This is a genomic window from Bordetella genomosp. 5 (genome assembly GCF_002261315.1).
In the GTDB taxonomy this organism is placed as follows: Bacteria; Pseudomonadota; Gammaproteobacteria; order Burkholderiales; family Burkholderiaceae_B; genus Bordetella.
The window spans coordinates 904,543-959,611 of record NZ_NEVP01000001.1; the positions used below are offsets into that span (position 1 = coordinate 904,543).

Annotated in this window: 55 protein-coding genes, 1 tRNA gene and 1 other RNA gene (2 of these 57 running past the window's edge); 33 read left to right on the forward strand and 24 right to left on the reverse strand. The window is 66.6% G+C overall.

Annotated features, from left to right (window positions below):
• The 8 genes from CAL25_RS04195 to CAL25_RS04230 all read left to right on the forward strand — a co-directional run.
• On the forward strand, positions 1-2,885 hold the 3' portion of the coding sequence (locus CAL25_RS04195; protein WP_094798651.1) for an efflux RND transporter permease subunit. It extends 214 nt beyond the left edge of the window; 2,885 of the gene's 3,099 nt are visible here — the last part of the coding sequence; its start codon lies beyond the left edge, outside the window; its stop codon occupies positions 2,883-2,885.
• Between the two features lie 35 nt (positions 2,886-2,920).
• On the forward strand, positions 2,921-3,658 hold the full coding sequence (gene dnaQ, locus CAL25_RS04200) for a DNA polymerase III subunit epsilon (RefSeq protein ID WP_094798652.1): 738 nt from the start codon (positions 2,921-2,923) through the stop codon (positions 3,656-3,658).
• Between the two features lie 184 nt (positions 3,659-3,842).
• Positions 3,843-3,917: transfer RNA gene (locus CAL25_RS04205), tRNA-Val, on the forward strand.
• A gap of 711 nt (positions 3,918-4,628) precedes the next feature.
• Complete coding sequence (locus CAL25_RS04210; RefSeq protein ID WP_249278934.1) at positions 4,629-5,639, forward strand: HlyD family secretion protein; 1,011 nt, start codon at positions 4,629-4,631, stop codon at positions 5,637-5,639.
• 3 nt (positions 5,640-5,642) lie between these two features.
• Positions 5,643-8,390, forward strand: a complete 2,748-nt coding sequence (gene rbbA, locus CAL25_RS04215) for a ribosome-associated ATPase/putative transporter RbbA (RefSeq protein ID WP_094798653.1) — start codon at positions 5,643-5,645, stop codon at positions 8,388-8,390.
• Position 8,391: 1 nt separating this feature from the next.
• Positions 8,392-9,519, forward strand: a complete 1,128-nt coding sequence (locus CAL25_RS04220) for an ABC transporter permease (RefSeq protein WP_094798654.1) — start codon at positions 8,392-8,394, stop codon at positions 9,517-9,519.
• A gap of 5 nt (positions 9,520-9,524) precedes the next feature.
• Entirely contained in the window at positions 9,525-11,021 is a 1,497-nt protein-coding gene (locus tag CAL25_RS04225) for an efflux transporter outer membrane subunit (RefSeq protein WP_094798753.1), read from the forward strand.
• Between the two features lie 4 nt (positions 11,022-11,025).
• Positions 11,026-11,202: a hypothetical protein gene (locus CAL25_RS04230; RefSeq protein WP_094798655.1), complete on the forward strand. Its 177-nt coding sequence runs from the start codon at positions 11,026-11,028 to the stop codon at positions 11,200-11,202.
• Positions 11,203-11,237: 35 nt separating this feature from the next.
• Here CAL25_RS04230 and CAL25_RS04235 read toward each other — a convergent pair whose 3' ends face one another.
• A complete protein-coding gene (locus CAL25_RS04235) occupies positions 11,238-11,747 on the reverse strand; it encodes a GNAT family N-acetyltransferase (RefSeq protein ID WP_094798656.1) in 510 nt (169 codons plus the stop codon).
• Between the two features lie 152 nt (positions 11,748-11,899).
• Between CAL25_RS04235 and CAL25_RS04240 the strand changes: the two genes are divergently transcribed.
• A complete protein-coding gene (locus CAL25_RS04240) occupies positions 11,900-12,949 on the forward strand; it encodes a glycosyltransferase family 2 protein (RefSeq protein ID WP_094798657.1) in 1,050 nt (349 codons plus the stop codon).
• Positions 12,946-14,544, forward strand: a complete 1,599-nt coding sequence (locus tag CAL25_RS04245) for an ArnT family glycosyltransferase (RefSeq protein ID WP_094798658.1) — start codon at positions 12,946-12,948, stop codon at positions 14,542-14,544. Before CAL25_RS04240 ends, CAL25_RS04245 begins: the two co-directional genes overlap by 4 nt.
• Here CAL25_RS04245 and CAL25_RS04250 read toward each other — a convergent pair.
• The gene (locus CAL25_RS04250; RefSeq protein WP_170948373.1) at positions 14,492-14,887 is read right to left on the reverse strand and encodes a GtrA family protein; all 396 of its coding nucleotides are present in this window, start codon (positions 14,885-14,887) and stop codon (positions 14,492-14,494) included. The genes CAL25_RS04245 and CAL25_RS04250 overlap by 53 nt on opposite strands.
• 9 nt (positions 14,888-14,896) lie before the next feature.
• On the opposite strand from CAL25_RS04250, the gene CAL25_RS04255 reads away from it, so the two are divergent.
• The gene (locus CAL25_RS04255; protein WP_170948374.1) at positions 14,897-15,811 is read left to right on the forward strand and encodes a ChbG/HpnK family deacetylase; all 915 of its coding nucleotides are present in this window, start codon (positions 14,897-14,899) and stop codon (positions 15,809-15,811) included.
• Complete coding sequence (locus CAL25_RS04260) at positions 15,808-16,290, forward strand: multidrug/biocide efflux PACE transporter (protein ID WP_094798661.1); 483 nt, start codon at positions 15,808-15,810, stop codon at positions 16,288-16,290. The genes CAL25_RS04255 and CAL25_RS04260 overlap by 4 nt, the downstream gene beginning before the upstream one ends.
• 6 nt (positions 16,291-16,296) lie before the next feature.
• On the opposite strand, the gene CAL25_RS04265 is transcribed toward CAL25_RS04260, so the two are convergent.
• The 3 genes from CAL25_RS04265 to CAL25_RS04275 all read right to left on the reverse strand — a co-directional run bounded on the left by CAL25_RS04265 (position 16,297) and on the right by CAL25_RS04275 (position 18,902).
• A complete protein-coding gene (locus CAL25_RS04265) occupies positions 16,297-17,202 on the reverse strand; it encodes an alpha/beta hydrolase (RefSeq protein ID WP_094798662.1) in 906 nt (301 codons plus the stop codon).
• Positions 17,203-17,353: 151 nt separating this feature from the next.
• Positions 17,354-17,983: a LysE family translocator gene (locus CAL25_RS04270; RefSeq protein WP_170948375.1), complete on the reverse strand. Its 630-nt coding sequence runs from the start codon at positions 17,981-17,983 to the stop codon at positions 17,354-17,356.
• 7 nt (positions 17,984-17,990) lie between these two features.
• Positions 17,991-18,902 carry a DMT family transporter gene (locus CAL25_RS04275; protein WP_094798663.1) on the reverse strand — a complete coding sequence of 304 codons (912 nt, stop codon included), beginning with the start codon at positions 18,900-18,902 and terminating at the stop codon, positions 17,991-17,993.
• Between the two features lie 184 nt (positions 18,903-19,086).
• Here CAL25_RS04275 and CAL25_RS04280 point away from each other — a divergent pair, with 184 nt between their 5' ends.
• The 4 genes from CAL25_RS04280 to fusA all read left to right on the forward strand — a co-directional run bounded on the left by CAL25_RS04280 (position 19,087) and on the right by fusA (position 23,844).
• Positions 19,087-20,517, forward strand: a complete 1,431-nt coding sequence (locus tag CAL25_RS04280; protein WP_094798755.1) for a PLP-dependent aminotransferase family protein — start codon at positions 19,087-19,089, stop codon at positions 20,515-20,517.
• Positions 20,518-20,568: 51 nt separating this feature from the next.
• Positions 20,569-20,913, forward strand: a complete 345-nt coding sequence (locus CAL25_RS04285; RefSeq protein ID WP_094798664.1) for a TIGR01244 family sulfur transferase — start codon at positions 20,569-20,571, stop codon at positions 20,911-20,913.
• 91 nt (positions 20,914-21,004) lie between these two features.
• A complete protein-coding gene (locus CAL25_RS04290) occupies positions 21,005-21,469 on the forward strand; it encodes a universal stress protein (RefSeq protein ID WP_094798665.1) in 465 nt (154 codons plus the stop codon).
• A 263-nt stretch (positions 21,470-21,732) separates the two neighbouring features.
• A complete protein-coding gene (gene fusA / locus CAL25_RS04295) occupies positions 21,733-23,844 on the forward strand; it encodes an elongation factor G (protein ID WP_094798666.1) in 2,112 nt (703 codons plus the stop codon).
• An 11-nt stretch (positions 23,845-23,855) separates the two neighbouring features.
• On the opposite strand, the gene CAL25_RS04300 is transcribed toward fusA, so the two are convergent.
• Positions 23,856-24,836 (reverse strand): DMT family transporter, encoded by a 981-nt coding sequence (locus CAL25_RS04300; protein ID WP_249278935.1) that lies wholly within the window; start codon positions 24,834-24,836, stop codon positions 23,856-23,858.
• 230 nt (positions 24,837-25,066) lie between these two features.
• Here CAL25_RS04300 and CAL25_RS04305 point away from each other — a divergent pair, with 230 nt between their 5' ends.
• The gene (locus CAL25_RS04305; protein WP_094798667.1) at positions 25,067-25,531 is read left to right on the forward strand and encodes an Lrp/AsnC family transcriptional regulator; all 465 of its coding nucleotides are present in this window, start codon (positions 25,067-25,069) and stop codon (positions 25,529-25,531) included.
• On the opposite strand, the gene CAL25_RS04310 is transcribed toward CAL25_RS04305, so the two are convergent.
• Positions 25,532-26,059 (reverse strand): MgtC/SapB family protein, encoded by a 528-nt coding sequence (locus CAL25_RS04310; protein ID WP_094798668.1) that lies wholly within the window; start codon positions 26,057-26,059, stop codon positions 25,532-25,534.
• A gap of 149 nt (positions 26,060-26,208) precedes the next feature.
• Here CAL25_RS04310 and CAL25_RS04315 point away from each other — a divergent pair, with 149 nt between their 5' ends.
• Positions 26,209-26,958, forward strand: a complete 750-nt coding sequence (locus CAL25_RS04315) for a TerC family protein (RefSeq protein WP_094798757.1) — start codon at positions 26,209-26,211, stop codon at positions 26,956-26,958.
• Positions 26,959-26,971: 13 nt separating this feature from the next.
• Here CAL25_RS04315 and CAL25_RS04320 read toward each other — a convergent pair whose 3' ends face one another.
• Positions 26,972-27,787, reverse strand: a complete 816-nt coding sequence (locus CAL25_RS04320) for an alpha/beta fold hydrolase (protein WP_094798669.1) — start codon at positions 27,785-27,787, stop codon at positions 26,972-26,974.
• Between the two features lie 82 nt (positions 27,788-27,869).
• On the opposite strand from CAL25_RS04320, the gene CAL25_RS04325 reads away from it, so the two are divergent.
• Entirely contained in the window at positions 27,870-28,367 is a 498-nt protein-coding gene (locus CAL25_RS04325) for a YbaK/EbsC family protein (RefSeq protein WP_170948376.1), read from the forward strand.
• A 55-nt stretch (positions 28,368-28,422) separates the two neighbouring features.
• Here the strand turns inward: CAL25_RS04325 and CAL25_RS04330 are convergent, their stop codons facing one another.
• From CAL25_RS04330 to CAL25_RS04375, 10 genes are all read right to left on the reverse strand, one after another.
• Positions 28,423-29,214 carry an ABC transporter ATP-binding protein gene (locus tag CAL25_RS04330; RefSeq protein WP_094798670.1) on the reverse strand — a complete coding sequence of 264 codons (792 nt, stop codon included), beginning with the start codon at positions 29,212-29,214 and terminating at the stop codon, positions 28,423-28,425.
• Positions 29,211-30,287, reverse strand: a complete 1,077-nt coding sequence (locus tag CAL25_RS04335) for a FecCD family ABC transporter permease (protein WP_094798671.1) — start codon at positions 30,285-30,287, stop codon at positions 29,211-29,213. Before CAL25_RS04335 ends, CAL25_RS04330 begins: the two co-directional genes overlap by 4 nt.
• Complete coding sequence (gene ybgF, locus CAL25_RS04340; protein WP_094798672.1) at positions 30,287-30,982, reverse strand: tol-pal system protein YbgF; 696 nt, start codon at positions 30,980-30,982, stop codon at positions 30,287-30,289. Before ybgF ends, CAL25_RS04335 begins: the two co-directional genes overlap by 1 nt.
• 86 nt (positions 30,983-31,068) lie before the next feature.
• Positions 31,069-31,569 carry a peptidoglycan-associated lipoprotein Pal gene (gene pal, locus CAL25_RS04345; protein ID WP_094798673.1) on the reverse strand — a complete coding sequence of 167 codons (501 nt, stop codon included), beginning with the start codon at positions 31,567-31,569 and terminating at the stop codon, positions 31,069-31,071.
• Between the two features lie 31 nt (positions 31,570-31,600).
• Positions 31,601-32,914, reverse strand: coding sequence for a Tol-Pal system beta propeller repeat protein TolB (gene tolB, locus CAL25_RS04350; RefSeq protein WP_094798674.1), 1,314 nt, complete (start codon positions 32,912-32,914; stop codon positions 31,601-31,603).
• A 16-nt stretch (positions 32,915-32,930) separates the two neighbouring features.
• Positions 32,931-34,121 carry a cell envelope integrity protein TolA gene (gene tolA / locus CAL25_RS04355; RefSeq protein ID WP_094798675.1) on the reverse strand — a complete coding sequence of 397 codons (1,191 nt, stop codon included), beginning with the start codon at positions 34,119-34,121 and terminating at the stop codon, positions 32,931-32,933.
• Between the two features lie 30 nt (positions 34,122-34,151).
• A complete protein-coding gene (gene tolR / locus CAL25_RS04360; RefSeq protein ID WP_094798676.1) occupies positions 34,152-34,613 on the reverse strand; it encodes a protein TolR in 462 nt (153 codons plus the stop codon).
• Positions 34,613-35,284, reverse strand: coding sequence for a protein TolQ (tolQ, locus tag CAL25_RS04365; protein ID WP_094798677.1), 672 nt, complete (start codon positions 35,282-35,284; stop codon positions 34,613-34,615). The genes tolR and tolQ overlap by 1 nt, the downstream gene beginning before the upstream one ends.
• Before the next feature lie 2 nt (positions 35,285-35,286).
• Positions 35,287-35,709, reverse strand: coding sequence for a tol-pal system-associated acyl-CoA thioesterase (gene ybgC, locus CAL25_RS04370; RefSeq protein ID WP_094798678.1), 423 nt, complete (start codon positions 35,707-35,709; stop codon positions 35,287-35,289).
• 52 nt (positions 35,710-35,761) lie between these two features.
• Positions 35,762-37,492, reverse strand: coding sequence for a proline--tRNA ligase (locus CAL25_RS04375; RefSeq protein WP_094798679.1), 1,731 nt, complete (start codon positions 37,490-37,492; stop codon positions 35,762-35,764).
• 65 nt (positions 37,493-37,557) lie between these two features.
• Here CAL25_RS04375 and CAL25_RS04380 point away from each other — a divergent pair, with 65 nt between their 5' ends.
• The 5 genes from CAL25_RS04380 to CAL25_RS04400 all read left to right on the forward strand — a co-directional run bounded on the left by CAL25_RS04380 (position 37,558) and on the right by CAL25_RS04400 (position 42,527).
• Positions 37,558-38,133, forward strand: a complete 576-nt coding sequence (locus tag CAL25_RS04380) for an RNA pyrophosphohydrolase (protein ID WP_094798680.1) — start codon at positions 37,558-37,560, stop codon at positions 38,131-38,133.
• Positions 38,114-38,803: a response regulator gene (locus CAL25_RS04385; RefSeq protein ID WP_094798681.1), complete on the forward strand. Its 690-nt coding sequence runs from the start codon at positions 38,114-38,116 to the stop codon at positions 38,801-38,803. Before CAL25_RS04380 ends, CAL25_RS04385 begins: the two co-directional genes overlap by 20 nt.
• Positions 38,804-38,876: 73 nt before the next feature.
• Complete coding sequence (locus CAL25_RS04390) at positions 38,877-40,400, forward strand: sensor histidine kinase (protein WP_249278936.1); 1,524 nt, start codon at positions 38,877-38,879, stop codon at positions 40,398-40,400.
• A gap of 150 nt (positions 40,401-40,550) precedes the next feature.
• A complete protein-coding gene (locus CAL25_RS04395) occupies positions 40,551-40,997 on the forward strand; it encodes a tripartite tricarboxylate transporter TctB family protein (RefSeq protein ID WP_094798760.1) in 447 nt (148 codons plus the stop codon).
• A gap of 6 nt (positions 40,998-41,003) precedes the next feature.
• Entirely contained in the window at positions 41,004-42,527 is a 1,524-nt protein-coding gene (locus tag CAL25_RS04400) for a tripartite tricarboxylate transporter permease (RefSeq protein WP_094798682.1), read from the forward strand.
• A gap of 63 nt (positions 42,528-42,590) precedes the next feature.
• Here CAL25_RS04400 and CAL25_RS04405 read toward each other — a convergent pair whose 3' ends face one another.
• Positions 42,591-43,520 carry a LysR family transcriptional regulator gene (locus CAL25_RS04405; protein ID WP_094798683.1) on the reverse strand — a complete coding sequence of 310 codons (930 nt, stop codon included), beginning with the start codon at positions 43,518-43,520 and terminating at the stop codon, positions 42,591-42,593.
• A gap of 120 nt (positions 43,521-43,640) precedes the next feature.
• On the opposite strand from CAL25_RS04405, the gene CAL25_RS04410 reads away from it, so the two are divergent.
• On the forward strand, positions 43,641-44,267 hold the full coding sequence (locus CAL25_RS04410; protein WP_094798684.1) for an FMN-dependent NADH-azoreductase: 627 nt from the start codon (positions 43,641-43,643) through the stop codon (positions 44,265-44,267).
• 77 nt (positions 44,268-44,344) lie between these two features.
• Here the strand turns inward: CAL25_RS04410 and CAL25_RS04415 are convergent, their stop codons facing one another.
• The 3 genes from CAL25_RS04415 to CAL25_RS04425 all read right to left on the reverse strand — a co-directional run bounded on the left by CAL25_RS04415 (position 44,345) and on the right by CAL25_RS04425 (position 47,432).
• Positions 44,345-45,250 carry an NAD(P)-dependent oxidoreductase gene (locus CAL25_RS04415; RefSeq protein WP_094798685.1) on the reverse strand — a complete coding sequence of 302 codons (906 nt, stop codon included), beginning with the start codon at positions 45,248-45,250 and terminating at the stop codon, positions 44,345-44,347.
• Between the two features lie 204 nt (positions 45,251-45,454).
• Positions 45,455-46,960: a tripartite tricarboxylate transporter permease gene (locus CAL25_RS04420; RefSeq protein WP_094798686.1), complete on the reverse strand. Its 1,506-nt coding sequence runs from the start codon at positions 46,958-46,960 to the stop codon at positions 45,455-45,457.
• 10 nt (positions 46,961-46,970) lie between these two features.
• Positions 46,971-47,432, reverse strand: coding sequence for a tripartite tricarboxylate transporter TctB family protein (locus CAL25_RS04425; RefSeq protein ID WP_094798687.1), 462 nt, complete (start codon positions 47,430-47,432; stop codon positions 46,971-46,973).
• 485 nt (positions 47,433-47,917) lie between these two features.
• Between CAL25_RS04425 and CAL25_RS04430 the strand changes: the two genes are divergently transcribed.
• The 4 genes from CAL25_RS04430 to CAL25_RS04445 all read left to right on the forward strand — a co-directional run bounded on the left by CAL25_RS04430 (position 47,918) and on the right by CAL25_RS04445 (position 50,112).
• Complete coding sequence (locus CAL25_RS04430; protein WP_249278937.1) at positions 47,918-48,364, forward strand: hypothetical protein; 447 nt, start codon at positions 47,918-47,920, stop codon at positions 48,362-48,364.
• A complete protein-coding gene (locus tag CAL25_RS04435; protein ID WP_094798688.1) occupies positions 48,364-48,675 on the forward strand; it encodes a cell division protein ZapA in 312 nt (103 codons plus the stop codon). The genes CAL25_RS04430 and CAL25_RS04435 overlap by 1 nt, the downstream gene beginning before the upstream one ends.
• Before the next feature lie 174 nt (positions 48,676-48,849).
• Positions 48,850-49,034: non-coding RNA, 6S RNA (gene ssrS, locus CAL25_RS04440), on the forward strand.
• Between the two features lie 301 nt (positions 49,035-49,335).
• A complete protein-coding gene (locus CAL25_RS04445) occupies positions 49,336-50,112 on the forward strand; it encodes an SIMPL domain-containing protein (RefSeq protein WP_094798689.1) in 777 nt (258 codons plus the stop codon).
• Here CAL25_RS04445 and lgt read toward each other — a convergent pair.
• Positions 50,075-50,875 carry a prolipoprotein diacylglyceryl transferase gene (gene lgt / locus CAL25_RS04450; RefSeq protein WP_094798690.1) on the reverse strand — a complete coding sequence of 267 codons (801 nt, stop codon included), beginning with the start codon at positions 50,873-50,875 and terminating at the stop codon, positions 50,075-50,077. The genes CAL25_RS04445 and lgt overlap by 38 nt on opposite strands.
• 97 nt (positions 50,876-50,972) lie before the next feature.
• Between lgt and ilvD the strand changes: the two genes are divergently transcribed.
• Genes ilvD through msrA form a run of 3 tightly spaced genes read left to right on the forward strand, consistent with a single transcriptional unit; the run spans position 50,973 to position 53,534 of the window.
• Entirely contained in the window at positions 50,973-52,658 is a 1,686-nt protein-coding gene (gene ilvD, locus CAL25_RS04455) for a dihydroxy-acid dehydratase (protein WP_094798691.1), read from the forward strand.
• Entirely contained in the window at positions 52,642-52,974 is a 333-nt protein-coding gene (locus tag CAL25_RS04460) for a c-type cytochrome (protein WP_170948377.1), read from the forward strand. Before ilvD ends, CAL25_RS04460 begins: the two co-directional genes overlap by 17 nt.
• 17 nt (positions 52,975-52,991) lie before the next feature.
• Positions 52,992-53,534 (forward strand): peptide-methionine (S)-S-oxide reductase MsrA, encoded by a 543-nt coding sequence (gene msrA / locus CAL25_RS04465; RefSeq protein WP_094798692.1) that lies wholly within the window; start codon positions 52,992-52,994, stop codon positions 53,532-53,534.
• Positions 53,535-53,655: 121 nt separating this feature from the next.
• Here the strand turns inward: msrA and hppD are convergent, their stop codons facing one another.
• On the reverse strand, positions 53,656-54,768 hold the full coding sequence (hppD, locus tag CAL25_RS04470) for a 4-hydroxyphenylpyruvate dioxygenase (protein ID WP_094798693.1): 1,113 nt from the start codon (positions 54,766-54,768) through the stop codon (positions 53,656-53,658).
• Positions 54,769-54,919: 151 nt separating this feature from the next.
• On the opposite strand from hppD, the gene CAL25_RS04475 reads away from it, so the two are divergent.
• Positions 54,920-55,069, forward strand: the 5' end (the start) of a protein-coding gene (locus CAL25_RS04475; protein ID WP_094798694.1) for an Lrp/AsnC family transcriptional regulator. Its footprint extends 327 nt past the window's final position; only the first 150 of its 477 coding nucleotides appear in the window; the start codon lies at positions 54,920-54,922; the stop codon falls past the right edge of the window.

Below are 55,069 nucleotides of genomic sequence, written 5' to 3' on the forward strand. Positions count from 1 at the left end.
CCGGCATCGAGGGCGTGGACGTGATGACCTCGCGCAGCCGCTCCGAGCGCAGTCTCATCAATATCAAGTTCAACCTGTCGCGCGATCCCGACGCCGCGGCCGCCGAGGTGCGCGACAAGGTGTCGCGCGCGCGGCGGTTTTTGCCGGACGAGATCGACGAGCCCATCATCGGCAAGGTGGAGGCGGATTCTCAGCCCATCATCTTCATCGCGGTGGAGTCGGGCAATTACTCGGCGATCCAGACCTCCGATTACATCAATCGCTACATCAAGACCCGGCTATCGGTGTTGCCGGGCGCGGCGGAGGTGCGCGTGTTCGGCGAACGCTTGCCGTCGATGCGGATCTACGTCGACCGCGACAAGCTGGCCGCCTACAACCTGACGGTGCAGGACGTCGAGGCGGCCGTGCGCAGTCAGAACGTCGAGATTCCGGCGGGGCGGATCGAGTCGCGCGCACGCGAATTCTCCGTGGTCTCGTCCACCGACCTGCAGACGCCGCGCCAGTTCGAAAACGTGATCGTGTCCAACGTAAAGGGCTACCCGGTGCGCATCAGCGACGTGGCCACGGTGCAGATCGACGCCGCCACCGACCGGGTGCTGTCGCGCTTCAACGGCAAGCCCGCGATCAACATCGGCATCACGCGCCAGGCCACGGCCAACCCGCTGGAGCTGTCCGCGGCGGCGCGGGTCGAGGTCGAACATCTGAACGAAAGCCTGCCCGCCGGCATGAGGCTGTCGATCGCCTACGACTCGTCGGTGTTCATCGAGCGCTCGATCGACTCGGTGTTCAAGACGATTCTCGAAGCCATCGTGCTCGTCGTGCTGGTGATTTTCTTTTTCCTGCGCAGCGTGCGCGCCAGCCTGATTCCGATCGTGACCATCCCGGTGTCGCTGATCGGGGCCTGCGGCCTGATGTATCTGTTCGGCTTCTCGATCAACACGCTCACGCTGCTCGCGATGGTGCTGGCCATCGGCCTGGTGGTCGACGATGCGATCGTGGTACTCGAGAATATTTTCCGCCACATCGAAGACGGCATGCCGCGCATGCAGGCGGCGATCCAGGGCACCCGCGAAATCGGCTTCGCCGTGGTGGCGATGACGCTGACGCTGGTCACCGTCTATGCGCCGCTCGCCTTCGCCACCGGCCGCACCGGACGCCTCTTCATCGAATTCGCGCTGGCGCTCGCCGGCGCCGTGCTGGTGTCCGGCTTCGTGGCCCTCACGCTCACGCCCATGATGTGCGCGGTGCTGCTCAAACACGAAACCCGTCATGGCCGGCTCTACAACCTGATCGAATCGTGGCTCGAGGGCCTGGGCCGGGCCTACCGCCGCGGCCTGGGCGCCGCGCTGCGCCACCGGATCGTGGTGATCGTGCTGGGCCTGATCGTGGCGGGCGCGAGCGGCGTGCTGTTCAAGGTCGTGAAAAGCGAACTCGCGCCGATCGAGGATCGCGGCGTGATCTTCGGCATCGTGAGCGCGCCCGAGGGCGCCACGCTCAATTACACGCTCGAGAGCATGCTCGGCATCGAAGGCTTCTACGCGGATATCCCCGAAGCCCTGGCGCGGCAGACGACCGTGGGCTTTCCCACCGTGACGGATGGCACCGCCATTCTGCGCCTCAAGCCCTGGGAGGAGCGCGAGCGCCGCCAGCAGGACATCGCGCGCGAGCTGCAACCCAAGTTCAACTCGCTGCCGGGCGTGCGCGCCTTCCCGACCAACCCGCCTTCGCTGGGCCAGTCGGCGCGCTCCAAGCCGGTGGAATTCATCATCATGAGCCAGGCCTCGTATCCCGAGCTGGCCAAGCTGGTCGCCACCTTCACGGATGCCCTGCGCAACTATCCCGGCCTGCAGAATATCGACACCGACCTGCGTCTGAACACGCCCGAGCTGCGCGTGCAGGTGGATCGGGACAAGATGGCGGACGTGGGCGCCAACGTCGACGTGGTGGGCCGCACGCTCGAGACCATGCTGGGCGGCCGGCAGGTCACCCGCTACAAGGATCAGGGCGAGCAGTACGACGTGATCGTGCAGGTGCTGCCGCGCGACCGGGCCACGCCCACCGATATTTCGGGCATCTATGTCCGGGCCCGCGACGGCAGCATGGTGCAGCTGGACAACCTGCTGCAGGTCAAGGAAAGCGTGTCGCCGCAGTCGCTCAACCACTTCAACCGCCTGCGTGCGGTGAAGGTGGACGCCGCGGTGGCGCCCGGCTACGCGCTGGGCGAGGTCCTCGAGCACATGAATCAGGTCGCGCGCGAGGTGCTGCCGCGCACGATCGTGACCGACCTCGACGGCCAGTCGCGCGAGTTCCGCGACTCGTCGGGCAGCATTTACCTGATCTTCGCCATGGCGCTGGCCTTCATTTATCTGGTTCTGGCCGCGCAGTTCGAGAGCTGGCGCAACCCGTTCATCATCATGCTGTCGGTGCCGCTCTCCATGACCGGCGCGCTGCTGGCGTTGTGGGGTACCGGGGGCACGCTGTCGATTTACAGCCAGATCGGGCTCATCACGCTCGTCGGCCTGATCACCAAGCACGGCATCCTGATCGTCGAATTCGCCAACCAGCTGCGCGAGCAGGGCATGGGCATCGTCGAGGCGGTGACCGAGGCCAGCGTGCTGCGCCTGCGGCCCATCCTGATGACGACCGGCGCCATGGTGCTGGGGACCGTGCCGCTGGCGCTGGCCACCGGCGCGGGCGCCGAATCGCGCCAGCAGATCGGCTGGGTTCTGGTGGGCGGGCTGAGCCTGGGTACACTACTCACTTTGTTCGTGGTGCCGGTCGCCTATTCGATGATCGCCACCCGCTCGCCGCACAGGCAGGGCGCGCCGGCGTCCGGCACGGGCGCCGAGGCCGATCCGGCCCGGCCCGCGCACGGAGACGACTGAGCGGCGCCGGCCCCTTCACCGAGTTAGTCATCGTCATGCGCCAGATCATTTTCGACACTGAAACCACCGGACTGGACCCCGCCCAGGGTCACCGCATCATCGAGATCGGTTGCGTCGAGATCGTCAATCGCACGACGACCGGCAACACGCTGCATCTCTACCTCAATCCGGATCGCGACAGCGACCCCGAGGCGCTCGCGGTGCACGGCCTGACCACCGAGTTCCTGGCCGACAAGCCGCGCTTCGCCGAAGTGGTCGATCAGTTCCTGGCCTTCATCGACGGCGCCGAGCTGATCGCGCACAACGCCTCGTTCGACGTGAAGTTCTTCAATGCCGAGCTCGATCGGGTCGGCCGCGGACCGCTGAGCGCCCATTGCGGCACGATCACCGATTCGCTGCTGCACGCCCGTTCGCTGTTCCCGGGCAAGCGCAACTCGCTCGATGCCCTGTGCGACCGCTTCGGCATTTCGAACGCCCACCGCACGCTGCACGGCGCCTTGCTCGACTCGCAGCTGCTGGGCGAGGTGTGGCTCGCCATGACGCGCGGCCAGGATGCGCTGCTGATTGATGTCGAAGAAGACGCCGGCGGCCTGTCCACCGGCCAGGCGCTGGGCCGCTTCGACGCGTCCGGGCTGCCGGTGATCGTCGCCACCGCCGAAGAGCTGGCCGAACACGAAAGCTATCTGCTGGCCCTCGACAAATCGGTGGGCGGGGCGTGCAACTGGCGCAAGCTCGAGCCGCTGCCCGAGGCGCAGCAGAGCCAGGCGGCCTGAGATCGGCCGGAGATCGCGGGCCGGGTGGCAAGCCGTCCCGATCCTGAGCTGGCGCGGCTGGCGAGGTGCGGCCGGCTAGGTGCGGCCGGCGAGCTGCGGCCACCTCCGATAGAAATTTCAGACCGTCGCACCGCTTGCCCTTGCACACCGCCAAAAATTCGTGCTATAGTCTTGCTTCTTTACCGGGTGGTTAGCTCAGTGGTAGAGCACTGCCTTCACACGGCAGGGGTCACAAGTTCGAAACTTGTACCACCCACCAGATTCCGTTTGTGCTCCCGGTAGCGCAAACCGTAAAAAGCCCCAAGCCTGCGCTTGGGGCTTTTTGCTTTCCGGCTTCCGCTTTCCGGCTTCCGCTTTCCGGCTTCCGCTTTCCGGCTGCCACTTTTCGCCTTCCACTTTTCGCCTTCCACCTTTCGCCTTCCACTTTCCGGCTGCCACTTTCCGGCTGCCACTCTCCGGCTGCCATTTTCCGGCTGTCACTCAGGCGCCGCCGGGACCGGCGCGCCGCACAGCGCCGCGACCCGTCATGGGCCTCGCGCCCGCCGCCGCCAGCACCGCGCGCGCCCGTCCACCTGTTGCATGGTGCTTCCACGCCGCCCGGCCCGCGCCCGAGTGCCGGCCCGGGGACGCGGGCGCCGGCGCTTGGCAAAACCACGTCACATCCTGCCAGCAAGTCGTAGCCCTTGGTTGCGGGCTTCTCGTGTATGGTCGTTCTGGCCCCGGATTCGGCCGGTTTTTGCCCGAGATGGGCGCCTGGTTTCCGTCTCGTTCGCCGTCGCCTCGGCGTGCCCGGGCCGCGCACCGCAAGACCTTGACCCTGCGCAACGCGCTGGCTGCCCCACGGGCGGCGGGATGTGCTCGCGCAGATAAGATGAATCAACCGGCCCCTGGCGCCCCGCGCCGGACGCGGCCTGCCCGGGAGCGGAATCGCGCGAGGCGCCAGGGGAAGGCGCCCGTCGCGTACGGGGTCGTGCTCTCGCACGTGGAGATCGAAGTGAAGAAGTCGCTGGTAGGGGGAGGGGCCGTCATCCTGGTGGCGGCGGCCGTGGCACTGGCGTTCTGGGTCAATCGGGATCGGGGTGACGACCTTCCTTCGTGGATTGCCGGGGCCAATGGACGCCTCGAGGCGACCCGCATCGACATCGCCACGAAGTACGCCGGCCGGCTCGAGGCCCTGGATGCGCGCGAAGGCGACGTCGTCGCCGCCGGCGACGTGATCGGCCGCATGGACAGCACCGAAGTGCGCACGCAGCTGGCCGCGGCCCAGGCCGCGCGGGCCCGTGCCGAGTCGGCGGTGGCCCGGGCCGCCGCGGAAACGGAAGCACGCGGTGTACGCGCCAGTCTGGCCCAGATCGAACTCAAACATACCCAGGGCCTGCGCGGCGACGATCTCGTGTCGCCCGTCGAGCTCTCGCGCCGGCGCCTGCAGGCGCAAGGCGAGGCGGCGGCGGTGAGCGCCGCCGAGGCCGCCACCGGCGAGGCGCGCGCCGCGCAGGCAGAGGCCCAGGCCCAGATCGCGCGTGTCGAATCCGTGCTGGCCGACATGACGCTGCGCGCGCCGGTCGCGGGTCGGGTCGAATATCGCATCGTCGAGACCGGCGCCGTGCTGCCCGCGGGCGGCCGCGTGCTCACCCTGCTCGATACCTCCGATGTATCGATGACCGTCTTCCTGCCTTCCCGGGTCTCGGGCCGGCTGAAGCTGGGGCAGGAAGCCCGCATCGTGATGGATGGCATGGACGATGTGGTGTTCCCGGCCACCGTCACCTTCGTCGCCGGCGAGGCGCAGTTCACGCCCAAATACGTCGAGACGCGCAGCGAGCGCGACAAGCTGATGTATCGCGTGAAGCTGCGGATTCCCGAGGACGTGGCGCGCAGACACGCGCCGTTGCTCAAGGCGGGCATGACCGGCAACGGCTACGTCAATGTGGATCACGAAGGCGACTGGCCGCGCCGGCTCGAAGCGCGCCTGCCGCGGGAGTAAGGGATGCGCGCCGACGGCACGGCCGCCATCAAGATCGCGGGGGTATCGCACCGCTACGGCAAGACCGTCGCGCTCGACGACGTCTCGCTGACGCTGCCCGCCGGACGCACGATCGGCCTGATCGGCCCCGATGGCGTGGGCAAGTCCACGCTCCTGTCGCTCATCGCGGGCGTGAAGCGTTTGCAGACCGGCCGCGTCGAGGTGCTCGGCGGCGATGTGGCGCGGCGCACGTTCCGGCGCGACCTGTCCGCGCGGCTGGCCTTCATGCCACAGGGCTTGGGCCGCAATCTCTATCCCACGCTCTCCGTACAGGAAAACGTCGACTTCTTTGCCCGGCTCTATGGCCTGTCGCAGCAGCAGCGCGACGCGCGCATCGAGCGGCTGTTCCGCGCCACGGGCCTCGCGCCGTTCACGGACCGTCCCGCCGGAAAGCTCTCGGGCGGCATGAAGCAAAAGCTCAGCCTCTGCTGCGCGCTGGTGCACAACCCCGAGCTGCTGGTGCTGGACGAACCCACCACCGGCGTGGATCCGCTATCGCGCCGGCAGTTCTGGGCACTGGTCGACGCGCTGCGCGCCGAAATGCCCGGCATGACCGTCGTCGTGGCAACGGCCTACATGGAAGAAGCGCAGCGCTTCGATCACCTCGTTGCGCTCGACGCGGGCCGCGTGCTGGTGAGCGATGCCACCCACGAGGTGATGACACGGGCCGGCACCGGCACGCTGGAAGAGGCCTATATCGCGCTGCTGCCGTCCGGTCGTCGGGGGGAGGGGGGCGAACTCGTGATTCCGCCCCGGCCGGCGGCGGACGGACCGCCCGCCATCGAGGCGCACGACCTCACCCGGCGCTTCGGCGATTTCGTGGCCGTGGACAGCGTGAGCTTTCGCATCGAGCGCGGCGAGATCTTCGGCTTCCTCGGCTCGAACGGTTGCGGCAAGACCACGACCATGAAGATGCTCACGGGGCTGCTGGACGCATCGTCGGGCACGGCCGAACTGCTGGGGCACCCGATCGACGCGAGCGACATGGCGACCCGCATGCGGGTGGGCTATATGTCCCAATCGTTTTCGCTCTACGAAGAACTCACCGTTCGCAAGAACCTGGATCTGCACGCGCGGCTCTATCGCATGGAGGGCAGGCGCGCGCGCGAGGCCGTGGCCGATGCGCTCACGCGCTTCGAGCTGGCCGACGTGGCCGATGCGCGGCCCGCGAGCCTCTCGCTGGGCATGCGCCAACGCCTGCAGCTCGCGGCGGCCTGCCTGCACGCGCCCGAAGTGCTGATTCTCGACGAGCCCACCTCGGGCGTGGACCCCGCGGCGCGCGATATGTTCTGGCGCCACCTGGTCCGGCTCTCGCGTGAGCAGCGCGTGACCATCTTCGTGTCCACGCACTTCATGAACGAAGCGCAGCGCTGCGACCGGATCTCGTTCATGCATCGCGGCCGCGTGCTCGCGGTCGGGACGCCGGACGAGCTGCGGCAGCATCAACGCAGCGATACGCTCGAGGATGCCTTCATCAGCTACCTCGAGCAGGAAGATCCCGAACAAAAGACCAATACCGCCACGCCGCGCGACGCCGGCGAACTGGCGCAGCAGGACGTCGACATCGCGGCGCGCGGCGCGCGCGCCTGGTTGCGTCGCACCTGGGCCTTCGCGCTGCGCGAGGCCATCGAGCTGCTGCGCGATCGGATGCGGCTCGCTTTCGCCATCTTCGGCCCGGTGGTCTTGCTGTGCATCGCGGCGTGGAGCGTGTCGTTCGATGTCGAGAACATCCGCTATGCCGCGCTCGACCGCGACCAGACACGCGAAAGCCGGGATCTGCTGGCGCATTTTTCAGGCTCGCGCTATTTCCGCGAGCAGCCCGCCGTGCACAGCACGGCCGACATGGAACAGCGCCTGCGCGGGGCCGAGGCCAAGCTGGTGATCGATATCCCGCCCGGCTACGGCCGCGATCTGCTGGCCGGCAGGCAGCCCGAGGTCGGGTTCTATATCGACGGGGCGCAGCCCTTCACCGCGGAGAACATTCGCGGCTACGTCACCGGCATCATGCTGGCCTATGCGCGCGACCGCGTGGCCGAAGACCCGCGCGCGAACGCGGGGCTGCAGATACCGGCACAGGTGGCGCAGCGCTTCACCTTCAATCAGGAGTTCCGCAGCATCTACGCCGTCACGCCGGGCATGCTGATGCTGGCGATGATCCTGATCCCCACGATGCTGACGGCATTGGGCGTCGTGCGCGAGAAGGAGATGGGCTCCATCACCAACCTGTACGCGTCGCCGGCCAGCGTGGGACAGTATCTGCTCGGCAAGCAGCTGCCCTATGTGGCGCTGGCGATGCTGAGCTACCTGACGCTGGTGTTCCTGAGCATCGTATTGCTCGGCGTGCCGTTGCGCGGCTCCTTTCTCAGCCTGTCGTTCGGCGCCTTGCTGTTCGTGCTGGCGGCCACCGCGCTGGGCCTGCTGATGTCCACGTTCGTGCGCTCGCAGGTCGCGGCCATTTTCGGCACGGCCATTCTGTGCCTGATTCCTTCGGTGAACTTCTCGGGCCTGCTGTACCCGGTGTCCACCTTGGCCGGCAGCAGCTACTGGGTGGGCGTGGGGTTTCCGTCGTCGTGGTTCCAGCTGATCAGTCTGGGCGCATTCACCAAGGGGCTGGACTGGCGCAGCTTCGGCCCGATGTATGCCGCGCTCGCCGCCTTCGCCCTGGTGTACCTCGGCATCGCGCGCCTGCTGCTGCGCAAGCAGGAGGCCTGAGATGGGGCGCTGGCTGCTCAATGTGATCCGGCTTTGCGGCAAGGAGCTCTACAGCCTGGGCCGCGACGTGACGCTGCTGGTGCTGATCGCCTACGCCTTCTCGGCCGCCATCTACTCGGTGGCCGAAGGGGTCAAGGCCGAGGTCTCCAACGCCTCGGTCGCGATTCTCGACAGCGATCATTCCGAGCTGTCGCTGCGGCTGCGCGATGCGATCCAGCCGCCCTATTTCAAGACGCCGGAGGACATCGAGCGCGCGGACATCGACGCCGCGCTCGAACGCGGCCGCTATATCTTCGTGATCGAGTTTCCGCCCAATTTCGAGCGGGACGTGCTGGCCGGCCGCGCGCCGACCGTTCAGGTCCTGATCGACGCCACCGCGATGACGCAGGCGGGCCTGGGTGCGGTCTACCTCGACGAAATCTTCGCGCGCGAGGTGCTGGACTTCCTGCGGGTGCGGGGCCTGTCGGCGCAGCTGCCGGTGGTGCCGGTGAGCCGCACGCTGTTCAATCCCAACGGCCAATCGGCCTGGTTCACGTCGGTCATGCAGATCGTGACCAACGTGACGGTGCTGGCCATCATTCTGGTGGGGGCGGCCGTGATCCGCGAGCGCGAGCATGGCACGATCGAGCATCTGCTCGTGATGCCGGTGCGTGCCAGCGAGATCGCCATGGCCAAGATCCTGGCCAACGGCGCGGTGATCCTGCTGGCCGGCATGCTGTCGCTGCGCTGGGTGGTGCATCTGGGCCTCGACATCCCGCTGGCCGGGTCGCCCTGGCTGTTCATGGCCGGCCTGGCCCTGTATCTGTTTGCCGTGACGGCGCTGGGCATGTTGCTCGCGACGATGGCGCCCACCATGCCGCAGTTCGGCCTGCTGTCGGTGCCGGTCTATGTCGTGGCCTACCTGCTGTCCGGCGCGGCCACGCCCGTTGAAAGCATGCCGGCCCTGATGCAGCAGATCGTGCCCATCCTGCCCACCACGCAGTTCGTCCAGATGGCCCAGGCCATTCTTTATCGCGGCGCCGGCTTCGACGTCGTCTGGCCGCAGTTTGCCGCCATTGCCGTGTGTGGCGCGCTGTTCCTCGCGCTGGCGCTGGGGCGCTTTCGCTCCATGCTGGCCCGCCAAGGTTGACGCTGATGACTGACTTTCCGCTTGCCGATTCCCGTTCCCGCTGCTGGCGCCGCCTGCCCTCGATACTGGCCCTCGCCGGGGCACTGTCGGCCTGCGCCACCATCGAGGTCGACGTGCCCGCGGCGCGCACGGCGCCTGCCGCCTTCGACCAAATGCCCACCGGGCAGACGGACGCGGCGCAACTGGACCAATGGTGGCTGACGTGGCGCGATCCCGTGCTGACGCGGCTGATCGAGGAAGGTCTGGCCGAGAACGCCGACATCCGCATCGCGCAGGCCCGGGTGCGGGAGGCGCGCGGCATGGCCGGGGTGGTCGACTCGGCGCTGTATCCGACCCTGGCGGCGAGCGGCATGGCACAACGCGGCAAGGTCGAGGTCCGTGATCCCGCGCCGCTGCCGCAGGACACCAGCATGGTCAAATCCTATCTGGGCGGCTTCACGGCCAGCTGGGAGGTCGATGTGTTCGGCGGGCGCCGCAGCGATTCCGCGGCCGCCCAGGCGGCGGCCCAGGCGCGGCAGCAGGCCCTGTACGGGGCGCGCATGACCGTGGCCGGCGACATCGCCCGCAACTATCACGAGGCCCGCGGTCTGGCGCGGCGGCTGGCCGTGCTCGACCGCAGCGTCGCGGCCACCGAGCGCCTGCAGCGTTACGCGCGGGGCCGCTACGACGCCGGCCAGGCCACGCGCTACGAGCTCGACCGCGCCGTGGCGCAGGCCGACGCGTTGCGCGCGCAACGACCCCTGCTCACGAGCGAATACGACATCCGGTTGCGCCGCCTCGCGGTGCTGACGGGTCAGCCGCCGCAGGCGCGCGCGCCGTTGCCGCCCGAGCCGGCGGGCGCCGCACTGCCCACGCCGCCCGCCGGCATGGTGCCCTCCGACGTGCTGGCGCGCCGCCCGGATGTGCGGGGGCAGGCCGATATGGTCAATGTGTACGCCGCGCGGCTGGGCAGCGCCAAGGCCGATCTGTTGCCGCGCTTCTTCCTCAATTTCATGCTGCAGGACGGTCGGGTCGATTTCAGCAGCACCGGCGCCCTGCAGGGCACCGCCGGCCTGCTCGGCGTGGGCGTGAGCCTGCCGATCTTTACGGCCGGGCGGATCCGGTCCAATATCGCAGCATCCGACGCGCGCCTGCAGGAAGCGCTGGCGCGCTACGATCGCAGCATTCTCGACGCGCTCGAAGACGTCGATAATGCCTACGGCATGCGTCATGGGCTGGACCAGCGGGAGCAGCTGCTCCTCACCGCCAGCGAGTCGGCCGCGCACAATGCCCGTCAGGCGGGGCGTCTGTACGATGCCGGCCGCCAGACGCTGCAGGATGTGCTCGATGCGCAGCTCGATGCGCTCAGGCGCGAAGACGAACTGGCCCAGGTGCGCATGGCGCGGGCCAATGTGACGGTACGGTTGTTCCAGGCGTTGGGAGGCGGCTGGACGGCCGATGCCGCTGATGCGGCGCCGGCTCGGGCACGGGACGCGGCGGCGCCGGTTACTACGGGAGAATAACGAGATGCATCCGAACACCAATACCATGCTGATCATCGTGTGCGTTGCCGTCGCCATGATGCTGGCGGGCTTCGGCCTGCGCGACCGCAACCTCGGTCTGCTGCTCATGGGAATCGGCCTGATCGTCGCCGTGGGCACGGTGGCCTACAAGGCGTACATCACCTTCAGCTCGTTCTACTGAATCCCCGGCTCGCGTCCGCGAGCCCGCGCAGCGCCTCAGTCGAGCGCGCGCGACATATACACCGCGCCATCGCCATACTGCGCCAGCTTCGCGCGCAGCGCGCTCGACTGCGCTTCGGGCGCGTACCCCCGGCGCTGCCAGTACGTCACGGCGGGGGCCAGCGAGACCAGCGCCGCGCGGCGCAGTCCCGCCCGGCGCGCGCCGTGCGCGCTGTCATCCAGCAGGGCGGCCGCCACGCCCAGGCCCTGGGCGGCGGGGGCGACGGCGCAATCATGGACGAACCACGTGGTGGCGGGCGAGGGCAGGGCGTCGAGCGGCTGATTGAGCGCCGCCGGCAGACCCGCATCCCAGGGATACGCGATCAGATAGCCGAGCAGCGCGCCGCCCCGTTCGGCCACGCGGCATGTGTGCGGGGCGAGCGCCAGCCGGTTGGCGAAGAAGCTCGCCTCTTCGAGCAGGTCGGTCGGGTAGACGGCGGCCTGAACGTCCAGGATGGCGTGGATATCGCCGGCCTGCATGGCACGGACAAGGTAGGGGGCGGGCATTCGAGGTAAGGCTTGCGGCGGACCCCCGATTTTAGCTGGCCGTCAGCTGGCGCGCGGGAAAGGCGGGATTGCGGGTGGCGGGCGCGGTTTGATGAAAATTCAACGGGGCGCCTTTCATACTTCGCCACACTTCCTCACCTGGCATGCCCATCATGCAGCACGACCCGCAAATTGCCCCCCCGATTTCCCTGGCCCGCGCCCCGCGCCTGGCCGCCGTCGAACGCACGCATCCCGCCGGCCCGCGTCTGGACGCCCGGCTCAGCGTGGTCGTGCCGTGCCTGAATGAATGCGCCAACCTGCGCGTGCTGCTGCCGGCCTTGCGCGCGCGCCTCGATGGTCTGTCGCAGGAGTGGGAAGTCATCGTGGTCGATGACGGCAGCACCGACGACACGCCGTTGCTCATGCAGGAATGGGTTCAGGTCGACGGCTATCGTTATCTGCAACTCTCGCGCAACTTCGGCAAGGAAGCCGCGCTGAGCGCCGGCCTCGAGGCCGCGGATGGAGACGCCGTGATCTGCCTCGACGCCGACATGCAGCATCCCGTCGCGCTGGTCGACGAGATGTTGCGGCGCTGGCGCGCGGGCGCCGATATGGTCTACGCGGTGCGCAAGAATCGCGAAGACGAGGGCTGGTTCAAGCGGGTCGGGACGCGGCTGTTCTACCGCATGCTCAGTGGCGCCGGGCATCCCGAGGTGCCCGCGGGCGCGGGGGATTTCCGCCTGATGGATCGCCGGGTGGTCGAGGCGCTGGTTGCCCTGCCGGAGCGCACCCGCTTCATGAAGGGCCTGTACGCCTGGGTCGGTTTCCGATCCGAAGCCTTGCCGTACACGCCCGCGCCGCGCGCGCACGGCACGAGCCATTACCGTCCGCTGCGCCTGATCGGTCTCGCGTTCGACGGGCTCACGGCATTCACCACCTGGCCGTTGCGGGCGGTGAGCATGGTGGGCCTCGCCTTCGCCGCGCTGGCGCTCGCCTACGCCGCCTGGCTGGTTCTGGACTATGTGCACAGCGGCAACGCCGTCTCGGGCTGGACCACCATCGTCACCGCCCTGTTCTTCTTTGCCGGGGTCAACCTGATCTCGCTGGGCGTGGTCGGTGAGTACGTGTCCCGCATCTTCGACGAGGTGAAGGGGCGGCCCCTGTATGTCACGCGGCAGCGCCGCGGCCGCGCCAAGCGCGCCAGCCGGATGTCCGCGCGATGAGCACGCTCGCCTTGCATGCCGCGCGCGCCCGGCCACGCGAACTGCCGGGCTGGGCGGTGCTGGGCCTGGCCTGGCTCTGGCTGGTTCTGCTGAGCGGTGCGCGCCTGCTCACGCTGCCGGACGAAGGGCGTTATGTCGGCGTGGCGTGGGAAATGCTGCGCAGCCATTCGTGGCTGGTGCCGCGCCTGGACGGCATGCCGTACTTTCACAAGCCGCCGCTGTTCTACTGGCTCACGCAGGGCAGCCTGGCCATGTTCGGGCTGCACGAATGGGCCGCGCGGCTGCCGTCCCTCATCGCCGCGTGGGGTTTGAGCGCGGGCGTATATGGTTTCGTGCGCAACTATCGGGGCAGGCGCGACGCGGCCACCGCCGTGCTCGTGCTGGTGAGCCTGCCGCTGTTCTACGGCGGCGCTCAGTTCGCCAACCTGGACATGCTGGTGGCGAGCCTGATCGGCCTGACGGTGCTGGCCGGCGCGCATGCCGTGCTGCGCGCGGCGCAGGGCGCGGATTCGAGGCGGGGCGCGTTGGCGGCGGCGGGATTCGCCGCGCTCGCGGTATTGGCCAAGGGCCTGATCGGCTTGGTGCTGCCGGGCATGATCCTGGCGCTGTGGCTGCTGCTGCGGCGCGATGTGCGCGGCCTGCGCGCACTGCTCTGGTGGCCCGCGGTCGGGCTGTTCCTGGCAGTGGCGTTGCCGTGGTTCGTGGTCATGCAGCTGCGCTACCCCGACTTCTTTCACTACTTTTTCATCTATCAGCAGTTCGAGCGCTTTGCCGCAGCGGGTTTCAACAACGTTCAACCGGTGTGGTTCTACCTGCCGGTGCTGGCCGGCCTGGCGCTGCCGTGGTCGCTGTGGGCGGGCGGCATGTTGCGCCGTGCCTTCTGGCGCGAGACCGACGGCCTGCGCCTGCGCGCGCTCTACCTCGCGTGGCTGGGCGTGGTGCTGGTGTTCTTCTCCATTCCGCAGTCCAAGCTGGTGGGCTATGTGCTGCCCGCGCTGGCGCCCCTCGCGCTGCTGCTGACGGAGGTGATACAGGCCGCGGGCGGATCCGCCGTGCCGCGGGTGCGGCGCCTCGTTCTGGCCTCGGCGCTGGGCGCCGCCGCGATCTGCGCGATCGCGGTGGGCGTGGCCGCGTCCAATCCCCGGGACAGTCTCGCCGACATGGCGCGCGAGGTGCGCGCCCAGGCCAGCCCGGGCGACACGCATGTGGTGTTGCACAGCTTCCCATTCGATCTGGGCTTTTACACCGGCGCGACGCAGCCGCCCTGGGTCGTCGAAGACTGGACGAGCCCCGAGATCGTGCGGCGCGACAACTGGCGCAAGGAGCTGTACGACGCGGCGCGCTTCGAGCCCGAGGCCGGCGAGCGCACGCTGATCGATGCCGCGGCGCTCACGCGCCGCCTGTGCGCCGCGCCGGCGGGCCAGCGATTCTGGCTCTGGGGCCGCGATACCGACCAGACCGCCTATCCGGTGCTGCAAGGCCTGGCACCCGCCGCGGTGCAGGAGCGGCGCCAGGTCTGGCGCATCGATACGGGGCCGGCGTTCAGCGCGGCGGTGTGTGGGCAAACGCCCACAGGCGGCTCGCCACGAACGTGAGGAAAGCCAGCACGATCAGGATCAGGGCCAGCAGCAGGTCGTAGCGCAACGGGGTGGCATGCAGCAGCCAGGCATATGACAGTTCGTTGACGACGAAGCCCGTGGCTGAAATGAGAAAGAAACGACGCGCTGCTATGGTCCAGCCGCGGGCCTGGTGGCGGAAAGTGAGACGGTAATGCCCGGTGAACGACACCACGAACGCGATCAGCCAGCCGATGAAATTGGCGAGCAGGGGCGGGGCGCCCGCGCCTTCGACGCAAGCCACGGCGATGAGCCAGTGGGTGGCGGCGGCGGCACAGCCCACGAACACGAACCAACCAATCTGGCGCAGCAAGACACGCATGGTGATGTGATGGATATCCAGTCGGACACGGAATTCTACGGACGGCGCGTCGCCGTCTGCGGCGATGATTTTGGCATGGATGCCGCGATCGATGACGCATTGTTTGCGCTGATCGATCAGCGCCGCATGAGCGCCGTCAGTTGCCTGACGCAGGGCCGCTCGTTCGCCGCCAGCGCGGGCGCGCTGGCGCATCGCGATGCCGACATCGGCCTGCATCTGAACCTGACCGAATCGTTGAACGGTGAGCCCATGCCCGCCTTGTCCGCGCTGATCGTGCAGACCTGGCGCGGCCGTCTCGACGCACGCTGGATCGAAGACCAGATCACGCGCCAGCTCGACGCTTTCGAGGATCGCTTCGGGCGCGGGCCGGATCATGTCGATGGCCATCAGCACGTGCACCAGTTGCCGGGCGTGCTGCAACCGCTGCTCGTGCAGCTGCGTCAGCGCTACGGCGCGCGCCGGCCCTGGCTGCGCAATACCGCGCCCGGCCTGCTCGCGGGACTGCCGTTCGCGGCGGGCCTGAAGGCGCGCTTCATCGCTCGCCTGGGCGCACGCGAGCTGCGTGCCGCCGCGCAGGCCGAGGGCTGGCGCACCAACCGGCATTTTCTGGGCGTGTACGACTTCGGCGCCGGCGCGCGCGGCTACGCGGCGCTGGTGCACCAGTGGCTCTTCAATGCGACCGACGGCGACCTGCTGATGTGTCATCCCGCGCTGCCGGGTCTGCGGCACACGGCGCATGCGGCCCAGCGTGCGGCGGAATTCCAGGTGCTGGGCGACGCCGCGCTCGGCGAATGGATGGCGGCCAACGGGATCTCGGTCGAGCGCTATTCCAGGATGGGTGCGCTGCGGCCGGTGGCGGAATCGGTTACCGTTGCGGCTGTCGCGCCCGCCGGTCGGTTCCGGCACCTCGTCAGCCGTACATGATTCACCCCTCCGAACCGTCTATCCCTTCCGCCAGCCCGCCTGTCCGCAAATCCCTCAAAGAGCGCTTTCTGCACGCGTTTTTCTTCGAGGTGATCGCCATCGGCCTGAGTGCGCCCGTGGCCGCGTGGGCCATGGACAAGCCGGTCTTCGACATGGGCGTGCTCACCGCCGTGATCGCGCTGATCGCGCTCTTCTGGAACATGCTTTACAACGCCGGCTTCGAGCGGATCGAACGCCGCTTCGGCCTCGCGCGCACGCTCGCCGTGCGGGTGCTGCACGCGTGCGGCTTCGAAGTGGGGCTGGTGCTGATCGTGGTGCCGCTCGCGGCGTGGTGGCTCGCCATCGGCTGGTGGGCCGCCTTCATGCTGGACCTGGGCTTTCTGATGTTCTATCTGCCCTACGCCTTCTTCTACAACCTCGCGTACGACAAGCTGCGTGCGCGCTGGTGGGGCCGCGCCCCGGCCTTGCAGCAGGCCTGAGTCCGCTCAGCCCCGGCCCGCGGCGCTGGCCGCCGGGGCCGCGCGCCACGCGCGGCTGGCGTCTTCCACGAAACCCCGCACCGCATCCTCATACTGCGCGCCGCTGCGCACCGCGCCCGAATGCGACACGCCGTCGATCTTCACCAGCCTGCGCAGGCCCGGTTCGACCATGACGGCGGCGGCATAGAGCTCGTCGCTCATGGTGTGCGGGACGACGCGGTCGGCCGTGCCATGCACCAGGAGCAGCGGCGTGGTCAGCGTGGCGAGTTTGCCGAGCGAATCGAACGGCTGCGTGACCAGCAGGCTCGCGCCCGGGATGCCGCCGTACTTCATGGTGGCCATCATGGCGGCCACGCTGGTAAAGCTCGATTCCACGATCAGACCCGCGAAATCGGGCAGATCGGGGCGGTGCGCCAGATCGATGGCGATGGCGCCGCCCAGGCTGTGGCCGTAGACGAACCGCCGTGCGGGATCGGGCTGGCGCCGCGCCAGCTCGCGCAGGGCCACGGCTGAATCCTGAAACGCCGATTCTTCGGAAGGCAGGCGGGGGCTCGAATCGCCGAAGCCGCGATAGTCGATGGCCAGCACCGAGTAGCCCATGCGCGTCCAGCCTTCCATGCGGAAGGCGCTGCCGTTCAGATTCCAGCGTGCGCCGTGCAGGTACAGCACCGTGGGCGCGTCGGGCAGCGGACTCTGCCAGTACCAGGCGCGAATCGCTTCGCCGTCGGCCACGGGCAGGTCGAAGACCTCCGTGCCGCTCGGTGGCTCGCGCCACCAGCGTTGCTGGTCATGCTCGGGGGCGAAGATCGCGCTGCGCTGCCAGGCGTCGAGCTCGGAGCAGCCCACCACGCCGGCGGCGATCATCAGGCCGGCGCCGGCGAGGCGACGGGTGGTTCGGTTAAAAAATGCCATGCTGCGTCAGACCGGATCGGGGTGTGTTGGGTTCCCCAAGGCTAACCCAGTCATCCGGCCGGTCGGAATGCCGCTTTTGGGGGGCAGAACGCCGCGGATGACATCGCTCTGGCGCCGGCGCGGCGCCTGGCCGCCGCCCGGACCGGCGCGCTCACGCGCCGAGCAGTTCGTGCGCCACGGGATACAGCGACGCGACCAGCAGCAGCGCCATCACCCAGTTGAAGGCGCGCACGGCGCCGGGCCGGTGCAGCAGGCGGCGCAGCGCCACGCCGAAGACGACCCACACCCCGATGCTCGGCAGGTTGACGATCCCGCACACCACGGCCGCGATCATCAGGTTCGTGAAGAAGCCCTGTTGCGGCGTGTAGGTCGCGATCACGCCGATCGCCATCACCCAGGCCTTGGGGTTGATCCATTGAAACAGCGCCGCCTGCATGAACGTGAACGGCTTGCCGCGCTGAGCCCCGTCTTCCATCGGGCCCGAGCGCGCGATCCGCCAGGCCAGATACAGCAGGTAGGCCGCGCCGCCGTACTTGAGCGCGGTGTAGAGCCATGGCGCGCGCGTGAACAGGGCACCCAGGCCCAGCCCCACCACCACCATGAGCAGGACGAAGCCCAGCGACACGCCGAGCATGTGCGGAATGCTGCGGCGAAAGCCGAAGGTCAGCCCGGACGAGGCCAGCATGACGTTGTTGGGCCCCGGGGTGATCGAGGCCACCAGCGCGAAGGCGGCAAGCGGGCCCAGCAGCGGGAGCGAAAGCATCGGGATCGAATCGAACATGATGACCTCAGCGACGCGCCACCAGAGCCCGGCGGCCACCCGCGATCACGGCGATGACCGCCACCGCGAACACGAAGGTCTCCGCGGGCACGGCCTCGCCGAAAAACAGGGCGGCGGCGAGCACGGTCAGGAACGGCTGCAGCAGCTGCACCTGGCCGACGCGGGCGATGCCGCCGATGGCCAGGCCGCGATACCAAGCGAAAAAGCCCAGGAACATCGAGCCCAGCGCCAGGTAGGCGAAGGCGCCCAGCGTGGCCGCGCCGGGAACAGGCGTGTGCGCGGCCATCCACAAGACCGGGCCGGCGAGCACCGGCGCGCTGACCGCCAGCGCCCAGCAGATCGTGCGCCAGCCGCCGAGCGTGCGCGCGGCGCGGGCGCCTTCGGCGTAGCCCATGCCGCCCAGCACCACGGCCAGCAACAGCCAGCCGTCACCCAGCTGGAACGCACCGCCGCCCTGGCGCAGGGCGTACACCACCACCAGCGCCGCGCCGAGCAGTGCCCACACCCAAAATCCGCGCGACGGCCGCTCGCCGCTGCGCCAGGCGGCGAACGCCGCGGTCGACAGCGGCAGCAGTCCGTTGAACACGGCGCCGTGCGAGGACGAGACGCTGGTCATGGCCAGCGTCGATGCCAGCGGCCAGCCGACCACGATGCCGGCCGCGGCCAATATCACGCCCGACCACTCGGCGCCGCGTGGCGCGCGGCTGCGGGTGAGCACCAGCAGCAAGACGGCGGGGAGGGCGGCGGCCAGCGCCCGGCCCAGTCCGACCAGCAGCGGCGACATCTCCGTGACGGCCACGCGCGTCATGGGCAGGGTGAGCGAAAAGACGAGCACCCCGAGAAGGCCATAGGCATAGCCCTCCCAACGGGGCGGGTCGGCGGGGGAGATCGTGGACGAGGCGTAGGTAGCGGATCGCATGAAAGCACCGGAGAAAGTCGGGCGGCCCTTGCCAGCCTCGACACTGCCTGTCACTCTACGCACAGTTGGCGGTACAGTACCGATACACTTCATCGGTTCACTTTAAGACTGGCCCGGTCCGTTTACCAATACAGTTGTCATGCTCAGCCCATCCGAAACCCTGTCCCCGCAAGCCTGGCAGCCCGTGCGCGAGGCCGACCAGACCCTCGTCGCGCAACTCGCCGACGATCTGGCGCGCCGCATCGACGAGCAGGGGCTGCGCCCCGGCACGCGGCTCCCGTCGATCCGCCGCATGGCGGAGCAGGCGCAGGTCAGCCGCTTCACCGTGGTCGAGGCCTACGACCGGCTCGTGGCGCGCGGTCTGGTGCAGTCCCGCCGCGGCGCAGGCTTTTTCGTCAGGGCGCGGGGCGGCCAGCTGACGGCCGCCCCTGCGCCTGCCGCCGCCGACATGGCGCCGCCGGCCCGGGTCGACGTCATCTGGCTGTTGCGCAACATGTTCCGCGACAGCGCGCCGGGGGCGCCGGGCGGCGCGGGCCTTCTGCCTTCCGAATGGCTGGATCCGGAGCTGGTGGCGGGCGCCATCCGCGCGGTCGGGCGTTCGGCACGCGGCAATCTGCTGTCGTACGGCCGGCCGCAGGGCTACGCGCCGCTGCGCCAGCAGTTGGCCGCAATGCTGCAAGGCGAGGGGGTGCCGGCGCATCCCGAACACAATCTTCTGACCGTCAACGGCGTGACGCACGGCCTGGATCTGATCGCGCGTCATCTGGTGCGCCCGGGCGACACCGTGCTGGTCGAAGACCCGGCCTGGTTCGTGATCTTCGGCCGGCTGTCGGCGTTCGGCGCGCGCGTGATCGGCGTGCCGCGCGGCCCCGATGGCCCCGATCTGGCGCTGCTCGACCGCATGGCTGCCGAACACAAGCCGCGGCTCTTCATCATCAACGCCGCCGTCCACAACCCCACCGGCCATACGTTGTCGGCCGGTGCCGCCTACGACATTCTGAGGCTGGCCGAGCGGCACGATTTCATGGTCGTCGAAGACGACACCTATGCCGAGCTGCATCCGGGCGGCGCCATGAAACTCGCGGCACTAGACCGGCTGCGCCGCGTGATCCTGGTGGGCGGATTTTCCAAGACGCTGGCGGCGAGCCTGCGCGTGGGTTATGTGGCCGCGCACGCCGACATCCTCGAGCAACTCACGCATCTCAAGATGCTGGCCGGGCTCACCTCGCCGGAGCTGGGCGAACGCGTGGTGCATCGCGTCTTGGTCGAAGGCCAGTACCGGCGTCATGTCGAGCGGGTGCGGGCGCGGGTGGACGATGCGCGGCGGCGCTGCAGCCGGGCGCTGGCCGATCTCGGCATGACCGTGCCGTTCGAGGCGCAGGCCGGCATGTTCGTGTGGGCCGATTGCGGCCGGGACTCGGAGGCGGTCGCGCGTGCGGCGGCCGATCGCGGCATGCTGCTCGCGCCGGGCACGCTGTTTTCGCCGAGTCAGGCGCCCTCGACCATGCTGCGGTTCTCGGTCCCGATGATCGAGAATCCCAAGTCGTTCGAGATGCTGGCCGAGCTGATGCGCGGCGATGGCGGGACGGGGGTGTCGGCACGCGGCACGAACTGAATATACTTCGAGGGTTGCGCGCCACTCCGGCGCCCGCTCGAAGGAAAAGCCATGTCCGCTCCCATCCGACCCCTCACCGAAAATTTCGCCGTCGCGCCGCAGCTCGGTCCTGACGATATGGCCGATGTGGCCGCGGCCGGCTACAAGAGCGTCATCATCAACCGTCCGGATTTCGAAGGCGGTCCCGATCAGCCCACCGCCGCCGACGTCACGCGCGCCGCGCAGGCCGCCGGCCTGCAGATCGAGTATCAACCCGTGATCGGCAGCGCCATGACCGCCGCCGACGTGGCCCGCTTCGCCGAGTTGCTCAAGACGCTGCCGGGTCCCGTCCTGGCGTACTGCCGCACCGGCACGCGTTGCACCAACCTGTTCGTCGCCGCGCAACAGCAGGGTTGATACCCATCAACACACCTACCTTGGTACAGGTTGCCGGGCCCGCTTTTTCCGGTAGCATGTAACTTCCAACAAGACAGGAGCTGGCAGCATCATGTTCAAGAAGATCCTGATTCCGACCGACGGTTCCCCGCTCTCCGCGCAGGCCGCCAATGCAGGCATCACGTTCGCGCGCTCCGTAGGCGCCGAGGTGGTGGCGCTGTATGTCACCCAACCCTTCGCCGCCACGATCGGCTTCGACGGCATGGCCGCCGCCTACGCCATCACCGACGAAGACTACGAGAAGGCCTCTTCCGAGCAGGCCGACAAATATCTCAAGCAGATCGTCGATCGCGCCGCCACCGCGGGCGTGAATTGCGAATCGCGCGCCGTCTCCAATTTCAACGTCGCCGATGGCATCGTCCAGGCCGCCTCCGAGGCAGGCTGCGACCTCGTCTTCATCGGCAGCCACGGTCGCAGCGGCCTGTCGCGTCTGCTGCTGGGCAGCGTCACGGCCAAGGTGCTGTCGCTGGCCACCACGGCCGTGCTGGTCTACCGCGTCAAGGAAGACAAGAAGTAAGTCCCGGTCCTGCCGGAACCGCGCCGGGTCATGCCGCGCGCAGGTCGCCTTGCAGCCCCCGCCGCGCTCACGCGCCGCGGGGGTTTGTTTTTTCGTGGCCATCCCCATCTGGAGAGTCTGCGCTGCAAGACCACCGTCTAAACCAAGGTTTTATGGCGCCCGTCAGGGCTCCGTACTATGCTTGATCAGCAGGCGCAACGGCGGTAGCGGCGGCCAAAAGCCGACGTCACCTCCCTCAATGCCACGACAACCCAGAGGCCACCATGACTCGCAGGACGCCCATCGAGCTCTATCGCAACATCGGTATCAGTGCCCACATCGATGCGGGCAAGACGACCACCACCGAACGCATCCTCTTCTACACCGGCATCACCCACAAGCTGGGTGAGGTGCACGAAGGCGCGGCCACGATGGACTGGATGGAGCAGGAGCAGGAACGCGGCATCACCATCACGTCGGCCGCGACCACGGCGTTCTGGCGCGGCATGGCCGGCAACTATCCCGAACACCGCATCAACATCATCGACACCCCGGGCCACGTCGACTTCACGATCGAAGTCGAACGCTCGATGCGCGTGCTCGACGGCGCCGTCATGGTCTACGACTCGGTCGGCGGCGTGCAGCCGCAATCCGAAACCGTCTGGCGCCAGGCCAATAAATACGGCGTGCCGCGCATTGCGTTCGTCAACAAGATGGACCGCATCGGCGCCGACTTCCTGCGCGTGCAGCGCCAGATCGTCGAGCGCCTCAAGGGCGACGCCGTGCCGGTGCAACTGCCCGTGGGCGCCGAAGACCACTTCGAAGGCGTGATCGACCTCATCAAGATGAAAGCCATCATCTGGGACGAGGCCAGCCAGGGCACGCGCTTCGAGTACCGCGACATTCCGGCCGAGCTGCTGCCGCAGGCGGAGCAATGGCGCGAAAAAATGGTCGAGAAGGCCGCCGAGGCCAACGAAACGCTGCTCGAAAAATACCTGTCGGGCGAGGCACTCACCGAAGACGAGATCAAGGCCGGCCTGCGCGCGCGCACGGTCGCCAACGAGATCGTTCCGATGCTGTGCGGCAGTGCCTTCAAGAACAAGGGCGTGCAGGCCATGCTCGATGCCGTGATCGATTTTCTGCCGTCGCCGATCGACGTGCCCGCCATCAAGGGGCACGACGACCACGACAAGGAGATCGAGCGTCACCCGGCCGACAACGAGCCGTTCTCCGCGCTCGCCTTCAAGATCATGACCGACCCGTTCGTGGGTCAGCTCGTCTTCTTCCGCGTGTATTCGGGCGTGGTGAAGTCCGGCGACTCCGTGCTCAATCCGCTCAAGGGCAAGAAAGAGCGGCTGGGCCGCATCCTGCAGATGCACGCCAATGAGCGGCGCGAGATCAGCGAGGTCTACGCGGGCGATATCGCCGCGGCCGTGGGCCTCAAGGACATCACGACCGGCGATACGCTCTCCGATCCGCAGAAGCTCATCATCCTCGAACGCATGACCTTCCCCGAGCCCGTGATCTCGCAGGCCGTCGAGCCCAAGACCAAGGTCGACCAGGAGAAGATGAGCACCGCGCTCAATCGTCTCGCGCAAGAGGATCCGTCGTTCCGCGTCCGCACCGACGAAGAATCCGGCCAGACCATCATCTCGGGCATGGGCGAGCTCCACCTCGAGATTCTGGTCGACCGCATGAAGCGCGAGTTCGGCGTCGAGGCCACGGTCGGCAAACCGCAGGTGGCTTACCGCGAGACCATCCGCAAGAAGGTCGACGACGTCGAAGGCAAGTTCGTCAAGCAGTCGGGCGGCCGGGGCCAGTACGGTCACGTCGTGCTCACGCTCGAGCCCAACGAAGCGGGCGCCGGCTATCAGTTCGTCGACTCGATCAAGGGCGGCGTGGTGCCGCGCGAGTTCATTCCGGCCGTCGACAAAGGCATCCAGGAAACGCTCAACTCCGGCGTGCTGGCGGGCTATCCGGTGGTCGACGTGAAGGCCACGCTCACCTTCGGCTCGTATCACGACGTCGACTCCAACGAAAACGCCTTCCGCATGGCGGGCTCGATGGCGTTCAAGGAGGGGATGCGTCGCGCCAGCCCGGTGCTGCTCGAGCCCATGATGAAGGTCGAGGTCGAAACGCCCGAAGACTTCACCGGCAACGTGATGGGCGATCTGTCGTCGCGCCGGGGCATCGTGCAGGGCATGGACGACATCGCGGGGGGCGGCGGCAAGCTCGTGCGCGCCGAGGTGCCGTTGGCCGAAATGTTCGGCTACTCCACCTCGTTGCGCTCGCTCACGCAGGGCCGGGCGACCTACTCGATGGAGTTCAAGCACTACGCCGAGGCACCGCGTCAGGTGGCCGAGCAGGTGATGGCGGCGCGCGGCACCAAGAGCTGAGCTGACGCCTCTCAGGCAGCCGCGGCTGCCTCGACCTGGCCGCGTGGGCGCTTGCGCCCCGCGGCCAGTTTCACGCCGGCCAGGATCAAACCGAAGCCGAGCGCGTGATAGCCCTGCAATTGCTCGCCCAGCACGGGCCAGGCCAGCATGGCCGCGTAGGCCGGCACCAGAAACATCGACAGACCGGCGGTGGCCGGGCCGGCGCGTCGCACCAGTTTGCCGTACACCACATACGCGCCCAGGCTGGGCACCAGGGCCAGGAACAGCAGCGTGCCATACAGGCGGGGATCGCCGAAAGGCACCCCCGCGCCCGTGCCCACGACCGCCTCCACCAATGCAAACGGCGCGAGCGCCACGACGCCGCCGGCCATCATCGCGGCCAGCCGCAGGCTGTCGGGCATGGCGGGCACGCGCGCGCGCTTGAGCAGCACCGTGTAGCAGGCCCAGCCCGTGGCGGCGAACAGCACCCAGAGGTCGCCGGCGCCGAAGGCCAGCGCTTGCAGCACGGCGGCGTCGCCGCGCGTCAGGACGGCCAGCACGCCGCCCAGGGCCAGCAACAGGCCCGCCGCCCGCGAGGGCGCGAGCGGCTGGCGCCACAGCAGCGTTTCGAGCAGCACCACCAGCAGCGGGCTGCACGAGAAGATCAGGGCGATGTTGGTGGCGCTGGTCGACTGCGCGCCGATGTATTGCGGCGCGACCGCCACGCCCATGCCCAGCAGGGCCAGCGGCAGCAGCGCGGGCCATGCCTCGCGCAACAGATGGCCATGACGCCGCAGTGCCGGCCAGACGAACGGCGCCAGCAACAGCAACGCGGTGAGCCAGCGCCCGCAGGCCAGAAACACCGGCGGCAGGCCGATATCGTGGGCCCAGCGTGCGGCCACCATGTTCGAGGCGAACAGGGCCGGGGCGGAGACGAGCATCAGCAGGGTGACCAGCGGCGCGCCGGCGCGACTGCCGGGCGAAGAAGACGGATGGGATGCAGCGTGGGACATGAAACAGCCGCGCGGATCACGCGCGTCGAATGCCGGAAACGCCGGCGCCACGGGCTCGCGGGGTGGTGCGGGCAGGGGGCCGGGCAGTGCGGACCGGATACGGGCCGCATCAGGACAGTTTACGGACCGTGCCCCGAAATGTGCTTCCGATTTGTCCGGGAATTCCCCGGAAGCGGAGAATTTTCCGCTGTATATTCCGTGTTCAGGAAAAGATAATTTTCGGGTGATCCATGGGTGCTCGTCTCGACGATACCGACCGCAAGATTCTGCGCGCCCTGCGCGCCGACGGCCGGCTGACCAACATCAAATTGGCGGAACAGGTGGGCCTGTCGCCCACGCCGTGCTGGAACCGGGTGCGCGCCCTGGAAGAGGCGGGGGTGATCGAGGGCTACACGGCCTTGCTCAATCAGAAAGCCCTGGGCCTGCCCGACACGGTGATGATCGAAGTCACGCTCGAGCACCACGACGACGACACGCTGGAACGCTTCGGCGCGCAGATCGCCGAGCTGCCCGAAGTGGTGGAGGCCTTTCTGGTGACCGGCGACTACGACTACCTGATCAAGGTGGCGGTCGCCGGCACCGAGGGCTATGAGCAATTTCTGCGCAAGCGGCTCTACAAGCTGCCCGGGGTGCGGCACAGCCGTTCGACCTTCGTATTGCGGCGCCTGAAGCAGACGGCGTCGGTCGCGCCCTGATCACTGGCGCGGCGGCCGCGCCTCGGCGATCACGCTTTTTTCGTTGTTGGCCGCGATGTGTTTTTCCCAGCGATGGATCACCGCCAGCACGAACAGCGCGATGAGCGTGCTCACCACCGCAGTGGCCTCGCGGCCCATGCCGGCCGCCACACCGACCGCGGCCGTGAGCCAGATGCTGGCCGAGGTGGTCAGCCCGTGAATCTCGCGTTCGCCCGAGAGCTTGATGATGGCGCCCGCGCCCAGGAAGCCGATGCCGGCGATCACGCCCTGCAGCACCCGGCTCAAGTCGGCCACTTCCATGCCATTCTGGACCGGCACCAGCACGAACAGCGCGGCGCCGAGCGCCACCAGCATGTGGGTCCGCAGGCCGGCCGGCTTGCCGCTGCGTTCGCGTTCATAACCGATCATGCCGCCCAGAATCGTGGCCACCAGCAAGCGCAGAATCACGCGTGTCGCCTCGCCCACGTCGGGGATATCCGCAAACTCGCCACGCACGGTAAACCAGATTTCCTGCCACACGGATTCCATCGAGTACTCCAGCCGATCCGCGCCTTGCGCGGACACTTCGTTTCAGGTTGATTCGAGCATAACCGTAGTCATGCGGCGCGGCTATCATAGGCCGACAGCGCAGACCGCCCATGCGGGCATCGTACGGACCCACGGAGTTCCAAGAGATGATGGATTACCTGCTTTCGCTCGCTCAATCCCCCGCCGCCTGGGCCGCTCTGGCCACCCTGATCGCCATGGAAGTCGTGCTCGGCATCGACAACCTGATCTTCATTTCCATCCTCACCAACAAGCTTCCGCCCGAGCAGCGCAGCCGTGGCCGCCGCATCGGCATCGGCGCGGCACTGATCCTGCGCCTCGCACTGCTGGGCACCGTGGCGTTCATCGTGCGCCTGAACACGCCGGTGTTCGAGCTGTTCGGCCAGGGCTTTTCGTGGCGCGACATCATTCTGATCGCGGGCGGCCTGTTCCTGGTCTGGAAGGCCACCCGCGAAATCCATCATCACGTCGACCCCACGCCCAGTGGCGACGTGTACGACAGCTCGCGCCAGACCATCGGCTTCGGCGCCGCGATCGGGCAGATTCTGATGCTGGACCTGGTGTTCTCCGTCGACAGCATCATCACGGCGGTCGGCATGACGCCGCACATTCCGATCATGGTGATCGCCGTGGTCGTGGCCGTGGCGGTGATGCTGCTGGCGGCCGATCCGCTCGCGAAGTTCATCGAGCGCAACCCCACCATCGTGATGTTGGCGCTCGCCTTCCTGCTGATGATCGGCATGGTGCTGGTGGCCGAGGGCTGCGGCGCGCACGTGCCCAAGGGCTACATCTACGCGGCGATGGCGTTCTCGGCGTTGGTCGAGGGCCTCAACATGCTGGCGCGCCGCGCGCGCCAGCGCCGCGGCGGTGCCGCGCATTGAGTGCAGCCGCGGGTCAGGCGCCCAGAAAATCCAGGATCGCCTGATTGAAGGCGCGGGGGTTGCCGAGGTTCATGCCATGCGATGAACCGGTGATCGCCACGCGCTGCGCCTGCGGCATCAGCGTCTGCAGGCGTTCGATGAAGGCGGGATAGGGCGGCGGGCTCAGCGCGCCGCCGATCAGCAGCGTGGGCAGCCCGAGCGCCGCGAGCGCGTCGAGGTCCAGCGGGGCGGGCGGTTCCACCGCCTGGCCCAGCAGCGTCGCTGCGTTGTCGCGCACCATGTCCTTGAACCACGGCACCATGCGGCGCCAGGTGTCGGGCCCCGTCACGGTATCGATGAAGAGCGCCAGGCCGGTGTCCGCGTCGCCGGCGCGTATGTGCTCGAGCGCGCGCTGACGGAAATCGCCCCGCTCATCTTCGCCGGGCAGCGACAGCCCGGGGTCGGCCAGGATCAGGCTGCGCACCAGGTCCGGGCGGGCAAGCGCCACATCGATGGCGATGCGGCCGCCACGGGAATGCCCCACGAGATGGGCGGGCTCGCCGGCCACCGTTTCGATCAGGGCGCTCACGTCGGCCGTGTGCTGGGCGATCGAGAAGTCCGCGCCCTCGCCATCCCACGCTTCCGGCCAATAGTGCCGCAGCGAGGGCGCCAACACGCGGAACTGCCGTCCGAGCGGCCCCAGCTGCGGCTTCCAGTAGCGGCAGTCGCACAAGGATCCGTGGATCAGCACCATCGGCGCGCCCTGGGCGTTGCCCGTGGACTCGGTGTAGGTGAGCGGATAACCGTCGAGCGCGACGGTCTGGAGGTCGAGTTGAGGTTCGGAACGCATGGGTCGGTCTTGCCAGCAAGCCTGGGATTCTAGCGCCGCGATACACTTTGCGCAGTCAACAGGTCCCGAGGAGACGATTGCGATGGATGTGCCCGATCTGGAATCCCTGCCCGAGTCGGCCCGCCGTGTGGCGCGCTTGCTGCAAGAGCTTGGACACGACCGGCCCGTGGTGATGCTGCCCCAGACGGGCAAAACCTCCGCGGAGGCCGCCGCCGGCCTGGGCTGCGAAGTGGCGCAGATCGCCAAATCGATCATCTTCCGCCGCCTCTCCGACAACGCGCCGGTGCTTGTCGTGGCCAGCGGCATCAACCGGGTCGACGAGGCCAAGGTCGCCGCGCTGGTGGGCGCGCTGGGCAAGGCCGATGCGCGCTTCGTGCGCGAGGCCACCGGCTATGCCATCGGCGGCGTATGCCCGATCGGCCATGCCACCAAGCCCGTGATGCTGCTCGACACCGATCTGTTCCGTTACGACAGCCTGTGGGCCGCGGCCGGCCATCCGAACGCGGTGTTCAACCTCACGCCGGATCAGCTGGCCCGCATGACCGGCGCGTCGCAAGCCGATGTGGCGCAACGCGCCTGAGCCTGCCGCAGCGCCAGCTCGCCTCGCACCCGCCGCGCGTCGGCAGAGCCCCCGCTCAGTGCAGCCCGGTGCTCAGCCCATCGACCAGCACGTGCGGCCGTCCCGACGAGCAGCGCTCCACGCGCGCGGCGATGCCGTACACGTCGGCCAGCCCCGGCGCGGTGATCACCGCCTCGGGCGCGCCGCTCGCATGCAGGGCGCCCGCCCGGATCATCCACACATGATCCGCGTGCTGCAGGGCCGCGTTCAGGTCATGCAGCGCCGCCACGGTGATGAGGCCGTGTTCGCGCGTTTCCTGGCGCAGCAGCGTCATCACGTGAAACTGGTAGTTCGGGTCGAGCGCCGAGAGCGGCTCGTCGAGCAGCAGCACGCGCGGCCGGCGGATCAACGCCTGTGCCAGACCCACCAACTGCTTCTGTCCGCCCGACAGTTCATCGAGAAAGCGCAGCGCGAGATGCGCGATGCCCAGCCGTTCCAGCAAGGCCGTGATGGCCGTGAGGGCAGGCGGGCCCTCGGCCGGCGGATGCGCGCGGGCGGCGGCCAGCACCGACTCGATCACGCGCAGGTGCACGTCGGCCGGCAGGCCCTGCGGCAGATACACCAACCGTTGTGAGCGCGCGCCCGCGTCCAGCACCGTCAGGTCCTGATCTCCCAGCAGCACCGCGCCGCCGCGCGGCGGCACCAGTCCCGCCATGGCCCTCAGCAGCGTGGATTTGCCGCTGCCGTTCGGGCCGAGCAGCGCGGTCAGCGAACCCGGCGCGAGCGGGCCGGCATCCAGGCCCGCGATGATGTCGGGCGCGCGGCCGTAGCCGGCCCGAAGCGCGCGCAACTGCAGCGTGGCGTTCATAGCGAGGCCTGCCGGCGCAGCAACACCGCCATGAAGAACGGCACGCCGACCAGCGCGGTCAGGATGCCGACGGGCACGATCACGCCGTCGAGCAGGTTCTTCGACAACAGGGATGCGGCGGACAGGATCAGCGCGCCGGTCAGCGCGCTGCCCGGCAGGAAATATCGGTGGTCTTCGCCGAACAGGCGTCGCGCGATGTGCGGCGCGACCAGCCCGATGAAGCCGATGGTGCCGACAAACGCCACGGCCAGGCCGGACAGCACGCTCACCCGCGCGATGGCGCCGAGCCGCACGCGGCGCACGTCCACGCCGAAGCTGGCGGCGCGCTCTTCACCGAGGCGCAAGGCCGTCAGTCGCCAGGCCTGCGACAGGGCGAACGGCAGGGCCGCCGCCAGCGCCACGGCCATCAGCGCCACGGTGCCCCAGTTGGCGCGCGTCATGCTGCCCAGCGTCCAGAACACCAGATTCTGCAAGGCCTGCGCGCTCGCCACGAACTGGATCAGCGAGGTCAGGGCATTGAAGCTGAAGACGAGCGCGACACCGAACAGCACGATGGCGGCGGTACCAATGCCGCGCCGCCGGGCCACGGCGTCGAGCAGCAGGCCGCAAAGCGCGGCGAACAGGAAAGCATTGACCGGCACCAGCCAGTCCAGCGGCAGCCCCGGCACGCCGGTCTGCAGCACGATGGCGAGCGAGGCGCCCAGCGCGGCCGCCGACGACACGCCGAGCGTGTAGGGGCTGGCGAGCGGATTGTTCAGGATGGTCTGCATCTCGGCGCCGGCCAGGCCGAGCGCTGCACCGACCAGCGCGGCCATGGCGGCTTGCGGCAGGCGGATGTCCCAGACGATCACCCGCGTGCTGGCGTCGGCCGCATCGGGGGATAGCAGGGCGGTGAACAGATCGGAGAGGGTGAGGCCGGACGGCCCGAGAAGAATGTCGGCGGCCAGACAGGCCAGCGCGACGGCCAGCAGCACGAGGGCGTGCAGCCGGCGCCGGCCGGCGAGGCCGCGATAGGCGGCGGCCGTTGGATCGGCCGCCGTCGGCTCGTCGGCGCGCGCCGGCGGACCTGGCATTACTGCAGCAGTTGCAGGCGGCTCTTGGCCGTGTTGGCGGCCGGCGCGGTGGGGTAGTCACGCACGATGCGTTGCAACGTGGTCTTGGCGCCCGCGCGGTTGTTCATCTCGATCTGGCTGCCGGCGATCACGAGCAGCGCATCGGGCGCGCGCGGATTGTCGGGCGAGTTCTGGATCAGGGTGTTGAGCTGCTCGATCGCGCCCTTGAAGTCTTTCATGGCGTAGCGGCTGCTACCCAGATAGAACTGCGCGGTCGGGGCGAGCGGGCTCTTGGGATAGAGCGCGACGAACGCGGCGAGCGATTCGGCGGCGTCCTTGTATTGCGCCTTGCGGAACAGGTCGATGGCGCCGTCGTAGGCGGCCTGTTCCTGCGGGTCGGCGGCATTCACGCCGGGCGGATTGCCCGCGTGTTGCTGCTGGCCTTGCGCGCCGCCCGAGTTGGGCTGCTGGCGCGAGACGAGTTCGAGTTGGTCGCGCAGTTGCGCGATTTCCTGCTGCAGCGATTGGATCTGGTCGGCCAGTTGCAGGCGCGCACGCTGGTTTTGTTCGTTCTGTTGCTGCACCTGTTGGCGCAGTTCGAGGATGGCCCGGCGGGCTTCATCGTCGGCGAAGGCATGGGCGGGGGCCGCCAGGCCGGCACAAGCGAGGCTTGCGCTCAGGACCAGGGATCGCATGGACAGGACTCGATCTCGCATAAAAATTCCAGGTCTTGAAAAGCAGAACGTCGGGACGGCCGGTTGACCGTCCCGACGCAGGGTGGGGCACTTACAGTCGCGAGGACTTAGCGCTGATACGAGATATCAGCGCGGCGGTTTTCCGCGAAGTCAGCTTCAGACGAGCCGCTCGCCTTGGGCTTTTCTTTGCCGAAGGAGATCGTTTCGATCTGATTGTCGGTTACGCCGAGCAGCGTCATCATGCGACGGACAGCATCGGCACGACGCTGGCCCAGGGCCAGGTTGTATTCCGCGCCACCGCGTTCGTCGGTGTTGCCTTCGATCTTGATGCGCTGTTGCGGATGCGAAGCCAGGTAACGGGCGTGGGTTTCGACCAGGCCGCGGTATTGGTCCGACACCGTGTAGCTGTCGAAGTCAAAGTACACCGAGCGCTGTTGCGCCAGGATGCTTTGGGGGTTGAAGGGATCCAGGATCTGGCCGGAGGCCGACGAGCCCTGGCCGGAGCCGCTGCCCTGACCAGCTTTGTCGTCGAGAGGGACGGAGCTGCAAGCGGCCAGCGTGGCAGCAAGAGCAGCGATGGTCAGGCTTTTGGCAATGCGCGACTTCATGATAGTTCCTTTCTAAAGAGAGTCACACGTGTTATCGGGTAAATGGGCCCCACGTTGGTTCACGTATTTCCCCATTCAGGACTGACAGAGTCTGCCGCACGCGGCCATCGCTCGAGACTCCTGCAAGAACGCTACGTCCATTTTGGATGGTGGCGTAGAGGACCTGCATTCCATTCGGGGCGAAACTCGGCGACTGATCGTCACGACCATCGGTCAGCAGGTTTTCGGTCCCGGAGGACAGGTTCAGCGAGGCGATCCGAAACGCGCCGTCTCGTCTTGCAACGTACAGCAGCGTCGATCCATCGGGGGAAATTCGGGGTGAAATGTTGTAACCACCGTTAAATGTGAGGCGGCGTGCGTCGCCACCATCCAGGCCGGTTTGATAGATTTGCGGCCCGCCACTGCGGTCACTGGTAAAGATAATGGAACGGCCGTCAGGCGTAAAGTTCGGCTCGGTGTCAATCCCGGGAGAACGTGTAATACGGCGCATATTTGAGCCACCTGCCGCATTGACGATGTAAATTTGCGACAGCCCGTCACGCGTCAGGGCCACGGCGAGCTGGCTGCCGTCGGGCGACCACGCGGGTGCGCTGTTGTTGCCCTTGAAGTTGGCGACCGGCACGCGCGCGCTGGTGGCGAGCGTGTGCGAGTACACCACCGGCTTGCCCGACTCGAAGCTCACGTAGGCGAGCTTGCTGCCATCGGGCGACCAGGACGGCGAAATGATGGGTTCGCGCGAGCGCAGCGCGACTTGCGGATTCTGACCGTCGGCGTCGGCAACCTGCAGCTCGTACGTGCTGCCTTGCTTGAGCACGTAGGCGATGCGGGTCGAGAACACGCCGCGCACACCGGTGATCTTTTCGTAGATGCGGTCGGCGATCTGGTGCGCCACGCGGCGCAGCTCTTGTTCGGTGCCGGAGAACGCGACGCCGTCGAGCTGGCCCTTCTTGACCGTATCGCCGAGGCGATAGCGGACGTCGTAACGGCCGTCGGCCGTGCGGGTGATCGTGCCATAGGCGATGAAGTCAGCGCCACGGCCACGCCAGTCGTCGTAGGCGAGCTGCGAATCGACATTCAGGTTGGCGCCGGCGGCGTTGATCAGGCGGAACTGGCCCGTGCGGGTCAGATCGGCGCGAATCACTTCGGCCAGCGCGCGGCCTCGCGTGTCATCGCCGGCGAAGTCGGCGATGGCTACGGGGTACTGAGTGGCTCCGGTGCCGGAAATGTCCACGCGCAATTGTGCGTGGGCCGGATGCCAGGCCAGCATGGCGGCGACAAGCAGCACCAATGCGAGGCCATACGATCGCAAGATCCCCGGCAGGGTGCGTCGGGATGCGGGTGTCATGGTCGGCGATCTCCTGTCAATCATACATACGGTATACAACGTCGATGATGGGCTCGTAGCGGCCCGTCGAAGGCTTGGGGAACGGATTGCATCGGCGGATGCCGGTCTCGACCGCGCGGTCGAAGCCGGTATTGCCCGATGAGGACGTGAGCGTCACGCCCTTGACCGATCCATCATTACTCAACTGTACCCGGTATTGGGCGGTCGGATTGGACGATCCGGCACGCGGCGGGGTCGGATATGCCACGCCCGGCTGCACGCAGGCACGCACCTTGGCGCCGTAGCCGTCGTCGCGACCACCACCCGCCTGGTTGCGATCCGCCGTGCCACCCGGGATGCCGGCGGCGCCCAGGGCATCGTTGCGGAACGCGTCGCGCAGTGCCTTGTCGGCGGCAGCCTTCTTGGCGGCTTCTTCCTTGGCCTTTTTCTCGGCGGCGGCCTTTTCGGCGGCCGCCTTCTCAGCGGCGGCCTTCTTGGCAGCCTCTTCCTTGACCTTCTTCTCGGCAGCCGCCTTCTCGGCAGCGGCCTTTTCGGCGGCTTCCTTCTTCTCGGCGGCTTCCTTCTTGGCGGCCTCTTCCTTCGCCTTCTGTTCGGCGGCGGCCTTTTCGGCAGCGTCCTTCTTGGCCTGCTCTTCCTTGGCCTTCTTCTCGGCGGCCGCTTTCTCGGCGGCAGCCTTCTCGGCCGCGGCCTTTTCGGCAGCCTTGCGCTCCTGCTCGATGCGCTGCTTTTCCTTCAGCTCGGCGGCCTTGCGCTCTTCTTCGAGACGCTGCTTTTCCTTGGCGGCCTCGGCGGCTTCACGCGCCTTTTCCTCTTCCTCGCGCTTCTTGCGTTGGGCTTCGAGCGCGATTTCGGGATCCGGCGTCTCCTTGGGCTGCTGCGTCTGTTGCGGCGGCGGGGGAGGCGGAGGCGGAGGGGGCGGAGGCGGCGGCGCGGGATCCGGCTCGGGCGGAGGCGTGGGCGTCGGGTCCGGCTTGGGCTCGGGCGTGGGGTCTTCCTTGGGCGGCGGGGGCGACACCGGCGAATTGCCGTCCGCCCACAGCTCGACCTGCACCGGGCCCGGATTCTCCGAACGCCAGTTCACGCCGAAAATCAGCGCGATCAGGAGCAGGACGTGCACCCCCACCGCGAGGCCGAGGGCCTTGCGGTTGTCCTGCTTTTCGGGCGTGGCAGGGGCGGTGTCGTCGTGCTTGAAAAGAGGTGGCGTCATGAGCGTCGCAAAGGCTGGCGCGGCGGCCGATTAACGTTTCTGGGCGGGTTTCGCCTGGCTTTGAGCTGCGCCGCCCTGGTCGACCAGCAGGCCCAGCTTGGTGATGCCGCTGGAACGCAGTTCGTCCATGACCTTGACCACCTGTTCGTAGGGCACCTTGCCGTCGGCGGCGATCACCACCGGCGTATCGGCCGTGATGCGCGACTGCACTTCGGAGACCAGCGCCGTGGACGCGATCTCGGTCGGCGTGGCGCCCGGCTCGCGCATGCGCACCGAGATCTTGCCGGCCTCGTCGATCTGCACCTCGAGCGGCGTGGCAGGCACGTCGGACGCCTGCCCCACCGAGGGCAGCTGAATCAGACCCGGGGTGATCAGTGGCGCGGTCACCATGAAGATCACGAGCAGAACCAGCATCACGTCGATATAGGGAACGACGTTGATGTCGGCCTTCATGCGGCGGCTCGAACGGCCGCCCGAGCGTACCGAGGGCATCAGCGCACCTGCCGTTGCAGAATATTCAGGAATTCGTCGACGAAGCTATCGAAGCGGATCGACAGACGGTCGATGTCGTTGGTGAAGCGGTTGTAGGCCACCACCGCGGGGATGGCGGCGAACAGGCCGATGGCGGTCGCGATCAGCGCTTCGGCAATGCCGGGCGCGACGGAAGCCAGCGTGGCCTGCTGCATGTTCGACAGGCCGATGAAGGCGTGCATGATGCCCCAGACCGTGCCGAGCAGACCGATGTACGGGCTGACCGAGCCGGCCGAGGCCAGGAAGTTCAGGTGCGATTCCAGGGAATCCATCTCGCGCTGGTAGGCGGCGCGCATGGCACGGCGCGGGCCGTCCAGCATGTCGCCAGCGCCACCGCCGCGGCGGGCCTTCAGGAATTCGGTCATGCCGGCATCGAAGATGCGGGCGAGGGCGCCCTGTTCGTCGCGGCGCGAGGCGACCGCCTGTTGCAGCATGGCCAGATCGCCACCCGACCAGAAATCGTCTTCGAAGCGGCGGGTCTGCTGATGCGCACGCTTGATGGCCATGCGCTTCGCAAAGATGTAGGTCCAGGACAGGATGGAAATGCCCAGAAGCATCAACATGATGAGCTGTACCGGCACGCTAGCGTGCGAGATCAGCGAAAGCAACGACATGTCGTTGGTGACTTGCATGGTTATCCCTGAAGAAATTCCAGTTTTGCACGTAGCGCGGGCGGCAACTCGGCCGGGCGCATGCGAGCCGAGTCGACGCAACACACTTGGATTTGCCCTTCGGCCAGCAGTTCCCCGTCTCGCGAGGCGCGCTGCGCGAAGTTTATCGAAGCTCCGCCCAAACGTGTAACACGACTGGTGATTGTCAGTAAGTCATCAAGACGGGCGGGCTTGCGGTACGCCATGTCCAGGTTGGTCACGACGAACAGCCGCCCCTCGTCGCGCGCCAGGTTGGATTGCTCCACGCCGAGCTCGCGCAGCCATTCGGTGCGCGCGCGTTCGAAGAACTTCAGGTAGTTGGCGTAGAAAACCACCCCGCCGGCGTCGGTGTCTTCGTAGTAGACACGGATGCGCAGGGTGGATTCGGCGGGCGTCGAAGAACTCACGATGGATGAAGACGGCGTAGTAACCCGGGCCAGAGTGGCCCGGGGGCGCAGTCTACAGCGTTTCGAGCTTGTCCAGTACAGTTTGCAGCGCGCTTTCTGCAGGAATCTTCGCGGCCTCGCTTTCGCGGCGTGCCTGCACCTCGATCACGCCATCGTTCAGGCCGCGTTCGCCCACGGTGACCCGCAGCGGCACGCCGATCAATTCCCATTCGGCGAACATCACGCCCGGGCGCGCATCGCGGTCATCGAGAATGACGTCCACGCCCCGTGCCTTGAGCGACTCGTAGAGCTCGGTGGCCTTGTTACGAACGGTTTCGCTTTTGCCCCAGCCCACCGGGCAGATCACGACCTCGAAGGGGGCGATCGCGCGCGGCCAGATGATGCCGCGGGCGTCGTGGTTCTGCTCGATGGCGGCGCCCACGATGCGGGTCACGCCGATGCCGTAGCAGCCCATCTGCATGATCGCCGGCTTGCCGGTCTCATCCAGGAAGGTGGCCTTGAGCGCCTGGGAGTACTTGGTGCCCAGGAAGAACACATGACCCACTTCGATGCCGCGCTGGATGGCGAGGTGGCCCTTGCCGTCGGGCGAGGGGTCGCCTTCCACGACGTTGCGCAGATCCGTCACCAATTCGGCCTCGGGCAGGTCACGGCCCCAGTTGACGCCACGGATGTGGAAGTCTTCGCGGTTGGCGCCGCAGACGAAGTCGGCCATGTTGGCAACGGTGCGGTCGACCACCAGGCGCACCGGGCGCACGGTGTTCAGCGGGCCGAGATAGCCCGGCTTGCAACCGAAATGCTCGACGATCTCGGCTTCGGTGGCGAAGCGGTAACCCGCCAGACCGGGCACCTTGGACGCCTTGATCTCGTTGAGTTCGTGGTCGCCGCGCAGCAGCAGCAGCCACACCTGGACCGGCTTGCCTTCCTCTTCGGTGGCCAGCACGATCGATTTGACCGTCTGGGCCAGCGGCATGCCCAGCAGCTTGGCCACGTCTTCGCACTTGGCCGCGCCCGGGGTGGGCACGTCGGCCAGCGGCTCGCCGGGGGCGGCGCGTTGCGGCAGCAGGTTGGGCGCTTCGGCCAGCTCGATGTTGGCGGCGTAGTCGGACTCGGGGTTGTAGACGATCAGGTCTTCGCCGGTGTCGGCGATCACCTGGAATTCATGGCTGCGCGTGCCGCCGATCGAACCGGTATCCGCCGCCACGGCGCGGAATTCCAGGCCCAGGCGGTTGAAGATACGCATGTACGCGTCGTACATGATGTCGTAGCTGCGCTGGGCGCCGGCCTCGTCGCGATCGAACGAGTAGGCGTCTTTCATGGTGAATTCACGGCCGCGCATCAGGCCGAAGCGCGGACGGCGCTCGTCGCGGAATTTGGTCTGGATGTGATAGAAGTTGATCGGGAGCTGGCGGTAGCTCTGGATCTCGTTGCGCGCGATGTCGGTGATCACCTCTTCGGAGGTCGGCTGCAGCACGAAGTCGCGCTGGTGGCGATCCTTGATGCGCAGCAGCTCGGCGCCGTACTGCTCCCAGCGGCCCGACTCCATCCAGAGCTCGGCCGGCTGCACCACCGGCATCAGCAATTCGATGGCGCCGGCGTCGTTCATCTCGGAACGGACGATGTGCTCGATCTTGCGGATCACCTTCAGGCCCAGGGGCATGTAGGAGTAGATCCCGCCCGCGAGTTTGCGGATCATGCCCGCCCGGGTCATCAACTGATGACTGGCGACTTCCGCCTCGGCGGGGGCTTCTTTGAGGGTGTTGAGATGGTAGTTGGATGCGCGCATGTTTAAAGGTGGCAGCAGATACGTATAATCAACTGTAATTGTATTGAATTCGGTGGGGGTGGCCCATGCTTGACCGCGAAGGCTACCGCCCCAATGTCGGCATCATTCTCGTCAATGGCAAAAACGAGGTCTTTTGGGGGAAGCGAATCCGGGAACATGCCTGGCAATTCCCGCAGGGCGGCATCAAGTACGGCGAAAGCCCGGTGCAAGCCATGTATCGCGAACTCCATGAAGAGGTGGGCCTGAAGCCCGAGCATGTCCGCATTTTGGGGCGTACACGTGATTGGCTACGTTACAACGTGCCAGATCACTTCGTCCGGCGTGAGTGGCGCGGCCACTATAAAGGACAAAAACAGATTTGGTTCCTGTTGCGGCTCGTGGGCCGTGACAGCGATGTGTGCCTGCGCTCGACGCAGCATCCGGAGTTCGATGCCTGGCGCTGGAGCCAGTATTGGGTGCCGCTCGATGCCGTGATCGAGTTCAAGCGCGAGGTTTATACCCAGGCTTTGAACGAGTTGGCGGCCATTCTTTTCCGCCGCCATCACGAGACCCGGTACCTGCGCCAGCGTGTGCATGGTCCGCGGACCTCGACGGACAATCAGCCAGCTGAAACAGACGGTCATGCGCATATTGCTGGTTGAAGACGAACGCGACATGGCGTCGTGGTTGATGCGTGCGCTCGCGCAAAGCGGGTTCCTGCCCGACCACGCGCCCGACGCGCGCACGGCCGAAGGCCTGATGGCGGGCAACGAATACGACGCGATCGTCATGGATCTTCGCCTGCCCGACAAACACGGGCTGGTGTTGCTGCGCGAGATGCGCAACCGCGACGACCGCACCCCGGTGCTGCTCCTGACGGCGCAGGGCGCCTTGCAGGATCGCGTTCGCGGGCTCAATCTGGGCGCCGACGATTTCCTGACCAAGCCCTTCGCGCTCGAAGAACTCGAGGCACGCCTGACCGCCCTGGTGCGGCGCAGCCGGGGCCGTCAGCATCCCCGCTTGCAGTGCGGATCGCTGTCCTACGACGGCGAGAGCCGCGCGTTCACGCTCGACGGCTCGCTGCTGTTCCTGACGCCGCGTGAACACGCGGCGCTGGCCGCATTGCTCACGCGCAGCGGCTACCCGGTCGACAAGACCCAGCTCTTCGGCAAGGTCTTTACGCACGATAGCGAAGCCAATCCCGATGCGATCGAGGTCGTTCTGCACCGCCTGCGCAAGAAGCTCGCGGGCAGCGACGTGCGGATCGTGACGGTGCGCGGGCTGGGCTACATGCTGGAAAGCGCGGTCAGTGAGCCCGCCAAGGAAGAGTAGCCCCGACAGCGGGGACGACGCCGCCGACGCTGGCCCGGGCACCCTCCGGACGGCGTTCGCGCAGCGCTGGCGCATGCCGCTGGTGGGGATTCGCGCGCTGCTGATTTCGCTGCTGTTGCCGGGCGTCGTCATGCTGCTCGTCATCGACAGCTGGAACGACTACCGCACGCTCTCCACCATCACCAACGAAGCGTACGACTCCGCGTTGCTCGAGCCCGCCCGCGTGCTCGAAAGCAGCCTGGAGTTCCTGCCCGATGGCGAGCTGCAGGTCGCCACGCCGCTCTACGCCCAGGTGATGCTCGAGTCGCGTGCCGGGCTGCGCAAGTACTACCGCATCGAAGAAATCGATCCGCCCTGGCCTGAAGGCAGCAAGACCGGGCCGGCCGCGGAGGGCCGCTCGCTGGCCGGCATGCCCGAGATGCCGCGGCCGCCGGTCTGGCCGGTCGGCAACGGCAACCCGATCTTCTACGACGCCGTCTATCGCAACGATCCCGTGCGGGCCGTCGCCGTGTTGCGCGATCTCTATTACCGCGGCACGCATCGTCAGGTGCTGGTGGTGGTGGCCGAAAGCATCGGCAAGCGGGTGGCCGCCGAAGCCAGCGCACAGCGCCAGGAAGTGCTGCGCGACGCCCGCATGCTCGCCCTCGTGGCGTTGCTGGTCTGGTGGGGCGTGAACTGGGCATTGCGTCCGCTGGTGCGACTGCGCAACGACATCCGCTCGCGCTCGCCCGACGATCTCACGCCTCTCGATGCCGCGCGCGTACCGAGCGAGGTCGCGCCCCTCGTCGAAGCGGTCAACCACCACATCGCCCGTCATCGCCGCGTGATCGACGAGCAATCGCAGTTTCTCGCCGATGCCTCGCATCAGTTGCGCACGCCGCTGGCCATCATGCTGACCCAGGCGCAATATGCGCTGCGCGAACGCGATCCCACGCGCGCTCAGGAGGGTCTGCGCGCCATCGTCGATCAGCTCGGCCGCACGCGCCGGCTCACCGAACAGTTGCTCTCGCTCGCGCACGCCAGCCAGGCCGACCCCACGCCACGCCAGCAGCTCGATTTCAATGAGCTTGCACGCAACGTGGTGCTGCAGTATCTGCCGCTGGCCCATGAAAAGCGGCAGGATCTCGGCTGGGTCGATGTACGCGGTGACGATGCCGGTCCCGACACCGATGGCGATGCCATCGTGCCGGTCCTGGGCAGCGAGGCGGAGCTGCACGAGGTGATGTCCAACCTCGTGCACAACGCCATCAATTACGCGCCCGTGGGCGCGCGCATCACCGTGTCGGTGGTGCGCGTCGAAGGCCGCGCCGAGTTCGTCGTGTCCGATGACGGCCCCGGCATCGCGCCGGTATTGCGCAGCCGCGCCTTTGCGCGTTTCGACCGCATCGACGCCGAGCGCGGCAGCAGCACGTCGGGTTCGGGACTGGGCCTCGCCATCGCCCGCGCCTTCGCGCGCCGCAACGATGGCGACATCGAATTGCGTGACGGCGAGCCCAACAATCAGGGCGGCACCGGCCTCGCCGCCGTCTTCTGGATCCCCTTGCTCAGTGATAACCCTGGGATTCAGGAGGCCGACAGCGCAAAGAAAGCTGTTTAGCAGCTTCGCTTCGTATTCTCCTCGCGTGTCCCCGCAACGGGACGACGGCATCCGCATTCCAGGGTGCCGTGTTACGAGCCGCGCATCCGCGCGCGAGGAGCAAGTGTGGAGCTTTCAAACTACAAGAAGGACTACTACGGGGGCGCGCTGATGGTGTTGATCGGCGCATCGGCCGTATACGCCGGTACCGACTATCACCTGGGCACGTTGTCGCACATGGGGCCGGGATTCTTTCCCGCGGCCATCGGCACACTGCTGGCATTGGTCGGCCTGATGATCGCCGCGTCGGCGCGTTCGCGCGGCAATGCCGATGCCGTCAGCGAAAAGGGTCTGCCTGTCGAGGGCGGCCACGGTCATGCGTTTCCCGATCTGCGCGGCGGCGCCTGCATTCTGCTGGGCATCCTGGCGTTTCTGCTGCTGGGCGAGTGGGGCGGTCTGCTGCCCGCGACCTTCGCCATCGTCTTCATCTCCGCCCTGGGCGACCGCACCAACACGATCAAGCAGGCCCTGCTGCTGGCCTCGTCCATGTGCGTGATCGCGATCGTCGTGTTCTGGTGGGCGCTGCAACTGCAGCTGCCGCTCTTTCGTTGGGGTTGATGCATCATGATCGCTCAATCATTGCAAGACCTCTGGTACGGCTTCGGTGTTGCCTTTCAGTGGCACAACCTGATGTGGTCGTTCTTCGGCGTGCTGGTGGGTAACCTCATCGGCGTGCTGCCCGGCATGGGGGCGCTGTCCGCCATCTCGATCCTGCTGCCGCTCACCTACGTGATGCAGCCGGTGCCGGCGATCCTGATGCTGGCCGGCATCTTCTACGGTTCGCAATACGGCGGCGCCATCGGCGCGATTCTGCTGAATCTGCCGTCGCATCCGCCGCATGCCGTGACCTGCCTGGATGGTTATCCCCTCACCAAACAGGGCAGGGGAGGAACGGCGCTCGGCATCACGATGATCTGCTCGTTCTTCGCCGCATCGGTGGGCATCATCGTCATGATCTTCGCCTCGCCCCTGCTGGTGGAGATCGCCTTCAAGTTCGGCCCCACCGAAATCTTCTCGATCATGCTGCTCGGTCTGCTGGCCGGCGCGACCATGTCGCGCGGCTCGCCGCTCAAGGGCGTCGCCATGACGCTGTTCGGCCTGATGTGCGGCGTGGTGGGTACCGACGTGAACACGGGCACGATCCGCTTCTCGTTCGGCTTGATCGACTTGTCCGATGGACTCGAACTCGTTGCGATCTCGATGGGCCTGTTCGGCGTCGCCGACTTCCTGATGAGCGTCAATCGCATGGCCACCATCAGCACGGGCGCCAAGCTGCGCGTGCGCGACATGCGTCCGAGCCGTCAGGAGATGAAGGAGGCCTTCATGCCGATGGTGCGTGGCACCCTGGTCGGCACGGTCTTCGGCGCCATGCCGGGCACGGGCCCGACCATCACCACGTTCATCGCCTACGCGCTCGAACGCAAGGTGTCGCGGACGCCCGAGAAGTTCGGTACCGGCATGATCGCGGGCGTCGCCTCGCCCGAAGCGTCGTCGCACTCCAAGACGCAGGTCGACTTCATCCCGACGATGAGCCTGGGCATCCCGGGCGATGCGGTGATGGCGCTGATCCTCGGCGCGCTGCTGATTCAGGGCATCCAGCCGGGTCCGCAGCTCATCACCGAGCATCCGGACATCTTCTGGGGTTTGATCGCGAGCTTCTGGGTCGGCAACGTGCTGCTCATGGTGCTCAACGTGCCGCTCATCGGCGTGTGGGTCAAGCTGCTGCAGGTGCCTTACCGCTTCCTGTTCCCGTCCGCGCTGTTCTTCATCGCGGTGGGCGTGTTCAGTACGCAAAACAGCCTGTTCCAGATCTGGGAAGTGCTCGCGTTCGGCGTGATCGGCGCGCTGCTCATGTTCCTCGACTTCTCGGTCGCCCCGATCCTGCTCGGCTTCGTGCTCGGACCGATGGTCGAAGAAAACTTTCGCCGGGCCTTGCTGCTCTCGCGCGGCAACCTGAGCGTGTTCGTCGAGCGTCCCATCAGCGCCTGGTTCATCGCGGCGAGTGCGCTGCTGATCCTCGCGCAGATCTGGGCGTTCATGCGGCGTAATCGCGATAAGGCGCCGGTGGCCGCGAACGCGGGCACCTGAGCCGCAAGCGCATCTCACGCTGCGGCACCACAAGGCCAGCTCGATCGAGCTGGCCTTTTTTCATCAACGCGAGATGGTTTTCATGCCCAGCTGCTGATAGCGCGGCGGCAGGCGCTCGAACAGGAAGTCCACGAAGGTGCGCACCGCCGGGATCATGCCGCGCCGCGACGGATAGATGCAATGCACGATGCCTTCCGGCGACTGCCAATCGGGCAGCACCGTGACGAGTTCGCCGCGGCGAATCTCGGCCTGCGTTGCGATCGACGGCAGCAGCGCGATGCCGCGCCCGCGCACCGCGGCTTCGGTAAGCACGATGAAGTCGTTGCAGCAGAGTTGCGGCTGCAGCGCCACGTCGATCGATTCGCCCCGGCCGTTGCGCAGTGCCCAGTGCACTTCGCTCTGCGGATCATCGAAGCTCAGCGTGGCATGTGAGCTCAGATCCTGCGGCGTGTCGGGCGTGCCGTGGCGCTGCAGATACGCGGGGCTCGCCACCAGGGTGCCGCTCGCGATGCCGAGCTGACGCACGACCAGTTCGGCGTCGGTGTCCAGCCGCGTGCGCACGCGCAACGCGAGATCCACCCCTTCGTTGATGAGATCGACGCGCCGGTTCGTGACCATCAGCTGCACCGACACCGCGGGCCAGGCATCCATGAACTCGGGCAGCAGCGGCGCGAGCAGTTGCTGCGCAATCGACACCGGGCAGCTCACCAGCACCGGCCCGGCGGGTTCGGTCTGCAACTGGCGCATCGCCTCTTCGGCCGCACGCGCGGACACCGCCATCTCGCGGCAATAGTGCAGGTAGCGTTCGCCCGCGGTCGTGAGGCGCAGCCGCCGGGTCGTGCGTTGCAGCAGCCGCACGCCCAGGCGTTCTTCCAGTTGCGAGATGCGGCGCGAGAGGCGCGACTTCGGAATGTCGAGCGCGCGCGCGGCGGCGCTGAAACCACCCTGGTCCACCACCTGGGCAAAGTAGAAGAGATCGTTGAGATCGTGCATCTCTATTGTTCTACCTATAGAACTTTTAGTTCATCTTAACCGGGTTTATGGATCTAATGAAGCGATCTACAGTGTGGCCATGGTTAGCGCGGCAAGAGGCCGCCACTACGGAGATTCCACATGAAAACCCTTGTCGTCCTGTGCTCGATCCTTGGCGATCGTTCCAATTCCCGCCACCTGGCCGATCATCTGATCGCGCGCACCAAGGCGAATGACCCCACCGGTACGATCACCGTCCGGGATCTGGCCATCAACCCGGTGCCGTACTTCGATGGCGATACCGTCGGTGCCCTGTTCTCGCCGGCCGAATCGCGCACGCCCGCCCAGCAGGACATCGTGGCGCTGAGCGATGCGCTGATCGCCGAGCTGCAGGCCGCCGATCGCGTCGTGTTCGCCCTGCCGGTCTACAACTTCAATATGCCGGCCCAGTTCAAGAGCTATCTCGACCACCTGGCGCGCGCTGGCGTCACGTTCCGTTATACGCCGGAAGGAGTGCCCGAGGGGCTGGTCAAGGGTAAGCAGGTCGTCGTGCTGATCGCCCGGGGCGGCAAGGCCGAGGGCACGCCCGGCGACACGATGACGCCGTATCTCACGCAGATGTTCGCCTTCCTCGGAATGACGGACGTGACCTACGTGGCCGCCGAAGGCCTGGCGATGGGCGAACTCGCGGCGGCGGAAGGCATGGCGCTCGCGCGTGGCCGCATCGACGAGCTGGTTGCGCCGGTCGAGGCCGCGCTCGCGGCTTGATTTCGCCCCGCCCGCAGAAGTGAAAAGCCCGGTCGGGATGGCTCCCGGCCGGGCTTTGCGCTCTGGCAGACCCGCGCTCAGTCGCGCAGGCGCTTGATCAGGCTGGACGTGTCCCAGCGGCCGCCGCCCAGCTTCTGCACGTCGCCATAGAACTGATCGACGAGCGCGGTCAACGGCACGCGGGCGCCATTGTTTCGGGCCTCGGCCAGCACCAGGCCCAGGTCCTTGCGCATCCAGTCGACGGCAAAACCGAAGTCGAATTTGTCGTCGACCATCGTGCCGCCGCGGTTTTCCATCTGCCAGCTCTGTGCCGCGCCCTTGCTGATGACGTCGAGCACGAGTTTCATGTCGAGGCCGGCCTGCTGGCCGAAGGCCACGGCTTCCGAGAGGCCCTGGACGATGCCGGCGATGCAGATCTGATTGACCATCTTGGCCAGCTGGCCCGCGCCCGGGGCGCCCACGAGCGTCACGGCACGGCCGAATGCCTGTGCCACGGGCTTGATGGTGTCGAAGACCTCGGCCTCGCCACCGCACATCACGGTGAGCACGCCGTTCACGGCGCCGGCCTGGCCGCCGGAGACGGGGGCGTCGATGAATTGCAGACCGAGTTCGCGGGCCTTTGCGTAAAGCTCGCGGGCCACGTCGGCGGAGGCGGTCGTGTGATCGACGAAGATGGCGCCTTGCTTCATGCCGGCGAAAGCGCCGTCCTCGCCCAGCACCACGCTGCGCAGGTCATCGTCGTTGCCCACGCAGGCGAACACGATATCGGCATCGGCCGCGGCTTCGCGCGGCGTGGCGGCGCTGTGGCCGCCGAACTCGGCAACCCAGGCCTGGGCCTTGGCCGCCGAACGGTTGTAGACCGTCACGGTGTGGCCGGCGCGTGCCAGATGGCCCGCCATGGGCAGACCCATGACGCCCATGCCCAGGAAAGCGACGCGGCGGGGCGTCACGTTGTCGTAGCTCTTGGTACCGATGCTTGCCATGCGGAGGACTCCGGTAAGGGGTGCGAAACAGGCGACTACCTTACCGCAATCGATAGCGCGCCGCGAGTCCGTTGCGCCGGTTTTTGCGGGCTCATGAGGTGCGCTTTTTCCATGTCGTGCGTCGCGGCGGCGCAATAAAAAACCGGCCCCGCGTAGGGGGCCGGTTTTCGAGGGGCGCGAGGCCGGCGCGAGCCGGCTTCAGGCTTACTCTTCTTCGACGAAGGTTTCCTGGCGCTTCTTGCGGATCGCGGGGAGAGCGACCAGCACGATCAGGAACAGGGCCACGGCCAGCAGCGATGCCGACAGCGGACGCGTCACGAAGGTACCGAAGTCGCCACGCGACAGCAGCAGGGCGCGACGGAAGTTTTCTTCCATCATGGGACCCAGAACCAGACCCAGCAGCAGCGGTGCGCCTTCGCACTTCAGCTTCGACCACACATAACCCACCACACCGAAGGCGGCAGTCATGAATACGTCGAAGGTGTTGTAGTTCAGCGAATACACACCGATCGTGCAGAACACCAGAATGGCCGGGAACAGGATGCGGTAGGGCACCTTGAGCAGCTTGACCCACAGGCCGATCAGCGGCAGGTTCAGCACCACCAGCATCAGGTTACCGATCCACATGGAGGCGATCAGACCCCAGAACAGCTCCGGGTGGCTGGTCATGACCTGCGGGCCGGGCTGAATGTTGTGGATGGTCATTGCACCCACCATCAGCGCCATCACGGCGTTGCCCGGGATACCCAGGGTCAGCAGCGGGATGAACGAGGTCTGGGCTGCGGCGTTGTTCGCCGATTCCGGACCCGCCAGGCCGGCCGGGTGGCCCTTGCCGAAGCGCTCGGGGTTCTTCGAGATCTTCTTCTCGAGGGTGTACGAGGCGAACGACGACAGCACGGCGCCACCGCCCGGCAGGATGCCCAGGGCCGAACCCAGGGCCGTACCACGCAGCACGGCGGGGGCGGCTTCCTTGAATTCCTGCTTGTTGGGATACAGCGAGCCGATCTTGTCGGTGATGTCGACGCGGTTTTCCTTCTGCTCGAGGTTGGTCATGATTTCGGCGAAGCCGAACACGCCCATGGCCACGATGGCGAAGTCGATGCCGTCCTGCAGTTCGGGGATGCCGAAGTCGAAGCGGGCGACGCCCGAGTTCACGTCGGTACCGACCATGCCGAGCAGCAGCCCCAGGATGATCATGGCGATTGCCTTGGGCAGCGAGCCCGAGGCCAGCACCACGGCACCCACCAGACCCAGCACCATCAGCGAGAAGTATTCGGCGGGGCCGAACTTGAACGCCAATTGAGCCAGTTCCGGGGCCACCCAGGCCAGCAGCAGCGTGGCCACGCAACCTGCGAAGAACGAACCCAGAGCCGCGATGGCCAGGGCCGCGCCGGCGCGGCCGTTGCGGGCCATCTGGTGACCATCGAGCACGGTCACCACCGCGGATGTCTCACCGGGTAGCGCCACCAGAATGGCCGTGGTGGAACCGCCGTATTGCGCGCCGTAGTAAATACCGGCAAGCATGATCAGGCCGGCCACCGGAGGCAGCACGTACGTGATCGGCAGCAGCATGGCGATGGTCGGCACGGGGCCGATGCCAGGCAGCACGCCGATCAGGGTGCCCAGGACGCAGCCCAGCAGGGCGTATGCGAGGTTCTCCGGCGTGAATGCCACGCCGAAGCCCATCATGAGGTTGTCAAACAATTCCATGTGGCTCTCCTTAATTGCCCAAGAACGACGGCCACAGCGGGAAGATCAGGCCCAGACCCTTGATGAAGGCCAGGTACGAGAACACCACCAGGAAAATGCCGTTGGCAACGGCCACTTTGAGGCTGAACTCATGGCTGGCCAGGCTGCTGACCACCACGAGCACGAACACCGAGATGTAGATGCCGAGGGGTTTGAGGATTACGGCGTACAGGACGACCGAACCCACCACGAGAAAGACGATGCGCCAGTCGAAACGATCCACATGCGTTTCAGTGGCTCGCTTGGCCAGGGAGCCGATCAGAACGATCGCGCCCAGCAATGCCAGGACGAGTCCCAGCCAGAAGGGAAAGTATCCCGGGCCCATGCGGGCGGCAGTACCCATTTGGTAGCTGCTTGCCTGCCAGGCGAATCCCAGTCCAAGGGCGATGAACATCACCCCCGACCAGAAGTCCTGCCGATTGCGTAGCTGCATGATTGGTTGGCTCCTGTTTTACAGCATGTAGATAAGGCTCAAGCCCGGGCGAGTGTGTTGGTCTCGGACGACGGGCGCAAAAAAGGCACTTAAGGGTGCCATTTGTTGTTTTTGAAAGCTCTGAACGCCTCTTTTGAAAGCGGAAAAGGCTTTTTTGAAGGCCGAATACTAATTGAGGGCAAGCGCAAAACAAACCCTGGAGCCAGCGCCTGAGCTCGGGGTTTTCCCTAGAAATTCGCCTGTATAGGGGATCATCCTGCCCTCAGATGTAACGCCGGGCGCGGAATGAAGGTGTTTTGAAAGCAGAATGAAAGCTTTAAGAAAGGATGGTGAAAGTGGGCCGTTGCAGCCCGGGGGCATCCTGCTTTCACCGTGGGGGTGAAAGCCATCTGGCAATTCGCTTTCAGGTTCTACCGAATATTGCCGTGTTTCTCAGCTTGCGTGAAGAGGCCCGGACACGTTCCGGATGGTTTACGATAGCGCCCATGTTGCATGACCTCGACCAACTCGCCGCCCGTATCGGGCAAATGGTGCAGCGCACCCGGCAGCTTCATGCCGAACGCGATGCGTTGCGTATCCGCTTGAATGAGAGCGAAGCCGAGCATCGCGCGCTACAAGCCCGCTATGCCGAACGCGAAGCCGAACTTCTCGCTTTGTCGTCGCGTGCGCGCGAACACGACTCCGCCGCCGATCTGCTGCGTGCCGAAGCGCAGCGCGCCGAAGCGGCGCTGCGTGAAGAGCTGGCGCGCGAATCCGCCGACCGGCATGCGCTCGAAGCGCGCGCTTCGGCGCGCGAAGCCGAGCTGCAGGGCAACCTGTTCGCGCGTGACAACGATCTTCAGCGCCTGCGTCTGGCCGCTTCGTCGGCGCGTGAGCGCATCGACGCCGTGCTCGCCCGCCTGCCGGGCGCCGCCGCCGAGGAGCAGCACTGATGGAACGTCTCGATATCAGCCTGCTGGGCCGTGATTATTCGCTCGCCTGCTCCGCCGAAGAAAAGCCCGTCCTGCTGGCCGCCGTGCGTCACGTCGACCAACTCATGCAGCGCATCCAGGGCACCGGCAAGGTTTCCAGCAACGAACGCATCGCCGTGATGACTGCGCTGCAGATCGCCGGCGAGTTGCTTGCCATGAAGGCGCCGGATGGTCCGCTGGGCGGTTTGGCGGTCGGCGACTTCAAGCGTAGAATTGAGGAAATGAACACGATGCTCGACGATGCGTTGTCGGGCCAGGAAAAGCTGATCTGACCGATCGTTTTTCCTTCGGGTTCAGGGCGCGGTGCGCAGCCTGGCTTGCAGGCTAGGCGGCAAGCGGCGCCCAGGTTGCCTGAGGCTGGTTTTCAGGCACCACCCGCAGACTTCCTGGCAGGGAAGCTCTCTGGCGCTACCGCTACGGCGGCCCAGGCTTTCCTGCCTTCCCGGTTGTCCCTGCGGTGCTCGTGACTTGGCCATACATTCTCTGAACCTATGTCTTATGGCATATTGGTTGCGGGAGTGTAGAGCTGGCGTGATTGTCTCTCGCAGACGAACCCAAGGCTCTACGGAACGCGACCACCTTGAACCTCAGGGTTCGAGATGCCGGCCTAGACGGCACCCGCGGGGCATCTTCTCCCGCAGGCCTGCTTCCACGCAGGTCTGCGGTCCCCACGCAGCACGTACGCCGCTTCATCCCTCCTGCGGCCGTGCCCGCGCCCGCCCACATCCCTTTCAGTCCCTTTCTGAATCCGGCGTTTTTGTCGCCTGGGTCGTGCGTACACACGCGTGCTTACACCTCATTTCACTGTTGCGCGCGCGTGCGCGCGAGACCTGATAGCGTTCTGCTTGCGTGTGGGTGCCGGTTGCCCGCCGCCGCGTTCCGGGCCAGGCCCACGCGCATCGTCCGGCGGTTTATCAGAAAAGGTTGTTGCGATGACCCATTACTCGCGTTCCGCTCATTCCTCCGCTCCCGTGCTGAAGCGCCTTGCAGCCGCTTGCGGCGCCGCGCTCGCCCTGGCTTGCGTGTCCGCCGTTCAGGCCCAGACCGCCGCGCCGGCCCCGGCCGAGGCGCAGACGTCCACGTCGACCAGCCGTTCGCCCGAGCTCAATCTGCAGGCCGGCGCCTCCACCGAGGTGGCGCAGGATACGGTGCGCATCACCCTCGCGGTCGAACTCGAGGCGGCCGACCAGTCCACCGCCGGCAAGCGCCTGTCCGCCGCGCTCGACGAAGTCGTCAAGCGCGCCAAGGACACCAAGGGTGTCGAAGTCCGTTCGGGTGGCTACAACGTCTGGCCCAACTCGAGCAGCAAGGGCAAGATCACCAACTGGCGTGGCCAGGGTCAGGTGATTCTCGAGTCCAAGGATTTCGATGCGGCATCGGATCTGGCAGCCAAACTCGGCGACAAGACCGCGATCGCGAATATCCAGTTCCTGTTGTCGCGCGAAGCGCGTGAAGCCGAAGAGCGCAAGCTTCTTACCCAGGCTGCCAATGCGTTCCGCGAACGCGCGCTGGCCGCGGCCAATGCCTTCGGTTTTTCGGGCTATCGCATTGCCAAGCTCGATCTGAGCGGCGGCGGCGAAGTGTCGATGCCGCGCCAGATGGGTGCGCAGATGATGATGAAAGACAGCGCGGCTGCCGCCGGCGTTCCGCTGGAAGCCGGCGAGGTCACGGTCAGTGTGACGGTGAGCGGGACGATCGCTTTGCAGTAATCGCAAAAAGCACGGCGCCGGCGATGAACATGGGCAGGGACAGCCACTGTCCCATGCTCATGCCGCCGGCGAGCAGGCCCAGGAAGTTATCCGGCTCGCGCGTGAATTCCACCAGGAAGCGGAAGCCGCCATATCCCATCAGGAACAGCGCGCTCACCTGGCCGGTGGGTCGGGGCTTGCTCGAGAACCACCACAGGATCGCGAACAGCACTAGGCCTTCGAGGCCGAGCTCGTACAGCTGCGAAGGATGGCGCGGGAGCCCGTCGCCCGATCCCGGGAACACCATGGCCCAAGGCACATCGGTGGGGCGTCCCCACAGTTCACCGTTGATGAAATTGCCCAGCCGGCCCGCGCCCAGGCCCAGCGGGATCAGCGGCGCAATGAAGTCGGCCACCGTGAAAAACGAGGTTTTGTGCTTGCGCGCGAACAGCAGCATCACGACGATCACGCCGATCAGGCCGCCATGAAACGCCATGCCGCCCTGCCAGAGATAGAAGATCTCGATCGGGTTGCTCAGGTAGTAACCCGGCTTGTAGAACAGCACGTAGCCCAGACGGCCGCCCACCACCACGCCCAGCACGCTATAGAAGATCAGGTCTTCGAGGCCGCGCGCGGTCATCATGCCGCCCTTGCCCTGCGCGATGCGATAGCGGCCCAGGCCATACACCAACGCGAACGCCAGCAGATACATCAGGCCATACCAGTGGATCGCAAGCGGTCCGATCTGTATGGCGACGGGGTCGAATTGGGGGTACTGAAGCATGTTGCGCCCGGCAGAGGAAGATGGTCGATAATAACCGGCGAATGATTCGATTGCGCGCGGACTCGCCGTGCGCAGCGCCGGTCCAGGAGACAAGACCATGCCGAACAACGAACGTTCCCGCCACATCACGGAAGGCGTCGCCCGTGCGCCCAATCGCGCCATGTATTACGGCCTGGGCTACCGGGAGGCCGATTTCGCCAATCCGATGATCGGCGTGGCCAACGGCCATTCCACCATCACGCCCTGTAATAGCGGTTTGCAGCGTCTCGCCGACGCCGCGATCGACGCGGTGCGCGCCGCGCAGGCCAATCCCCAGGTTTTCGGCACACCCACCATCTCGGACGGCATGTCGATGGGCACCGAGGGCATGAAGTATTCGCTCGTGTCGCGCGAGGTCATCGCCGACTGCATCGAAACCGCGGTGCAGGGGCAGTGGATGGATGGCGTGGTCGTCATCGGCGGATGCGACAAGAACATGCCCGGCGGCATGATCGCGCTCGCCCGCAGCAACGTGCCAGGAATCTACGTCTACGGCGGCACGATCAAACCCGGCCGGCACAAGGGGCAGGACCTGACCATCGTGTCCGTGTTCGAGGCCGTGGGCGAGTACACCATGGGCCGCATGGACGAAGCCGAGTTCAGGCAGATCGAGCAGTGCGCGATCCCCGGGTCGGGTTCCTGCGGGGGCATGTACACGGCCAACACCATGAGTTCGGCGTTCGAGGCGATGGGCATGAGCCTGCCGTACTCGAGCACCATGGCCAACGTGGACGACGAAAAAGTCGTGTCGGCAGCCGAGTCGGCCCGCGTCCTGGTCGATGCGGTACGCGCGGGCCGCAAGCCACGCGACATCATCACCCGCGAATCCATCGAAAACGCCGTCGCCGTGATCATGGCCACCGGGGGCTCCACCAATGCGGTGCTGCACTTCCTGGCGATCGCGCATGCGGCCGAGGTGCCCTGGACCATCGACGATTTCGAGCGCATGCGCCGCAGGGTCCCGGTGATCTGCGACCTCAAGCCTTCCGGCCGCTATGTCGCCACGGATCTGCATCGCGCCGGCGGCATCCCGCAAGTCATGAAGCTCCTGCTGAATGCAGGCCTGCTGCACGGTGAGTGCCTGACGATCTCCGGCCAGACCATCGCCGAGGTGCTCGCCGATGTCCCCGACCAGCCCGACGCCGCGCAGGACGTGATTCACCCCATCGACAAGGCGCTGTACCCGCAAGGGCATCTGGCCATTCTCAAGGGCAATCTGTCGCCCGAAGGCTGCGTTGCCAAGATCACGGGCCTGAAGAATCCGGTCATCACCGGCCCGGCGCGTGTCTTCGATTCCGAAGATGCGGCGATGGCCGCCATCATGGCCCGGGAGATCCGGCACGGCGACGTGGTGGTGATCCGCTACGAAGGTCCCAAGGGCGGGCCCGGTATGCGCGAAATGCTGGCGCCCACCTCGGCGCTGATCGGTCAGGGGCTCGGCGAGACGGTCGGGCTCATCACCGACGGCAGGTTCTCCGGCGGCACGTGGGGCATGGTGGTCGGGCACGTCGCGCCCGAGGCCTACGTGGGCGGTCCGATCGCCCTGATACGCGAAGGCGATTCGGTTACCATCGATGCCCATCAGCTGCTGCTGCAGCTGAACATCAGCGACGAGGAAATGGCGGCTCGTCGCCGCGACTGGACGCAACCCAGTCCGCGATATACCCGAGGTGTGCTGGCCAAGTTCGGTCATCTCGCCAGCTCCGCCAGTCGTGGGGCAGTTACCGATGCATTTGAATCGTAGTTTGTGGGTGCTGGGCGCGAGCGTCGTGTTCGCGGTCAGCGCTCAGGCGCAGACCACCGGCCTCGATCTGGCCAAGAGCAAGGCCTGTATGGCCTGTCACCAGGTCGAGAGCAAGCGGGTAGGCCCGCCGCTCAAGAGCGTGGCCGAGCGCTATGCCGGTCAGGCCGAATCCGTGGATTATCTGGCCAACAAAATTCGTCATGGCGGACGCGGTGCCTGGGGTGCCGTGCCGATGCCGGCGCAATCGCAAGTCAGCGCCGATGAGGCGCATCAACTGGCGGAGTGGATTCTCACGCTGTCGCCCGCCAAGCCTTGATCTGGAGAGGAATCATCATGTCGCAATCGACGGAAGTCGCAGTACTGGGCGGTGGCTGCTTCTGGTGTGTGGAAGCCGTATTCAAGGATCTGCGTGGCGTCGTCAGCGTGCTGCCCGGTTATGCCGGTGGTCATGTCGACAATCCCACATACGAGCAGGTCTGCAACAAAGACACCGGTCATATCGAAGTCGCGCGTGTCGAGTTCGATCCGGCCGAGCTGAGTTTCAGCGACCTGCTGCGCGTGTTCTTCGCCACGCACGATCCCACCACGCCGGGCCGCCAGGGCAACGACGTCGGTCCGCAATACGAATCGGCCATTTTCTGGCAGGACGAAACGCAACGCGATCAGGCGCAGGCCATCATCGACGAGGTCAACGCGGCCCGGATCTACGATGCGCCGATCGTCACCAAGTTGCTGCCGCCGGCGCATTTCTGGCAGGCCGAGGATTACCACCGCGATTACTTCGCGCTGCATCCCGACCAGGGCTATTGCCAATTCGTCATCGCGCCCAAGGTCGCCAAGTTCCGCAAGCAGTTCCACGATCGGCTGTCGCGCTGAGGGGGGCACGCCGCGCATCGGGCGCGGTGCAGGCCGCGCGCGCTCGGGTCGGCATCGCCGGTCCAAAAAAAATAGCCCGTGGCGTGAGCCGCGGGCTATTTTCATTTCGGGCCGGTAGCGATCACTCGACCGTTTTCACGACGCCGCGGCGCATCTGATCGAGTTCGATCGACTCGAACAGCGCCTTGAAGTTGCCTTCGCCGAAGCCGTCGTTACCCTTGCGCTGGATGATCTCGAAAAAGATCGGGCCGATCTGATTCTCGGTGAAGATCTGCAGCAGCAGTCCGCCGCCGGGGGCGCCGTCGAGCAGAATGCGATTCTTCTGCAGGCGGGCGACGTCCTCGCCGTGTTGCGGCAGACGGCGATCGAGCAGTTCGTAGTAGGTTTCGGGCGTGTCCAGGAAGACCACGCCGGTCTTGCGCAGCGCTTCGATCGTGGCGTAGATGTCGTCCGTGGCCATGGCGATGTGCTGAATGCCTTCGCCGCGGTACAGGTCCAGATACTCCTGAATCTGACCTTTCTCTTCGGTGCCTTCCTCGTTGATCGGAATGCGGATGTTGCCGCAAGGCGAGGTCATGGCCTTGGATTTGACGCCCGTCACCTTGCCTTCGATGTCGAAGTAACGCACTTCGCGGAAGTTGAACAGGCGCTCGTAGAATTCCGCCCACTCGGCCATGCGGCCCTTGTGAACGTTATGGGTCAGGTGATCCACCAGCGTGAGGCCGGCGCCCACGTGGTTCAGGTCTTCCTGCGCGTGTTCGGGATCCAGCGGTTCGAAGTCCACGTCATAGATGCTGATATCGCCGATGCCACCGTGGCCGGTCTTGCCGCGCCAGCGGTCCACCAGATAGATCAACGAATCGCCGATGCCCTTGATGGCCGGGATGTTCAGCTCCATCGGACCGCTGTGCGAGTCGAAGCCCCAGGCGCCCAGTTCGAGCGCGCGCTTGTAGGCGGCAGCGGCGTCGTCGACGCGAAAGCCGATTGCACAGATCGACGGGCCATGCAGACGCGCAAAGCGTTGCGCGAACGAGTCCGGCTCGGCATTGATCAGAAAGTTGACGCCGCCCTGGCGGTACAGAGTCACGTCCTTGTGGCGATGCTTGGCGATCGCCTTGAATCCGAGCAGTTCGAAAACCTTGCGCAGCGCGGCGGGATCGGGGGCGGTGTATTCGATGAATTCGAAACCCGAGGTGCCCATGGGATTGTCCCAGGGCTGGAATTGGCTGCTCATGCTGCCTCCCTTGTTGTGTTGTGTGGTGCTCGAAATGTCAGAGCGAACGCAAATTGTAGGCAGTCACCCCGGGCAGATGATTGCAAAGATGCCCCTGTGCGGCGGGTTGTCGGCAATATAATTGCCGGAATAACCGAAAGTGGAGACACTAATGCTCGAAATCGACCTTGACCGGACAGATCGGCGCATTCTGGCCGAATTGCAGCGCGACGGCAGGCTCAGCAATCAGGAGCTCGCCGAGCGCGTATCGCTGTCGCCCAGCCCCTGCCTGCGCCGGGTGCGACGTCTGGAAGAGCAGGGC

Bases quoted from the DNA above. Each gene is read 5' to 3' on its own strand.
- tolR (WP_094798676.1), bottom strand. From the start codon at position 34,613: ATGCCCTCGGTACGCTCGGGCGGCCGTTCGAGCCGCCGCATGAAGGCC.
- CAL25_RS04260 (WP_094798661.1), top strand. From the start codon at position 15,808: ATGATTCACCCCTCCGAACCGTCTATCCCTTCCGCCAGCCCGCCTGTC.
- lgt (WP_094798690.1), bottom strand. From the start codon at position 50,875: ATGCTTCAGTACCCCCAATTCGACCCCGTCGCCATACAGATCGGACCG.
- CAL25_RS04245 (WP_094798658.1), top strand. From the start codon at position 12,946: ATGAGCACGCTCGCCTTGCATGCCGCGCGCGCCCGGCCACGCGAACTG.
- CAL25_RS04255 (WP_170948374.1), top strand. From the start codon at position 14,897: ATGGATATCCAGTCGGACACGGAATTCTACGGACGGCGCGTCGCCGTC.
- CAL25_RS04380 (WP_094798680.1), top strand. From the start codon at position 37,558: ATGCTTGACCGCGAAGGCTACCGCCCCAATGTCGGCATCATTCTCGTC.
- CAL25_RS04460 (WP_170948377.1), top strand. From the start codon at position 52,642: ATGCATTTGAATCGTAGTTTGTGGGTGCTGGGCGCGAGCGTCGTGTTC.
- CAL25_RS04395 (WP_094798760.1), top strand. From the start codon at position 40,551: ATGGTGTTGATCGGCGCATCGGCCGTATACGCCGGTACCGACTATCAC.
- CAL25_RS04325 (WP_170948376.1), top strand. From the start codon at position 27,870: ATGGATGTGCCCGATCTGGAATCCCTGCCCGAGTCGGCCCGCCGTGTG.
- dnaQ (WP_094798652.1), top strand. From the start codon at position 2,921: ATGCGCCAGATCATTTTCGACACTGAAACCACCGGACTGGACCCCGCC.
- CAL25_RS04330 (WP_094798670.1), bottom strand. From the start codon at position 29,214: ATGAACGCCACGCTGCAGTTGCGCGCGCTTCGGGCCGGCTACGGCCGC.
- ilvD (WP_094798691.1), top strand. From the start codon at position 50,973: ATGCCGAACAACGAACGTTCCCGCCACATCACGGAAGGCGTCGCCCGT.
- pal (WP_094798673.1), bottom strand. From the start codon at position 31,569: ATGAAGTCGCGCATTGCCAAAAGCCTGACCATCGCTGCTCTTGCTGCC.
- CAL25_RS04400 (WP_094798682.1), top strand. From the start codon at position 41,004: ATGATCGCTCAATCATTGCAAGACCTCTGGTACGGCTTCGGTGTTGCC.
- hppD (WP_094798693.1), bottom strand. From the start codon at position 54,768: ATGAGCAGCCAATTCCAGCCCTGGGACAATCCCATGGGCACCTCGGGT.
- CAL25_RS04320 (WP_094798669.1), bottom strand. From the start codon at position 27,787: ATGCGTTCCGAACCTCAACTCGACCTCCAGACCGTCGCGCTCGACGGT.
- CAL25_RS04225 (WP_094798753.1), top strand. From the start codon at position 9,525: ATGACTGACTTTCCGCTTGCCGATTCCCGTTCCCGCTGCTGGCGCCGC.
- CAL25_RS04335 (WP_094798671.1), bottom strand. From the start codon at position 30,287: ATGCCAGGTCCGCCGGCGCGCGCCGACGAGCCGACGGCGGCCGATCCA.
- CAL25_RS04275 (WP_094798663.1), bottom strand. From the start codon at position 18,902: ATGCGATCCGCTACCTACGCCTCGTCCACGATCTCCCCCGCCGACCCG.
- tolA (WP_094798675.1), bottom strand. From the start codon at position 34,121: ATGACGCCACCTCTTTTCAAGCACGACGACACCGCCCCTGCCACGCCC.
- ybgF (WP_094798672.1), bottom strand. From the start codon at position 30,982: ATGCGAGATCGAGTCCTGTCCATGCGATCCCTGGTCCTGAGCGCAAGC.
- CAL25_RS04270 (WP_170948375.1), bottom strand. From the start codon at position 17,983: ATGTTCGATTCGATCCCGATGCTTTCGCTCCCGCTGCTGGGCCCGCTT.
- CAL25_RS04390 (WP_249278936.1), top strand. From the start codon at position 38,877: ATGCCGCTGGTGGGGATTCGCGCGCTGCTGATTTCGCTGCTGTTGCCG.
- CAL25_RS04315 (WP_094798757.1), top strand. From the start codon at position 26,209: ATGGATTACCTGCTTTCGCTCGCTCAATCCCCCGCCGCCTGGGCCGCT.
- CAL25_RS04220 (WP_094798654.1), top strand. From the start codon at position 8,392: ATGGGGCGCTGGCTGCTCAATGTGATCCGGCTTTGCGGCAAGGAGCTC.
- CAL25_RS04430 (WP_249278937.1), top strand. From the start codon at position 47,918: ATGTTGCATGACCTCGACCAACTCGCCGCCCGTATCGGGCAAATGGTG.
- CAL25_RS04405 (WP_094798683.1), bottom strand. From the start codon at position 43,520: ATGCACGATCTCAACGATCTCTTCTACTTTGCCCAGGTGGTGGACCAG.
- CAL25_RS04235 (WP_094798656.1), bottom strand. From the start codon at position 11,747: ATGCCCGCCCCCTACCTTGTCCGTGCCATGCAGGCCGGCGATATCCAC.
- CAL25_RS04415 (WP_094798685.1), bottom strand. From the start codon at position 45,250: ATGGCAAGCATCGGTACCAAGAGCTACGACAACGTGACGCCCCGCCGC.
- tolB (WP_094798674.1), bottom strand. From the start codon at position 32,914: ATGACACCCGCATCCCGACGCACCCTGCCGGGGATCTTGCGATCGTAT.
- fusA (WP_094798666.1), top strand. From the start codon at position 21,733: ATGACTCGCAGGACGCCCATCGAGCTCTATCGCAACATCGGTATCAGT.
- CAL25_RS04410 (WP_094798684.1), top strand. From the start codon at position 43,641: ATGAAAACCCTTGTCGTCCTGTGCTCGATCCTTGGCGATCGTTCCAAT.
- CAL25_RS04300 (WP_249278935.1), bottom strand. From the start codon at position 24,836: ATGTCCCACGCTGCATCCCATCCGTCTTCTTCGCCCGGCAGTCGCGCC.
- CAL25_RS04230 (WP_094798655.1), top strand. From the start codon at position 11,026: ATGCATCCGAACACCAATACCATGCTGATCATCGTGTGCGTTGCCGTC.
- CAL25_RS04420 (WP_094798686.1), bottom strand. From the start codon at position 46,960: ATGGAATTGTTTGACAACCTCATGATGGGCTTCGGCGTGGCATTCACG.
- CAL25_RS04285 (WP_094798664.1), top strand. From the start codon at position 20,569: ATGTCCGCTCCCATCCGACCCCTCACCGAAAATTTCGCCGTCGCGCCG.
- CAL25_RS04385 (WP_094798681.1), top strand. From the start codon at position 38,114: ATGCGCATATTGCTGGTTGAAGACGAACGCGACATGGCGTCGTGGTTG.
- CAL25_RS04305 (WP_094798667.1), top strand. From the start codon at position 25,067: ATGGGTGCTCGTCTCGACGATACCGACCGCAAGATTCTGCGCGCCCTG.
- CAL25_RS04375 (WP_094798679.1), bottom strand. From the start codon at position 37,492: ATGCGCGCATCCAACTACCATCTCAACACCCTCAAAGAAGCCCCCGCC.
- CAL25_RS04290 (WP_094798665.1), top strand. From the start codon at position 21,005: ATGTTCAAGAAGATCCTGATTCCGACCGACGGTTCCCCGCTCTCCGCG.
- CAL25_RS04445 (WP_094798689.1), top strand. From the start codon at position 49,336: ATGACCCATTACTCGCGTTCCGCTCATTCCTCCGCTCCCGTGCTGAAG.
- rbbA (WP_094798653.1), top strand. From the start codon at position 5,643: ATGCGCGCCGACGGCACGGCCGCCATCAAGATCGCGGGGGTATCGCAC.
- CAL25_RS04310 (WP_094798668.1), bottom strand. From the start codon at position 26,059: ATGGAATCCGTGTGGCAGGAAATCTGGTTTACCGTGCGTGGCGAGTTT.
- CAL25_RS04240 (WP_094798657.1), top strand. From the start codon at position 11,900: ATGCAGCACGACCCGCAAATTGCCCCCCCGATTTCCCTGGCCCGCGCC.
- CAL25_RS04425 (WP_094798687.1), bottom strand. From the start codon at position 47,432: ATGCAGCTACGCAATCGGCAGGACTTCTGGTCGGGGGTGATGTTCATC.
- CAL25_RS04265 (WP_094798662.1), bottom strand. From the start codon at position 17,202: ATGGCATTTTTTAACCGAACCACCCGTCGCCTCGCCGGCGCCGGCCTG.
- CAL25_RS04250 (WP_170948373.1), bottom strand. From the start codon at position 14,887: ATGCGTGTCTTGCTGCGCCAGATTGGTTGGTTCGTGTTCGTGGGCTGT.
- msrA (WP_094798692.1), top strand. From the start codon at position 52,992: ATGTCGCAATCGACGGAAGTCGCAGTACTGGGCGGTGGCTGCTTCTGG.
- CAL25_RS04435 (WP_094798688.1), top strand. From the start codon at position 48,364: ATGGAACGTCTCGATATCAGCCTGCTGGGCCGTGATTATTCGCTCGCC.
- tolQ (WP_094798677.1), bottom strand. From the start codon at position 35,284: ATGCAAGTCACCAACGACATGTCGTTGCTTTCGCTGATCTCGCACGCT.